Source organism: Paenibacillus sp. TAF43_2 (assembly GCF_052113545.1).
Classification (GTDB): domain Bacteria; phylum Bacillota; class Bacilli; order Paenibacillales; family Paenibacillaceae; genus Pristimantibacillus.
This window is the reverse complement of sequence record NZ_JBFRDK010000026.1, coordinates 1-57554: the sequence shown is the minus strand read 5'-3', so window position 1 is coordinate 57554 and position 57554 is coordinate 1. Positions and strand designations below refer to the sequence as shown.

37 protein-coding genes are annotated in these 57554 nt (G+C 46.1%); 6 read left to right on the top strand and 31 right to left on the bottom strand.

The genetic code is table 11. The features are described from left to right. From AB4Z17_RS08345 to AB4Z17_RS08320, 6 genes are all read right to left on the bottom strand, one after another. On the bottom strand, nucleotides 1-3586 hold a 3586-nt coding region (locus AB4Z17_RS08345; protein ID WP_441959205.1), incomplete at its 3' end, for a beta strand repeat-containing protein. A gap of 373 nt (nucleotides 3587-3959) precedes the next feature. Continuing rightward, on the bottom strand, nucleotides 3960-7079 hold the full coding sequence (locus tag AB4Z17_RS08340; protein ID WP_441959203.1) for an ATP-binding protein: 3120 nt from the start codon (nucleotides 7077-7079) through the stop codon (nucleotides 3960-3962). A 32-nt stretch (nucleotides 7080-7111) separates the two neighbouring features. After that, entirely contained in the window at nucleotides 7112-8251 is a 1140-nt protein-coding gene (locus tag AB4Z17_RS08335; RefSeq protein WP_441959201.1) for a response regulator, read from the bottom strand. 67 nt (nucleotides 8252-8318) lie between these two features. Beyond that, complete coding sequence (locus AB4Z17_RS08330; RefSeq protein WP_441959200.1) at nucleotides 8319-16862, bottom strand: cadherin-like beta sandwich domain-containing protein; 8544 nt, start codon at nucleotides 16860-16862, stop codon at nucleotides 8319-8321. Nucleotides 16863-17102: 240 nt separating this feature from the next. Beyond that, a complete protein-coding gene (locus tag AB4Z17_RS08325) occupies nucleotides 17103-17921 on the bottom strand; it encodes a PPK2 family polyphosphate kinase (RefSeq protein ID WP_441910822.1) in 819 nt (272 codons plus the stop codon). Nucleotides 17922-17943: 22 nt separating this feature from the next. Next, nucleotides 17944-18630 (bottom strand): M50 family metallopeptidase, encoded by a 687-nt coding sequence (locus tag AB4Z17_RS08320; protein WP_441959199.1) that lies wholly within the window; start codon nucleotides 18628-18630, stop codon nucleotides 17944-17946. Between the two features lie 118 nt (nucleotides 18631-18748). Between AB4Z17_RS08320 and AB4Z17_RS08315 the strand changes: the two genes are divergently transcribed. Both AB4Z17_RS08315 and AB4Z17_RS08310 read left to right on the top strand, forming a co-directional pair. Then, entirely contained in the window at nucleotides 18749-19564 is an 816-nt protein-coding gene (locus AB4Z17_RS08315) for an alpha/beta fold hydrolase (protein ID WP_441959197.1), read from the top strand. Nucleotides 19565-19964: 400 nt separating this feature from the next. Continuing rightward, nucleotides 19965-20198, top strand: a complete 234-nt coding sequence (locus AB4Z17_RS08310; RefSeq protein WP_441959195.1) for a transposase — start codon at nucleotides 19965-19967, stop codon at nucleotides 20196-20198. A gap of 97 nt (nucleotides 20199-20295) precedes the next feature. Here the strand turns inward: AB4Z17_RS08310 and AB4Z17_RS08305 are convergent, their stop codons facing one another. The 10 genes from AB4Z17_RS08305 to AB4Z17_RS08260 form a co-directional block, all read right to left on the bottom strand. Then, on the bottom strand, nucleotides 20296-20937 hold the full coding sequence (locus AB4Z17_RS08305; protein ID WP_441910816.1) for a hypothetical protein: 642 nt from the start codon (nucleotides 20935-20937) through the stop codon (nucleotides 20296-20298). Between the two features lie 193 nt (nucleotides 20938-21130). Then, nucleotides 21131-21661: a type 1 glutamine amidotransferase domain-containing protein gene (locus AB4Z17_RS08300; protein WP_441910814.1), complete on the bottom strand. Its 531-nt coding sequence runs from the start codon at nucleotides 21659-21661 to the stop codon at nucleotides 21131-21133. A gap of 69 nt (nucleotides 21662-21730) precedes the next feature. Continuing rightward, on the bottom strand, nucleotides 21731-22594 hold the full coding sequence (locus tag AB4Z17_RS08295; RefSeq protein WP_441959193.1) for an STM4011 family radical SAM protein: 864 nt from the start codon (nucleotides 22592-22594) through the stop codon (nucleotides 21731-21733). Then, nucleotides 22591-23889 (bottom strand): STM4012 family radical SAM protein, encoded by a 1299-nt coding sequence (locus AB4Z17_RS08290; RefSeq protein WP_441959208.1) that lies wholly within the window; start codon nucleotides 23887-23889, stop codon nucleotides 22591-22593. Before AB4Z17_RS08290 ends, AB4Z17_RS08295 begins: the two co-directional genes overlap by 4 nt. Before the next feature lie 74 nt (nucleotides 23890-23963). Then, the gene (locus tag AB4Z17_RS08285; RefSeq protein ID WP_441959191.1) at nucleotides 23964-24749 is read right to left on the bottom strand and encodes an STM4013/SEN3800 family hydrolase; all 786 of its coding nucleotides are present in this window, start codon (nucleotides 24747-24749) and stop codon (nucleotides 23964-23966) included. 6 nt (nucleotides 24750-24755) lie between these two features. After that, on the bottom strand, nucleotides 24756-26009 hold the full coding sequence (locus tag AB4Z17_RS08280) for an STM4014 family protein (RefSeq protein WP_441959189.1): 1254 nt from the start codon (nucleotides 26007-26009) through the stop codon (nucleotides 24756-24758). After that, nucleotides 25982-26821 (bottom strand): STM4015 family protein, encoded by an 840-nt coding sequence (locus AB4Z17_RS08275; protein ID WP_441959207.1) that lies wholly within the window; start codon nucleotides 26819-26821, stop codon nucleotides 25982-25984. Before AB4Z17_RS08275 ends, AB4Z17_RS08280 begins: the two co-directional genes overlap by 28 nt. 146 nt (nucleotides 26822-26967) lie before the next feature. Beyond that, nucleotides 26968-27819, bottom strand: coding sequence for an SDR family oxidoreductase (locus tag AB4Z17_RS08270; protein WP_441959187.1), 852 nt, complete (start codon nucleotides 27817-27819; stop codon nucleotides 26968-26970). A gap of 139 nt (nucleotides 27820-27958) precedes the next feature. Continuing rightward, entirely contained in the window at nucleotides 27959-29728 is a 1770-nt protein-coding gene (locus AB4Z17_RS08265; RefSeq protein ID WP_441959185.1) for an ABC transporter ATP-binding protein, read from the bottom strand. Further along, the gene (locus AB4Z17_RS08260; RefSeq protein ID WP_441959183.1) at nucleotides 29718-30527 is read right to left on the bottom strand and encodes a MerR family transcriptional regulator; all 810 of its coding nucleotides are present in this window, start codon (nucleotides 30525-30527) and stop codon (nucleotides 29718-29720) included. Before AB4Z17_RS08260 ends, AB4Z17_RS08265 begins: the two co-directional genes overlap by 11 nt. A gap of 349 nt (nucleotides 30528-30876) precedes the next feature. Between AB4Z17_RS08260 and AB4Z17_RS08255 the strand changes: the two genes are divergently transcribed. Further along, nucleotides 30877-31173 carry a hypothetical protein gene (locus AB4Z17_RS08255; RefSeq protein ID WP_076269769.1) on the top strand — a complete coding sequence of 99 codons (297 nt, stop codon included), beginning with the start codon at nucleotides 30877-30879 and terminating at the stop codon, nucleotides 31171-31173. Nucleotides 31174-31358: 185 nt separating this feature from the next. Here the strand turns inward: AB4Z17_RS08255 and AB4Z17_RS08250 are convergent, their stop codons facing one another. After that, nucleotides 31359-33551 carry an alpha-galactosidase gene (locus AB4Z17_RS08250; RefSeq protein WP_441959181.1) on the bottom strand — a complete coding sequence of 731 codons (2193 nt, stop codon included), beginning with the start codon at nucleotides 33549-33551 and terminating at the stop codon, nucleotides 31359-31361. 36 nt (nucleotides 33552-33587) lie between these two features. Beyond that, entirely contained in the window at nucleotides 33588-34625 is a 1038-nt protein-coding gene (locus tag AB4Z17_RS08245; protein ID WP_430057338.1) for a LacI family DNA-binding transcriptional regulator, read from the bottom strand. A 206-nt stretch (nucleotides 34626-34831) separates the two neighbouring features. Between AB4Z17_RS08245 and AB4Z17_RS08240 the strand changes: the two genes are divergently transcribed. Beyond that, nucleotides 34832-35356 carry a GNAT family N-acetyltransferase gene (locus tag AB4Z17_RS08240; RefSeq protein ID WP_441959179.1) on the top strand — a complete coding sequence of 175 codons (525 nt, stop codon included), beginning with the start codon at nucleotides 34832-34834 and terminating at the stop codon, nucleotides 35354-35356. A gap of 52 nt (nucleotides 35357-35408) precedes the next feature. On the opposite strand, the gene AB4Z17_RS08235 is transcribed toward AB4Z17_RS08240, so the two are convergent. The 13 genes from AB4Z17_RS08235 to AB4Z17_RS08175 all read right to left on the bottom strand — a co-directional run bounded on the left by AB4Z17_RS08235 (nucleotide 35409) and on the right by AB4Z17_RS08175 (nucleotide 55690). Continuing rightward, nucleotides 35409-36278, bottom strand: a complete 870-nt coding sequence (locus AB4Z17_RS08235) for an ABC transporter permease (protein ID WP_441959177.1) — start codon at nucleotides 36276-36278, stop codon at nucleotides 35409-35411. Then, nucleotides 36275-37228: an ABC transporter ATP-binding protein gene (locus tag AB4Z17_RS08230; protein WP_441959175.1), complete on the bottom strand. Its 954-nt coding sequence runs from the start codon at nucleotides 37226-37228 to the stop codon at nucleotides 36275-36277. Before AB4Z17_RS08230 ends, AB4Z17_RS08235 begins: the two co-directional genes overlap by 4 nt. After that, nucleotides 37225-38400: a hypothetical protein gene (locus tag AB4Z17_RS08225; RefSeq protein WP_441959173.1), complete on the bottom strand. Its 1176-nt coding sequence runs from the start codon at nucleotides 38398-38400 to the stop codon at nucleotides 37225-37227. Before AB4Z17_RS08225 ends, AB4Z17_RS08230 begins: the two co-directional genes overlap by 4 nt. A gap of 65 nt (nucleotides 38401-38465) precedes the next feature. Then, the gene (locus tag AB4Z17_RS08220) at nucleotides 38466-38993 is read right to left on the bottom strand and encodes a sigma-70 family RNA polymerase sigma factor (RefSeq protein WP_076269762.1); all 528 of its coding nucleotides are present in this window, start codon (nucleotides 38991-38993) and stop codon (nucleotides 38466-38468) included. A gap of 199 nt (nucleotides 38994-39192) precedes the next feature. Beyond that, entirely contained in the window at nucleotides 39193-41682 is a 2490-nt protein-coding gene (locus AB4Z17_RS08215) for an EAL domain-containing protein (RefSeq protein ID WP_441959171.1), read from the bottom strand. Between the two features lie 307 nt (nucleotides 41683-41989). Continuing rightward, complete coding sequence (locus AB4Z17_RS08210) at nucleotides 41990-42520, bottom strand: hypothetical protein (RefSeq protein WP_441910786.1); 531 nt, start codon at nucleotides 42518-42520, stop codon at nucleotides 41990-41992. Between the two features lie 133 nt (nucleotides 42521-42653). Beyond that, nucleotides 42654-43769, bottom strand: coding sequence for a CobW family GTP-binding protein (locus AB4Z17_RS08205; RefSeq protein ID WP_441959169.1), 1116 nt, complete (start codon nucleotides 43767-43769; stop codon nucleotides 42654-42656). 899 nt (nucleotides 43770-44668) lie between these two features. Beyond that, nucleotides 44669-48613, bottom strand: a complete 3945-nt coding sequence (locus tag AB4Z17_RS08200; RefSeq protein ID WP_441959167.1) for an S-layer homology domain-containing protein — start codon at nucleotides 48611-48613, stop codon at nucleotides 44669-44671. A 325-nt stretch (nucleotides 48614-48938) separates the two neighbouring features. Next, nucleotides 48939-49820: a carbohydrate ABC transporter permease gene (locus AB4Z17_RS08195; protein ID WP_083682329.1), complete on the bottom strand. Its 882-nt coding sequence runs from the start codon at nucleotides 49818-49820 to the stop codon at nucleotides 48939-48941. Nucleotides 49821-49838: 18 nt separating this feature from the next. Beyond that, nucleotides 49839-50768: a carbohydrate ABC transporter permease gene (locus tag AB4Z17_RS08190; RefSeq protein WP_441959165.1), complete on the bottom strand. Its 930-nt coding sequence runs from the start codon at nucleotides 50766-50768 to the stop codon at nucleotides 49839-49841. A gap of 185 nt (nucleotides 50769-50953) precedes the next feature. Then, a complete protein-coding gene (locus AB4Z17_RS08185; protein WP_441959163.1) occupies nucleotides 50954-52282 on the bottom strand; it encodes an extracellular solute-binding protein in 1329 nt (442 codons plus the stop codon). Between the two features lie 97 nt (nucleotides 52283-52379). After that, a complete protein-coding gene (locus AB4Z17_RS08180; RefSeq protein WP_441959162.1) occupies nucleotides 52380-53918 on the bottom strand; it encodes a helix-turn-helix domain-containing protein in 1539 nt (512 codons plus the stop codon). Beyond that, nucleotides 53918-55690, bottom strand: a complete 1773-nt coding sequence (locus AB4Z17_RS08175) for a cache domain-containing sensor histidine kinase (protein ID WP_441910779.1) — start codon at nucleotides 55688-55690, stop codon at nucleotides 53918-53920. The genes AB4Z17_RS08180 and AB4Z17_RS08175 overlap by 1 nt, the downstream gene beginning before the upstream one ends. Before the next feature lie 156 nt (nucleotides 55691-55846). Here AB4Z17_RS08175 and AB4Z17_RS08170 point away from each other — a divergent pair, with 156 nt between their 5' ends. After that, complete coding sequence (locus AB4Z17_RS08170; RefSeq protein ID WP_076269800.1) at nucleotides 55847-56506, top strand: helix-turn-helix transcriptional regulator; 660 nt, start codon at nucleotides 55847-55849, stop codon at nucleotides 56504-56506. Continuing rightward, a partial coding sequence (locus AB4Z17_RS08165; protein ID WP_441959161.1) for an alanine racemase occupies nucleotides 56503-57554 on the top strand: 1052 nt, incomplete at its 3' end. The genes AB4Z17_RS08170 and AB4Z17_RS08165, both read left to right, overlap by 4 nt.

Below are 57554 nucleotides of genomic sequence, written 5' to 3'. Positions count from 1 at the left end.
CTGTTGTCCACGTATTTGCACCTGTTGGTGATTGCTCCACTTTAATGTTTGTTGCACCTGTTGCTGCGCTCCAAGTGAACGTTGCGCTTGTTCCCGTTTTGCTTGCGCTCGCAAAGTCTGTTAGTGCAACCGAGTTTGTCGTCACCGTTACTACATTCGAATTACCTGCATTCGCTCCGCCAGTTACTACAAGTCGGAAGTCATAACCTGTCGCTGCCGACAAGCCTGTTACCGTTGCTGTTGTTGCATTCGTGGAAAGAGCACCTGTTGTCGCTGTTGTCCACGTGTTTGCACCTGTTGGTGATTGCTCAATCTTCAAGCCGGTTGCGCCCGCTGCTACGCTCCATGTAAATGTCGCCGATGTTCCGGTCTTGCTCGTACTAGCAAAGTCTATCAACGCAACTGAATTAGTAGTCACATTCACCACATTCGAGTTGCCAGCATTCGCTCCGCCAGTTACAACTAGGCGGAAGTCATATCCCGTTGCAGCGGACAAGCCTGTTACTGTCGCTGTTGTTGCATTGGTCGCAAGCGCTCCTGTTGCCGCTGTTGTCCATGTATTTGCTCCTGCGGGGGATTGCTCAATTTTCAAGCCGGTTGCACCTGTCGCTGCGCTCCATGTAAATGTCGCCGATGTTCCAGTCTTGCTCGTATTTGCAAAGTCTGCCAAAGGTACATTCATAGGAATTACTGTCAACGCTGCACTATTCGAGATTGCCGCAGGCGTAGTACTACCCGAAGCGACTACGCGATACTGGTATCCGCTCATTCCTGCTGTTGCGCCTTTTATAACCAAAGTTGCTGTTGTTGCTCCAGCGTAAACTGAATTGTTACTAATATTTGTGAATCCTGCACCATCATTCACCTGCCATTGATACGAGCTCGCATTAGATGCAGCAACCGTGAAGGTAGCGTTGTCCCCCTCATTGATCGTTGCATTGCTTGGATTGCTTGTAATCGAAGGAGCTGGCGTTGATACAGGATCACCAATTTGAACGTTATTAATTGAAATCCACATTTCTGAATCTTGAGGAATTATTCGAATTTCATCAATATTGTCAAATGAAATGGTTAATCCATTTGATTGATCGAACGTAAACATCCATGGATCAACACTAATCGTTAAATCAACCCATTCTCCAACCTGAACACCATCATTAAAAGCACCAATTTTGACATCTTTATTGCCCGAATCGATTAAAGTAATCGATTCTAAAGAGAAGTTTTGAGACGAATTGTGACTCTTAATCGTCCATATACTTTGGGATTCACTATCTGCATAACCAGCAGATAGTCCACTTGCACCAATTGTATCCGGATAAGGAATTTCATAAGTTAGAACTAAATCTTTATTTAGGGTTACAGCAGCCTTGGCCGAAAAATCTAGCGAAAAGCCCGGTATATCATCTGATCCGCCCTGCCCATCTGACACAACGGTTGCGTTGCCAGCAATACCAGCATTCGATTTAAACATAATAGTCGAAGCAATCGATGGTGCTTTTACCGTTAACGTCGCACTATTCGAGATTGCCGAAGGCGCTGTGCTGCCCGTAGCGATGACTCGATACTGGTATCCATTCATTCCTACTGTCGCACCCGTTATAGTTAACGTTGACGCAGTCGCTCCACTATACGTTGAACTATTAACAATATTTGAAAATCCCGCACCCGTATTTACCTGCCATTGATAAGAGTTTGTATTAGACGCAGCAACCGTGAAGGTAGCGTTCCCGCCTTCATTAATCGTTGCATTGCTAGGATTCCCAACAATTAAAGGTGGTGAAGAAACTACGGCAGCAGCCTCTATAGTCGTGAAATTATATCCAAGTGAAAGAAACCGGCTGCCGTCATAAACCACATTTGTAAGAAAAGCTGCTACATTAGTTGCTTCTGAAGTCCAGCTTGCTCCATCCGGAGAAGATACAATTTTCCCTCCAATACCTGAAACCATAAACTGTCCCGCTCCGTAAGCGATCCCTGTTAAGAGACCAGTAGCTGTACTATCTTGACTAGTCCAGTTCGAGCTGGTGCCATCTGACGAGGTAAATATTTTACCACTGGCTCCCACAGCAACAAATAAATTATTTGCATAAACAACGTTTCTGAAAATGAAGGATGAACCTGTTAAAGAGGAAGCAGTCCAATTCAATCCATCTGATGAATATGCCATTCTTGATCCTTGACCTACAGCAACATATGTTCCATTCCCATAAGCAACAGAGTAGAGAACAGTCGTGATAGCCGGACCTCCAGTAATTGCAGCTGGTGTCCATGCCGTTCCGTCGCTAGATGTTAAAATCGTTCCGCTGTTTCCTAAAGCAATAAACCGATTATTTACAAATTGGACACCTTGTAAGTTGCTTGTCGTATTAGAAGCTGCCAAATTCCAATTGGTTGCATTACTTGATACATAGATCGTACCGCCCGAACCAACTGCTACATAAGTGCCGTTGCCGTATGCAATACTTGAAAATCCATTTGCAGTTGGCGTTATCCGGCTTGTCCAATTCACTCGATCAGTGGAAGTAAAAATGGTGCCGCCAATCGTAGCCGAATTGTTATAGCCTACAGCAACATAAAGACCATTGTTATAGACCGTATCTGTGATGTTTGGTGTTACTGTTGTCCATTCGATACCATCAAGCGAATACATGATAGAGCCGCCATTGCCTGCAGCGACAAATTTTCCATTGCCAAATGTAATAGCCTGCATCGTGTTTCCATAGTTTGTTGTCCGTTCAGTCCAGCTCACCCCATCCGTAGAAGTAAAGGCTGTATTCGCATTGCTATACAAAACATACACGCCATTGCCATATGCACCTGCAAAAGCCTGCCAAGCTAAAGGAGTACTTGTCCAGGTAATGGCATCTGAAGATCTGTAGCTTGCAAGTATTGGACTGGAATCAAAAGCGTAGAAATGATTATTTAAAAATCCTATAAAGTTTATTGAACTATAATATGTACTGTTAAGCTGCTGTCCACCGCTCCATGTTGATGGATTTCCAGTGGCCGAATAATAAATTTTACCGTTTGCATCGCCTAAGACATACTTACTGTTTCCATAGGAGATGTTGTACAAATCGTTGGAAATCCCAGAAGCAATGGATGTCCACGACTGCCCATCACTTGATTTCAAAATAATGCCGGATGCTCCAACTGCCCAAAATGAACCATTTAAAAATTTCACTGAAAATAACTGATTCGACGTATTCGATGCTGCTGCATTCCATGTAACCGCATCAGTAGAATATAAAATCGTACCTCCTGCACCAGCTGCAACATAGACGTTGTTTCCATAATCCACTTCATTTAAGTTTTGAGTACTATTCGTACTTCTTGTTGTCCACTTTGCAGCATCCGAAGATGCAGCAATCAGACCGTTACTTCCTACTGCAACATAAACGCCATTGCCATAGCCCATTCCTAAAAACTGGTTGCTCGTATTATTGATAGGATTATTTAATGTATTCCAGCTCGATCCAGCTCCATATGTTGTTGATGAGAACCATACGATTTGAGAAAAAACGACGAGAAAACTAAGAATAACGAGCAAAGGAGCGCGAAAAAAACGAATACGCTTATACATAAATTCAACTCCAAATTAGAATTTTACAAGATGTGTCTTTTGATACAGCTGCTACTCGACTAAAAAAATGTCTAGCATTCTCCTTTCTAGTAAATGAACTGAACTTCCGACTCGTTTCTATGAAATGCTATCCAGTTGAAATTCCCTCCCAACCTTCCTTTCACCAAAAAATGTCAGCGTTATAACTAATTTGATATTCGACAATATAGAATAAAATCCTCTTTTTTTCGACATAAAATGACGTTTTATTTCATACAGAAACAATCAATAAACTGATATTTTCTCCAAGCAGTTTTTTCAAGAAAAAAAAAAGCACTTAGGTTCAAAATCTAACTCACCTAAGCACTTCTCCCTTCATCGATTCAATCAAACTTTACGAAGTCTTGCTCATATCTATTTGTATCTGCGGAACCTCAAAGGTCACCGTCGTTCCTTCTCCTGCTTCGCTTGAAATACCAAGACCATTTCCGTACAAAGAGAGCAGTCTGCGGTGAATATTGGTTAAGCCAACGCCTGACACCTGCCGTTGCCCAAGCAATAGCGTACTAAGATCACTTTGCTTAATGCCAACTCCATTATCCGAGACTGAAATAATCAGCTTCTCCTCTGCCTCTTGAATACGTAATACGATCTTGCCACCAGCAGCCTTTTGCATGACACCATGCCTAACTGCATTTTCTACAATCGGCTGAATGCTGAGCGGCGGAATAAATCCTCGCAGCTGTTTATCCACTTCGTACACAACATTCAATCGTTTGCCAAACCGCGCTTGCTCTAATTTGACATAAGACTGAACAAGCTCAAGCTCCTTCTCCAAGCTGACGATCTGCTGTCGATTCTGGAAATCGAAGCTGCTGCGTAAATATCGGCTTAAATTCAATAATAGTTCTGTAGCCTTATCTGGGTCATCAGGACATATCGAAATAATCGTATTGAGTGCATTGTACAAAAAATGAGGTTTAATTTGTGCCTGCAGAAAAGCCAGCTCCGATCGAATAGCCGCTTGAACAGACTGTCTAAGCTCAAGCAATGTTCGTACGCGAGCACGCAGCACAATACCGTCAACTGGTTTTGTTAAAAAATCATTGATTCCAGCACTAAAGCCCGTTTGAATATCGCCTGCCAATTTTCTTGCGGTGAGCATAAGTACAGGCAGTTCAGACAACGAGTATCGTTCCCTGATCCTACGGCAARGCTCTAGTCCAGACATCGCTGGCATCATCCAGTCTGTTATCACGAGATCAATCCGTCGCTCGCTGGACAGTACCTCCAGCGCTTCAGCGCCGCTGTCAACCGCAATGACTGTGTAATTTTCCATAGACAATACATTTATTAATACTTGTAAGTTTACGGGATCATCATCTACCACTAACACAGTGAATGGATGTGTATCTTCTATTATTTCATTCCCATTCATCGCTGCTTGAAATGTTTTATTGAGCGCTAATGCCGGTTGAATCGCTGCTCTGCCGCTTTTACCAGCAGCAACCTCAGAAATAGCAGACAGCGCAGCTGCAGGAAGGGTAAATGAAAAAGTTGAACCTATACCTAGCTGTGAATTTGCTTCGATATACCCGCCATTAAGTTCCACGAGTCTCTTCGTAATGTTCAACCCGATACCGGTGCCGCTATAGCCAGATTGTAGATCCACAGTGGAAACGCTATTAAACGCCTTGAAAATGTCATCTAAACGATCCGCCGCGATGCCAATTCCAGTATCTGTAACGCTGATTTTTACCCATGAATCCACGACTTCCGCATAAATCCGAATTTCACCCTGATGTGTAAACTTCACCGCATTGCCAAGCAAATTAAATAAAATTTGACGCAGTCGCTCCTCATCAGTATCAAGCAGCGGCATCAGCTGCGGCCATTCCTGCGTCAGGCTTACCCCTTTTTTATCGGCTAAATGCCCAATGACCTCGACTACGGATTGCGCTGCTGCTGATAAATCAACAGCTTGCCGATTCAGTGTAAGCTGTCCGTTTCGCAAGGTGGAAAAGTCTAAAATATCATGAATCAGATAATTCAATCTTCTACCTGTCGATACAATCATAGAAAGCTGTCTAGCCTGATCGGTGTTTGGCGTCCCCGCTACACCCTCAAGCAAGGACTCAGCGATATTTACAATACCATGCAGCGGCGTTCGAAGCTCATGCGACGTATTCGCCATAAATTCATCCTTTAATTCGTCCAAGTTCAACAGCTTGCGAGAGAGCTCTTCCACCTCATTAAAGGTATGAGAGAAACGTCGAGCTAGCATGATTACTTGAACAATGACCAAGATAAGCAGCTCAAACGAGATGAAAAAATGATTTTCCAATAGGCCAAATACTTGCATGACACTGACGATTATAAATACCAAAATGGTTATTGCACTTAAAAGCAAAAAATAAGCGTCCCGCGATCGGCGCATAACACCTTTGACAAGGGTGTAAAGCACAACTCCAAAAGTAAATACTGAAAGGCCTATTCCCTTCAAAAACCACTGTGAATAAAGCATCGTCGGCAGCATGAATGCTGCAATAATGACGATAATCGTTGCAATATTGCTTGCCCGCCACACAAGCTTGTTAACAGCTCTTGGTACCGACACGTTGACATATTGCAATAAAAAATAATAACCGAATGCTGAAGAAATGTTCTGCAGCTTCATGACCCAATCGTAGCTAAGCTGAGGCAAGGCCAGTGCAATCAGCTTCTCGCCATGAGTACATACATAGAGCAGCAGCGCTAAACAAAATAATGCCAAGTAAAGCAACGAGCGCTCTTTTCTCCGCATGTAGAACAAAAGAAGGAAAAACATAGAGAACAATGCAAACCCGCTGATGTTCATAAATTCACCAAACAACGCGATGTCGCGGCTCTTGCGAATATCAGCCTCATAGCCAAACCAAATCGGATAGATGATGCCGCCCGAAGCATAGTTGAAATTGGATACTTGTACGATAATTTCAACATAGGATCTATCTACGGATACAAATCCAACATAAGGGATATTCGATGCGATATCTTCTTTATCTGAGACTCCCGGTACTCCGCTTGCTCCCACTTCCTGTCCATTTATAAATATCCGGTTAGCCATGCGGATATTAGTCGTTCGAATTCCGAAATGCGTTTCTGCTGTGTTGTTTAACTCCACTCTCAGCCTATAAGTACCGAATCCTGCTCCCTGCGGGTTGCCGTCCTCCGCTATATAGCTGTTCCACTCCGTTGGCACAGGAAAGAGGCCTGTTAGTTCAGGCCTCTGATAAGGAGAAACAGCTGGATCTGCGAATTGCTCTGGCAGCAGCAGCTGTCCACGATAAAATTCCCATTGACCATTCAGCGCGACAAGTCCTTCTGATTCGAAATTCCATTCCCGTAAATCCAACGTGCCAGCGCTTGAATGAGGTGCACTCTTCTCAATGGATTGATTATAAAAAAACTCGTTTACCGGAAAAGCTACAACGATAAGGAAAAATACAACTATCGTCCACCATTGCTTTCTCATCCCATCGTTGCCTCCTTGCCTAAATTCACGTCTTACTGGGATAATTGATGATATAAATCCGTCGTTTGCCTCTCAGGAATGACTCCTAGCTCCTGCAATAATAATTGCGCATAGGTTTCGTAGCAGCGGTTAAGCGATTCTGTATCCCCTATCTGAGCATAACCTGCAAGAAGCAATCTGCAAATTTCATCTGAGTATGGGAAGCTGATCTGAGCAGTCGTCAGTCTCTGGATAGCCGACTGAGCACGGCCTTCCTCCAGCTCATATCTTGCCATGCTGCTAACCAGCCGAAAATAACGATGCTGCAAATTTATTCTTCTGGTCTCTGCCCACGCATAATTATGATCCTCCAAATAATCGCCTTTATAAAGAGAAATCGCATGCTCATACCGACTCCAATTATCCTGAAACTGATATGGGAGCTCAGCTACTGTCTCCTCAAACTCAGCTACATCAGTACGAATGGCAGCATACGGGAGTCGGTAGCTCTCGCCTTGATACTCAACTGTGAAAGAAACTCCCCACTCACGCAGTAGCCATCTAATACGTGAAACGGAATGATGAAGATAGGTAACCGCCTTGTCCAGCTCATACTCTCGCCAAAGCGTTTCAATAAGCCGCTCTCTCGTAACCCAAGCACCCTCCAAATGAAGGAAATAAGCAAAGAGCTCCTGCGCTTTTTTCGTTCGCCACTTCACCTTGCCGTTTAAAGCAGCCCCGCCTACAAGCTCAAGCCGTTTAAAGCATCGCACTGAAAGCTCATTTCGTTCTGCTAGAGCTTCGAAGCTTTGTGCTTGATTGTTCAAAAGCTTCGCATATTCCTCAATACGATCTATCGTTTTTCCAATTCTCGCAGAATCGACCGGCTTCAATAAATAATCCAGCGCATGCAGCTCAAATGCTTCAACAGCATACGCTGAATAGGCGGTTACATAAACGATACGTATTGCAGGGTACAACTCCTGTATACGTTCAGCTGCTTCAAGGCCGTTCATCTCGGGCATGCCGATATCAAGAAACGCGATATCGGCATAACTGCGAGCAAGGTGGTCAAGTCCCTCCATAGCAGAGGTATACTTGCCCACAACTTGAACCCGGCCATCTGCCCTCAGCAATCGTTCCAAATGTATCAATGCCGGCTCCTCATCATCCACTAATATTACCTTTAGCATTGATCCATGCCCTCCTCCTTCCATTGTTATTTTTCAGTGAGCCTTCTGATATCGATATGTCTTAGTCTTACTTCGTTTTTACGACTCGAACTTGTCCATCTGGCAGCTTCTGCACATATCTAGAAGCGGCTTCAATATCTAACATAGCCCAGTGTTTTGGCGCGACATCCGGCCAGCTAGAGCTGACAGTTTCCTGCGGCACTGGACGGTTGAAGATTGCGTTGAGTGCACGAACAGCTTCTCCGCGAAGCAGCAAACCATTCGGACGGAAAGTATGATCCGGATATCCCTTCATAAACCCTGCCTCTGCAACAGCAGCAACTTCATTTGTTGCCCAGTGTCCCGTTAAGTCTGTAAAATCCGCCTTGGCAGTACCGCTTAGGGACAGCTTGTTCCAACGAGCCGCGATAACCGCTATCTCTGAACGAGAGACTCCGTCGCCCGGTCTAAATTTGCCTTGCTCGTCACCATTCATAATACCATGATTTCTGAGCAGCGTAATCGCTTCTTTTGCCCAGTGATCGGAAACGACATCACTAAACGCAGGCAGCTCTGTTTCATTAGCATTAGGCGCCGTTTCTTCCAGCAGGCTGGCGTTTTTCTTAAGCTCTTTGGCAAGTATGACTGCAAGCTCCGCACGAGTAATCGTTTTACTTGGACGGAAGGTTCCATCCGGATACCCCGTTACATAAGGCTCATAAAGTTTGTCCTTCGTAAGTTTAACGACAGCAAAATTGCTGAATTTAGCAACATCAAATGCCATACCGTTCACGATTCCTTTGGTATCATATTGCAGTCTTCCTGACTGGAGCACCTTTGCTCCATCGCTGTGCTCAATGTAAACCGCTAATTGAGCCTCAAGCTCCTTCGCAGCTGCACTGTCCTTTGCAGTCTCAAGACCAGCTATCGGCAGTACGATGCGAGTAACACTATCCTTATAGTTCGTTTCAATTGCAGTAGGTTGGCCTAGCAGTTCAGCATCCCTGCCGCCTAGCTGTTTCTTGAGGTTCGCTTCGCCAAGCAGCCTGTCATGAATTTGCTGTTGCTTCGCTTGATCGCGAATCGGTACAAAGCGGAGATAAAGCTCAATACCCGCTTCCTTGATATGATGAATCGTCTCTGGCGATAACGTCAATTCTGCTGTTGGCGTTGAGATGACAAGACTAATTCCGCTCTCGGCTAATGCAGCAACTGCTTTTGACGGAACATTCAGCTTAATCTCATCGCTCGGATTATTAAGTAGATTCGTAATAACGATGCGAGCCGCATTCTGCTTCTGCAATTTCATCTGTGCAACAATTTCCTCCGCCTTAGCAAGCGGAATATTAACCGTATCTATTTTGCTGCCATCTCTAGCAACCGTTCTAGTAATGGTTACATTTGCTATTGCAGCATTTGAATCCCCTGATGCGACAGTCGCTAATCGATCCGGTGTTGCATACGTTGGTTTCCGAACGATTTCAATCGAATATTGCCTTGAGCTGCTGCGGTCAGCAGACTCGACTCCAATCACAATTAGATTTGTCCCCACCTTTAAACTTACAGTCTGATGCACGCCTTTCTGGGCAGGCCTACCATTTATGGTCAAAATAGCATCAGAATTTGAGATGTTGGCAAGCACAGACACATTCGCGTCCTCTATCTCTGACTTCAGCTTATAACTTAGCCTGCTCGCAGAGAATGCCGGCAGCAAGTCTAATCCAGCGATAGAAAGCTCAGTTAACGATGGCGCTGCTGCTGCAGAAGCTGACTGCTTGATAACAGCAAGCTTGTAAGTCGCAACAGTACCATCCTCTGCTGTTACATCCAGTTGAACAGGTTGAGTTCCACTGCGCAAAGGAACCACATGCGTTCCTCCGCTTCCGAGCTCAATTCCACCATCTGCTATACGAATGACTGCACTCGGACTAGCTGCTTCTACAGCGAAACTTAGAGCCGCAGAATCAGAAGGCGCTATGATCTGGTAATCCATCTCATTTCCTGCAAAATCTCTCGTTAGCACTCCACCGCTTACCGTTAGATCCTTCAATTGTGCATTGCTGTCCTTCGCACGAATAACCTTAACGTTATAGGTTTTATTCTCTTGTCCATTTGGCGCAATAACCTGAATGGCTACATGGGTCTCTCCCACCTGTACCGGCACAGAAATTCCAGCTTCGCCAAGCAGCTCGCCATTTACTCGGATCGTAGATCCTTGCTTGTAAGCCTCAGCCGCAACGCTTACCGCATTCGTATTATTTTCGACAAACACACTATAATCGGTATCAGCACCATTGAATGCTGGTTCTGTCAACAACTCCTCTGTCCCTGCCCGCATCGTGAGGCTCTTCAGAACAGCGACTTCCGACGGCTTGCTTCTCAATTCAATCACGTATGTCTTTTCACTTGTATCTGCTCCCGATACCTTCACCTGCGCTGTAGTTACGCCATTGCCAATCGGAGCCTCAAGCTCTGCGTAGCCCTGTGCGTTCAACGGCACATTGTTCACTGTTACAATAGAATCTATTGCAGCAGCAACAGCGTATAATCGGACCTTGCCTTCTTCTACAACCGTCTCATATCTACCCGTCAGATCAGGATGGAATGGTTGTGATAGAACACCTTTGTCCAGCTCTAGCGCTGCCAAATCAGAAGGCTTCACCTTGGACTGCTCCGCAGTCTCGGTTCCCTGCACCACATCAAATCGATATTCAACTCGATTGCCGACTTCATCTTCCACTTCGACGATTACAGTATGAAGGCCAGTTTCATCCCACACAATCGGAGCAAAATAATTAAATTTCCCTTCTGCGTTGACTGGAACAGCTCGTCCGTCAACGGTCAGCAAAGCGCCTATTTCCGTTTGACCAACCATAGGTATACGGCTGCCATATACAACCTGCCCATTGAGAGGCTCACGAACAAAATCCTCGTTCTGTTTGCCTGCTACATACAAGAATGGCTCCGTACGGTCTACGTACAATTTCCTATAATCAGAGCTGTAATCGCCGCGCTCGTTAACCGCTTCAATTTCAATCGTATAATCAAGCTGCTCTAGCGGCTCATTCGTTTCTTTGCCTAGAAGCAATTCATTCAGATTGAACGAAGCGACCGTATTAGCTTCGGTATCCTTGGATTGCAACAATTCCCCGTTTACGTAAAGATTAACCTTTGCTGCTTGATCACTAGTTAGCTCTACACTAACCTTTTCCGCAGCTGTGTTAACCATAATCTCCTCTTGCTCATCATAGCTTTTGTAGGTGCTTGTTTTCTGCTTAGCACCAAAAGTATTAAAAGCAACGTTAAGCTTTGCCCGCTTCGGATTAGGTAAGAACGCCTCCACATTTGCTGACACTGGACTAACAACAACTTTGCCATTTTGCTCGCCAACCGCCATCGCATTGATGGTGTAGCTGTGCTCCGGCTTGTACCCGGATATAATGACGTCCTGCCAATCTCCGGCCATAGGATCTGCACCGAATGTATCCGTTACAGTTTTTCCTTCATCATCCTTATAGCTGACCGTCAACTGGTAATATTCTAGTCCCTCGGCCTTAATGGAAGGAAAACGCAGCGTAAGCTCGCCGTTTCCAGTGGAAGTAATCGCAAGCTGCTTCGGCTGAGGCAGCATGACTTCAGCAGTCAACTGTACAGGCTCAGACGTTACCGCAAACAGCGGTGCAATTTCTTCACCTTCCGCCACCATAGACAACCAGTATTGACCCGGCATAAATTCATCCGGAATGTCAATCGTTTGAATGCCTGATGCAGGAAGATCCTTCAAAATAACCGGCCCGATTGCCTTATTGGACTGATCGGTTACCATTAAGCTTACTTTGGTTCCCTGCTTGGCATGGTCCACGTTCCATTTTACTTTGAAGCGATTCGTGCCTTCTGTCTCTGGAACTGCACTAAATTCGCTAATTTCAGTTACAGGATCGAGCTCATACATGCTTGCTTGAATAGGCAGGGAGGAGCGAATTTCCCATTTTCCTGTTTGTTCAATATCAGCAGCGACATAAAGCATATCCGCATCTGCAACAAAAGGCAGATTCGAGGTAAAAGTCATATCGCCGTATTTATCCGCTTCCTCATCTTCCTTGGCAACTGCTGCTTGCAGAACCGCATTGTAATTTTTGGCATTCTCGTCCTCAAAAACAACCGGAATGGCTTTGTTATCAGGTGCAATAATTTGGGTATTGCGAGAACCACCCGTTAACATAAACATATATCGGCCTGGCTTATCGATTTGCAAACTCGTCGTATACTCTGCTGTTCCATTTGAGAAAAACGGAATTAAGCTGTCGTATTGCTCATCACTGCGGAAGGCACGTATGGTCACGAATTGTTTGCCGCGAACGGTCCAAAGCCCCGCTTCCTCTTCCGCTGCTTGCACCAAAATCGTCCATTTTTGTTTATCAGCCTCATAATAAGCATTCCAGTTTGATTCGCTGCGATCCGCTTGCAGCGGATATGGCGAGCCATCTGGACGATATAGCACGGCTGTCTCATCCGCCTGATCGATTTCAAGCAAGGTCTGACCGCTTTTTAGGTTGACTTCAGTACGAAGCTCACCGCTTGTTATCCAGTCTTTCAGCTCCCGAGTCGTCGTATGCTCTCCAAGAGCAAATACCTTAGCCGGCGTTTTCTGTCCTGCTTCAAGCAGCCATTCGCCCGGCTGAGCTACATCGATCAACAGGTAAAGCTTGCCGCTTAGTGGATCGACATAATGATTCCAGCCTGATTTAAGTGAATCTGATTCCAGACCATATTCACGGCCATCTGGCTTGTACAATTTCACAGCGCCTTTAGGCTGGTCAAGCTCTACCAGCTTCAAGCCGCGCTCCATCATATCTATTGCTGTCAGCTTCAATTCAGGCGCTGCCGCCCATCGTGCTGCCAGCTCAGTAAGACTGAGCGATTCATTCAGGAATGTAAGCTCGTACAATTCCACTTGCAACGACTGCGATGCAGCCAGCTTCCAATCTTCATTCGCTGTTAGTTGCAAACGGATATACGTTTTATCCTCATCTTCACGATATACGGCAGAAATAGCACCATTACCAGCCTTTTCCGTCTCAGGGAACTTGAGCGATGCCACGCTTTCATCCGGACGAATGATCGAAAGATCTTCCTGCTTGCCATCCAGCACAAGCAGCGCTTTGAAGCTATGATCTGCCTGCAATGTGTATTGAATCTGATCCTGCTTCGTAAAGCTGGCTTGCGGTGAATTCTCACGCAATGCAGCCGTAAACTGTCCCAATAAAATACGTCCGCTTGCAGCCGTATCTACACCTATCTCACCCTGCTGCAGCACATCCTTCTGAAGCTTCAGCATGTAACCTTTATCCTCTGTGAGCAAAGGATTCGTAAGAGGTGTAAAAGAAGTATCCGCGAATGCGCTTGTGAAGAGCAAAGCACTGCTGCTTAGCAATGGCATCGAGCGAGCGCTCGGCGGCTTAACCATATTTCTTTTCATTCTCTCAATTTCTCTCTTCATATCCTTGCTCGCGCCAAGGCTGAAGTCGAAGCTGTTCGGAGCAAACATATATTTGGCAGAACCACCGAACCAGCCTGAACCAACCGATCCAAAAATTTCACGATTGTTTACGCCGACATCAATGCCGCCAAAGCTTTTGCCGCCGATAACCGACACCCAGTTCGGTATTTTTATGCGTGCACTTACAAAACCTGCGTAGCCGCTGTTTGCAAAATATTGCGCGAACAGCTGACCGACCACAACATCTACTAAATTCAGGTTCGCATCCAATCGGAAGCCAGCGCTGCTGTACTCTTTAAAGCCCGCTGCGTTCCAAATCGTCAGAAAATCCAAATTTGCAACCGGAACCCAGTAAACAGCCAGCTCTCCGGATGCTTCAAAATGATAACGCGATAATCCTACGCTCAAATTGTTGCCGTTCACCATATTGTAGCCCTTGATTTCAGGCGCAATGACATCTGACGCGCCGCCAAACGCTTTCAACGTAAACGGTACTTCGCTCTGGCTCGCTAGATTTGAAAACCCGCCGCCAAGACGAGTGAGCTGTGCCCCCGTCGAGCCAAGCTTGATTTTGCGGCGAACGCCAAAGCTAAGCGCATCAAGCTTCCCGCGTTTGAATTGAATATCTGCTTCAAATCCAACCTTCTGCTTGCGCAAATCGAAGGAGCCTCCCGCACCATAGAGCGGAATGCGTGTATCAAGCCGGAAGTTCAGCTCAGCACCCTCTAGCGGACCTGCCTCAAACTCGCCTGCAATACTGAATTTACCCGCAAAATCGAACCGTTCGCGCTTGAACTCTAACGCTTCAATCTCCGATTCACCTTTAATTTTGGTCGTTCCTGCGCTGAAATCTACTTTAATATCCCCGCCGAGCCTTACCCCGCCAGCTATAAAAGTAATTTTCTTCAATGTAATCGGCAAATTCAAGCTCAAATAATCAGATTGCATATCACCAGCAAGCTCGATAACGAACTCGGCTGAATTAAACTCAAAGGAGCCAAGGAACAACGTATACATAATGCCAGCTTTTTCAACATAAAGCCGTCCGACACCCGTTACATACGTATCTACACCCGTCTTATCAATCGTCAGGCTCGTTCCTTTAAATTTAATATATTCATTCAGCATGACCACTTGATTCATGTTGTTTAGCTTAAATATACCAAGCTCCGAGGGATTTTCCGTGAACGGCCCTCTAATAGCCATTTGACTAATATCTTCATTGTCCGAATCTGTACTAGGAATGATAATTTCATTATAATCGCGCGGCTCATATACGCCGGTTGAAGTAATAAGCAAAGCGCCTGAGAGAACAAAATCATCGTAAAAATCGTGATTAAGCTCCAAATCATATTTGCCATCCGGCAATTCATCCGTCCAATTCAGCTCTAGCTCCTGATCATTGCGAACGTTTGGCGTCAACGGATACAACTGTCCGCCTTGGCTTTTGAGTGAATAATGAATATTTGAAGCTGGCTTTCTCCACAAATTGGTGATGCCCTCTCCGACGACAACCAGCCTCTTCTTATCCTTCGTATGCAGCACCGATGGTGAAGCACGGTCATAACGCAGGTCTGGAACCACCATAGCCGGGTCCTCAAAAAACTTGAACGTTGAAACTGCGCTGTATGCCGTCCCCACAACATTTGTCGCATACACGCGTGCTTCGTAGTCGACCTGCCACTTCAAGCCGTTAAGATCAATGGTGACCGCACCAGCCTCAGCCGACAAATGCGCCTTCTTCTGCCATGTGGTTTGACCCGCTTCACGGTATTCTATCCCAATTTCGCTGAGCGCCTTGCCTTTCACATTAGCAGAGAACCTTGCAAGATCATTCGCTTTGTTGTTCTTGTCCATCAATATTGTTGGTAAACCCGTTATGCTTACGATCGGCAAGGTAGGCAAAGGATTGCCGAATGTAAACGTCTCATTCGTTAGTCCTCCCCATTCATGGTTTCCGCCGAATACGACAAAGTTATAGCCATCATACGCCATGCTCATAAAGCTGCCTGAGCCTGGACCGCCCTCTATGCCGCCGCCCGGCCCTTTGCTATTACCAGACCATATCGACCAAGCGCTTCCGTCCCAGCCAAAAGCAGCTTTTTTCCCTTGAGCATCCTGCGAGTTTGCGATAGGACGTTTTTTGTTTGGCGTAACCGCACTATTGCTCGGGTTAATCCAATCGAACTCTCCACCGTAGAAGACGACTCTCCGTCCATCGTAGGCCATCGCTTGCCCCCAGCGGCCCCAGTCCTGCGCTTCAACCTTTGGAGCGCTGTCATTCCAAGTCGTTCCGTCCCATGCCCATAGCGTATTGGAATTGATTTGATAGGCTGTTCCGCGAATTTCATCACCAATATTACCGCCATATAGCACGGCATACTGCCCGTCATAAGCCATCGAGCCCGAATATGTGGCCGGAGGGCTTTGGGCAGGCGTCCGCTGTTCCCAGCTCGTTCCGTTAAAAATCCAAGTATCCGCTAATCTGTTTTTAGTAGAACCAGACAGCGTATAACCGCCGAATAGCACCAGGTTTTGTCCATCATAGGCAAACTGAGCGCCAGCACGTGCCGACGGAGCTGGAATGAGCAATGGTTTCCACTGCAATACCTCACCATGCCACACCCAAATATCGTTCAAAACGCCTGAAGCACCCTCGCCTCCGAACATCACGAGGCGCTCTAGGTTAGGATCATAGGTTATCGCCGCTCCTTTACGGGCAACAAGGCCACTTGGCACACTCGAGTCAGCGAGCTTTTGCCATTGCTTGGTTTCGCCGTCCCACAGGAAGTTATCCTTCAGCAGCCCGGAAGTGCCTTCTCCCCCGAACATAATGACCTTTCCGTTCTTTTCATCAAATGCCATAGCAGCCCCCATACGCGGGCTAGGCTTAATGTTCGATTCTATTTTCTCCCATCCATAATCGGAAAATTTATCAGCAGCTGCGGCAGCAGCCAAAGGCTCCAAATCGTAGGAGGAGCTTGTTACCGTTGGCTCTTCCATCTCTGTGCCAGCTGATTCCTGAGCGAATATTTGCTGCCCCGACCTGCTTGGATATACAGGATAAATCGATGTAAGCAGCACCACTGCGAGCAGCATGCTGACTACTCTGACAAATGGTCTATGTCTCATAAAAAAAATCCCTCCTGAGTCTTCTATCATCGTTGATATAGCAATAAATACCATTATAGTAGTTGGCTCTGGACATGTTCTAAACATATTTCGACATGTTTCTCACTCTCCTTGACGAGATAAATAGGATTGCTTCCATGAGGATTAAAGGACAATCTACATCCTATAAACACAAAAAAAAGGCAGCCCCGCACATGAAGCCATGTGTTGGACTGCCATTTTTTATCAATCATCTGCAAGCTATGCTTCCTCTTTCTTAAGCTCCTCCAAAAAGGGCTGGAGCTCAGGCCTTGCTGCCGGATCCTTCAAATCAAGGCTCCGCAGCGCATCCACCGCGATTCGAAGCACCGCATAATTGCGATACCAGCGATTATCGGAGGGGACGACATACCATGGCGCCGCTTTGCTGCATTTTTCAAACAGCTCCTCGTAAAGCTCGCTGTACTGCTTCCAAGACTTGCGTTCCTTTAAGTCGGACGGGTCGAACTTCCAATTTTTTTTCGGATCTTCAATACGGCTTATCAGCTTCTCCAGTTGGAACTGCTTCGATATGTGCAAAAAGATTTTGACCACTTTCACCCTGCTGCCTAATAAAAGAGCTTCAAAATGATTGATATGCTTAAACCGCTCCTTCGCTTCCTCGCTCTTAACCGTACCATGGATTCTCGTGATCAAAACTTCCTCATAGTACGAACGGTTAAATACAGCTATCTGGCCAAGGGCAGGCACGGCTACATGTGCTCTCCATAAAAAATCATGCCGCGCTTCCTCCTCTGTTGGCGTCTTAAAGCTATGGGCAGAAATGCCCTGCGGATGAAGTCCGGCAAATACTTTTTTGATTACGCCATCCTTGCCGCTGCAATCCATGCCTTGAAACACAAACAGCACGGCATGCTCTTTGCTCGCGGCAAGTTTTTCTTGCAGCTGCTGCAGCTCAAGCTCAAGCTCCTTCACTGCCTGAACGACCTCTTCTTTATTCGAAAAGCGCCCCGTATCCTTCGGATCGATGTCCTTCAGATCCACCTTTTTCTTCTCGGGCAGTTTGTAGCTTTTGGACATTTGCTCACAGCCTCTCCAGTGTTTATTTACTTATTAGTATCCCACCAGCGCCTCTCCTAAACAAGCAGCTGGTCGCTATTTTGGCACACCAGAGCGAGAAGAAGCAGAACAAAGCGGACCACACAAAGGCAGGTACACCGGTTACGTCGCTTAAACCAGCCGCATCCCCAGCTGATGCAGGCTCCGTAATCGCAAGATAGAGCAACACAAATGGACTAATAATGGATTCCACTAAACAAATAAAAGCGATCAGCAAATAATAAAAGTCTCTGAGCCAGCGAGGAGCAGCAAAATAAATAAGTACCGTCAATGCTAGGAAACCCGCGCTCCAAGCCATGCCGTAATCATTTCGAACAAAAAGCGCGAGCGCCACGCCAGCTGCTACCGCAACGATCGCGAGTCCAAAACGAGCTTTTCCTTTTGCATATAGAAAGAAAAGCAGCAGCGAGAACAAAGCTGAGCCCGTATAGCCGGCAAGCGCAATCGGGATTAGCATCCAGCTGTCCGTGTACGAGGTATAAGTCACTCCGCTTTGGTCAGCGTACAAATAAATATGCAAGACGCTTCCCTTAAGCAGCAAAGCTGCAAGCGCATGGGCAAGCTCGTGGACTAATGTATTCACATTTTGAAAAAAAGCCGAGAACGGAATGAACCTAGTTAAAAAAGCAGTAACGATAATAATAGCCGTCATTCGCAACCAAGAAAACATGCTTTAGCCTCCAAGTCATATACCGCTATTCTAACTCTTCTTACGTATGAAAAAGATTTATTTTTCAAAAGATGCTAATACGGGTAAGTAAAAGTATAGACGCGAGAGGAGAGATAGGATGGGACATTATATTGAGGTTGAGAAAAAAGTCAAACTTTATGTTGAGGATATAGGCTCCGGCAGCCCCGTTATCTTCTTGCATGGCTGGCCGCTGAACCACAAAATGTTTGAAGCTCAGTTCACTCTGCTATCCGAGCAAGGTTATCGCTGTATTGGGATCGATCAACGCGGCTTCGGCAAATCCAGTTCTCCCGCAGCTGGCTATAGCTACGATCGGCTTKCAGATGACGTAAAGGCTGTTATTGATTATTTGAAACTGGATCAAGCCTATCTCGTTGGTTTCTCGGTAGGAGGAGCCATTGCCGTCCGCTATATGGCGCGCCATGGCGGTTACGGCATTCGCAAGCTCGCGCTTCTAGGCGCAGCAGCTCCCTCATTCACGCAGCGTGAAAATTACCCGCATGGCATGACACAAGAGGAAGCGAATGATCAAATCGCTGCAATCAAAAAAGACCGTCCGCAGCTGCTCCGTGATTTCTGCGAGAAATTTCTAGCCGATCAAGAGCCAAACGCCATCAGCCAGCCATTCAAAGATTGGCTGCAGCTGCTCGGCTTAGAGGCATCCGCGTGGGGGTCAATCCATACGTTCGAGTCGCTGCGCGATGAGGACTTGCGGAAGGATGTGCTGCAAATCAAAGCTGCGACGACGATTTTTCAAGGCAATCTGGATCAAATATGTCCGCCAGAATTCGCCAAGCAGCTGCTTAGCGGCATTGACGGCTCTACGCTCGTTACGTTCGAGCAAAGCGGCCATGGCATGCTGTTCGACGAACCAACTAGATTCAATGAGGAGCTGCTCGAATTTTTGAAGTAAAAAGCTGAAAAGGAGCCTGCTCAAAAGTCATTTCCCGATTTTTTGAGCACTACGTAGAACTTTTTTTCTTCGATAAAAGGACCTCTGGCTCCACTATACAGTGGATTTTGAGGTCCTTTCATTTGAAAACGGTGATGTTCCCCTGTCATACGATGACTCTTRCGGCAGCGCCTGCAGCAGCTTCATCTAAGCGCAGGTATGCACTTATTTAACCAAATCTTCTTCGAATCTGCTCAATTAGAGGTATTTGTACACCTATTTGCATCATTTCAATTTTGTTTGTTAAAAACAGGTGCACTTTTGCACTTATTTACACTCCACTATCGTTTCACGCGCATTACAATCATACAACGATCATCGCAGATGCTGGATATGGCGGAGAAGAGTCAGTCAGGGTTATATGCGCTACACAAGGGATAAACTTTGCAGCAAGGAAGGATACTCGCTGTCGGTAAGACGAATGMTTGAACCCGAAAGTGTATTCGGGCAGATMAARAATAACCGGGRATTCCGGCGTTTTYTGCTTCGCRGCTTRCCTAAGGTRAGTCTGGAGKTCGGGTGGCTTTCGCTTGCCCAYAATCTSATGAAGCAAGCAACCATAGATCAAAATAGAAAAATAGCAGTACAAGAATAGCTCTCCTGCACTGCTGTTTTTCATATATTTACCAACATTCCCGTTCAAAGCGAGCTATTCCTCAGCGAGTTTGATGCTTATGGGACAGCTCCTTTTTCTACATGTTATGGAGCTCAGCTAGCTCTATCTTGTATTTATTCAATAAATGGTGAAAGCGCTGAAAATCGCTGGAAAGAACTTTTATTTTCCGTTTGATCCTCAGCTTCCGCTTATGATCCTTGTCTTCGAGCATAAACTGATCAATATTTTTATCCAGCTTCTCCCGAAGCGTAAGGATAATGCCGATCGCAATATGCGAGCGTTCCATCTCCTGTAAATCTGCAGCAAGCGCTTCGCCAAGATGGTCCATTGTTTGCTGTTGAATGGTTAATGATTTATCAATGACAACCTGCTCAGGTGTAGCATCCTCACGAAATGCCTGACCAGGAACATCATCCCAGAACAGGTTCCATTCTTCTAACTGTTCAACCTCAAACAATAAATATTTATGAAAACCGCATAACCATGCTGTACAGCTGGTATTTCGCAATTGGCAGCCTACACCATCAAGCAAATGGCGGCAATCGCGGCAGCATGATCCGCTGTTAGCTATGCAAACCTTGCAAATATGATCTGCTCCCCATTGCTGCAAAACGGTCATTCCGTTATCAATAAGGCTTGTCCTGCTTACTGTAGAAGGCCGTTGAATAAGGGGGCGGTCTGCTTGATCTGTATGTACACCCTGCTTCATGTCTGGCATTCAAGCATGCTCTCCTTCCTTACTAAACGTATATATACTCAAAAGTATACCCTACTTGCAATGCGATGACCAAGTTCGCTCGAGCAACATGTGCAACGAGATGCAAGAAAGGACTGTCCCAGATCCGCTTGGATCTAGAGAGACAGTCCTATCAGCTTGCGATTTCATTATAAAAAGCGAAATCAATTTCAAACTACCAAGCGTTTACACCAAGCTTTACTAGCGTCTCCCGAATGAATGCAGGCTCGTCCTCTGGCGTTCGTGACGTAACAAAGTTGCGATCAACAACAACTTCTTTATCGACAAAAGTGCCGCCGGCTGCTTCAATTTCTGCGGATAAAGCAGGATAGGCCGTTAAAGTGCGTCCCTTCAGCAGGCCTGCTGCCTCCAAAATTTGCGGACCGTGGCATATTGCCGCAATGGTTGTGCCCGCTTGATCTGCCTTTTGAACGAACGCCTGCACATCCGCATTGCCCATAAGATGAGACGGCGATTTTCCGCCTGGGATAATGATCGCATCGTAGTCATCTGCATTAGCTTCTTCAATGGCCAAATGCGAGGTGTACGCAATGGTCCCCTGTTTTCCTTTTAACTCGTCATTGCTCTTCAAGCTAATAATAACGGCATCATGTCCGTTCTTCGCCATTTCATCATAGGGATTTTTCATTTCGGAATCTTCGAAGTCGTCCGCTAGCAGAAATGCTACCTTTTTTAGTGGTGTCATATGGTGCACACTCCTCTCATGATTCAAGCCATGATTTACTTTACCCTATTTCGATAATTTTGAAGCAAGCTATCGCGTATAACCTGACGGTATGCGTTCTAGCAGACGATCGCCGTACACCTCGCCCAGCTTCAGTTCGGGCATATGAATATAGCCAATGTAGCACCCGCATTTTTTCATCGTGCAAGGACGCTCAGCTGATAGACCCTCAAGTCCGTCACGATAGAGATGGCCGATAACTTTGCGATCGCTATAGCAGCGTTTGACAATGCCAGCCCCCTGCACATAAAACACATGCGAGCCCGCGCCGCATGGTTTGCCTAAACTATCGTAATCGGGAACGTTCAGCTGGAAATGCGGATCAATTTCGGTTAAATAAACAATATCATTCTCTGAATAATAATTTTTCTGATCCTTGAAGGCGTTGACCCACAGGTATACGTCCTCTGGAAGCAGCTGCCTCAGCTGCTTAATCGCGCCGAAAGCCGAGCGTATCCCAACCGACCCGACACTAAAAGGAATTCCCTGCTCATACAGCTTCATGCACTGGCTTAGGAAAGCAGCATGGCTCGTTTGTCCAGGATGATAGGTAGCCCAAAAGGCTGCCTTGCTCCGGTCGATGTCGTTCGTCCAATCAAGCTTGACGGATAAATTGGTCTGGACAGCTACCTTCTCGATATGCGGCATATGGGACAGCTCGATCATCGCCTCACGATACCACCGATGTACAAGCGCTTCGCCATAAGGATTGAAAAAAATCGAGAGCTGATGTCCGGAGCCTCCTTGCTCCCGAACCCAGTCCATAAAGGCATGAAGCTGCTGCTTATCCTTCGCAAGCGTCGCTTTGCTGTCCTTTGTTTTGCTGAATGGGCAATAAGGACAGTCATAATTGCATGAAGACAACGCGCCGCGGTAATAGAGCACCGCCTTCATCGGATGACGTACCCGTTCATAAGCTCTCTTACATCGCCCGAAATAAACTCGTCGCCAATCGCATCCGAATAAGCCATGCCTTGAGTCGTCAGACGAAGAGTATCCTCCTGAAGCTCAGCCAGCTCCAAACGGATCAGCGTCTGCAAATCAGGATGATCGGATAGCGCATTACTCTTGAATCGCTCCTCGTACGTGTGTAAGATTAGCCCTTCGCGGTGCAGTAAAGCTTTCAATATAAACCTGCGCTTCTGCTCCGCTTCATTCAGAATAAAGCCGTAATCGGCCGTATCATAACGCTCGGCAGCAACATATTGTTCAATAATGCTGCGCGTTGCCGCTGCGCTCACGCCATAACGCGATGCATAATGGACATCGCGGGTGTAAGAGCGCGCTCCGCAGCCAAGCCCTGCCATTCCTTCCTCCTGACAGCTGAAGGGCAGCACCGTTTTATGATCAAACGATGTATCTCTAGCGAAACGCCTCATCGAAAACTGCTTATAGCCTGCCGCTTCCAGACGCTGCCGCGCAATATGGTACAGCTCCAGTCGAATATCCTCTCCTGCGCTGCGCATCTGCTCCGGCTTTATAATGGTGTTCTCACGCGTATAAAGTGGATATATAAATATTTCGCCAGGCGCATAGCTGATCGCCTTCTCCAGTGAATAAATCCATGTTTCCACGGTTTGCTTAGGCAAACCGTAAATAAGATCGACATTCACGAGTGGAAACGAATAGGATATCAACGTCTCCAGCGCCTCTTCCGCAAGCCGCGGCTTCTGCGGACGATAGATCGCTGCTGCTTCCTCTTCAACGAAGCTTTGAACCCCCATGCTGATCCGATCAACATGCCGATCTTTAAGAACGCGCATGCGGTCAGCCGTTACCGTTTCCGGCGACGTCTCGACCGATATCGATGCTTTCATCGGATCAAGGCCCATTGTATTCTCAGCTATATCGAATAGACGGTTCAACTGGGTAGCCGCAAGCAAGGTTGGCGTCCCGCCGCCAATCGCAAATCGCGAAAATGTTTTGCCTTTAAACCAAGGCGCCCACTGCTCCGCCTGCCGCTGCATGGCATCAATATACTGCTCATGTACGTCTAAACGACGATCCGGCAGCGTGAACAAATTGCAGAAGCCGCAGCGGGCACCGCAAAAAGGAATATGCATATACAAAAAATAATAATCGGTTTGATCCCGCTCCCACATCTCCTTCAGCGACCGCACGGGATGCAAATCTCGGTAAGCTGTCTTATGGGGATAGGAATACAAATAGGAACGGTAAGGAGCCCCCATCCAGCGCTGCTCCTGCTCCTTAAGCTCCGGAAAAGATGGTAGCGAAGATGATTTTTGCAAGCTGCTTCTCCTCCTTATTCCAAAATAAATTCGCGATACGGCACATTCCAGACAACCTCATGGGCAAGCCGATGCCCTTCATAGCCATCCTCGCCGTAAGCTGTCCCATGATCGGAAAAAGCGAGACATAATGTTTTTCCTCTGCGCCGCATAGCTTCAAACAATGGGGAAAGCTGACTATCAACATAACGAAGCGCGGCACGCTGTGTTTCCACGGAATCCCGTTTGGCGCCATCTACAAAATAATGATTAGGTCCATGCATAGCAGATATATTCATGAACAGAAACAGCTTCTCAGCAGGGTCCGCTTTCTCCAGCAGCTTAAGCGCGTGATTCACTTGATGCTCCGTCGAACGCGGATTCGTTACACCGAATGTCATCCGCCAATAGCTTTCTTGAAAATAACTAGGCAGAACCTTGGCTAGCTTATTCTTTTTCGTAAAAAAAATGACGCCTCCGATGCAGATTGTTCGGTAGCCCGCCTCCTGCAAGCCGGATACAAGATCCGGAGCGTCAAATAACCATGTATGAGGGTGCGTCTTAAGCCCCGTATTTTTTGTATGAAACAATCTAATATGAGAAGCTTTGTCCGTATTTGCAGGAGTAGGCAAAAAACCGCCAAAAAAAGCATGATGGGCAGCATAAGTAAAGCTGCCCGGCGAATGCCTCTTCTCCCAGCCTCCGCTTCCGCAAAGGTTCGGGCAATTCTTTTCCTCAAGCTTCGCAGCGTCATAACGCAGCGTATCAAGCGTAATCATGAGTATATCGTGAGAACCTACAATTTGATTCATATCTAGCATTCGTATCTATTCCCCTCTAAGCAGCTGCTGCATTTGCCATTCATAGGTGTTCATTCCCTCATACTCGGCGCCGTACAGCAAATCACCAAAAGGATTGATGTCTATCGGATAGGTCATGCCGCTTCCTCTTTGAACGAGCACATCAACGCCTGCCGCAGAGCAGCCGGGAAATGCTCGGAGCGCGGATTCAGCTGTCCGCTGCACCGCTGCCATTACTTCTGCAGATAGCAGCTGCTCGACATCCATCCTCCGTTCGTTGCGCAGATGAAGATTCGTAATTGGAGTGCTGCTTAAACGGAGTACCGTATGACAAGCCTTACCATCCACAACAAGCTGCCGTACATCAAACGACTTGCTCTCGAAGCTTTCCTTCTCAATCCATCGTTCAATATGTGCGCCTTCCCGGCATACCCAATCGACCATTCGCCGAATATCCGAGCGTTCCCGGTAACGCCGTAGCTTGCCTTCGTTGAAATAGCAAATGCCGCGGGCCCGTTCTTCCATGCCGATGGTCGTGATAGCAAGTTCATCGCCAGTACGAGGATTGATTTGATAGGCAATAACCCCAGAAGCGCCCGATCCGCAGGCAAGCTTAATAAACAGACGCCTCATGCCGCTTGCAGCAATCGCCGCTTGCAGCTCATCGTAATTTTTTATGCTTCCTGTAGGAGCAGGAAGAGCCGGCATGATGAGTCCATGGCGTGTGAGCAGCTGCCAGCAGCTTCTTTTGTCGAACATATTAGCTACGCTTCCCGGCGAGTTTACCCAGCTTGCGGAAACGCCTGATGCTTTAACCTCTGTATGCATAGCAGCAAGAAATCGGCAGTACCCGCGGTACCACTGTGCTGGATAATAGATTCGTCCATGCTCCAGCGGCAGCTGCTGTGCTTCCTCCGCGGATATCGAAATATTGTGCGGCAGGGAGCCCGCTGACCAGAATAAGTCATCGCCGCTTCGGTCAGCCGCACCCCATGCGATCAACTGTCGTTCAACGGCTTGATCCTCACCTGGCGCATCAAGCCGAATAATGACCTTATCCGCTCCTGCATATTCTCGCAAAATTTCTTGAATAAACACTGTTCGCTTGAGCAGCTGCTCATAGGAGAGCACAACAGCAGGAGCGAGCCCCTGCTTCCTTCTTGCTGCCTGCAAGCCGAATGTTCGTTTGTTTGACGGATTTCCGATGAGCAAATAAGGAGCTTCGGCAACGCCGTCGTTTATAAAATGATCCATTACTCGGTAAGGAACGGATAACGCCAATCATCTTCATCCGTTTCCTGCTGGTCCGTCACATCTACTGACAGGCCTGCTTGCTTCCAGCGAAGCAGCAGCTCATCCGACATATAGTGGTAGCTCAGGTTAAGATGCTTCAGCTTCTTCACACGCTCGCTTGCAAGCAGTGCCTTGCCGCCTTCATCGGATAATGTGCCGTAAGAGAGATCAAGTATTTCCAACTGGTCCAAAATCGGCGCATCCGCGATCGCAATTGCGATTTCGTCCTGAATTTCACTATCCTTCAAGCCTAAGTATGTAAGCTTTGGAAACAGATCACCTTGCAGCAGCGGCATGACATCCTCTATTCCGCCGTCAAAACCGTAATCATCTACGCCCAGATAAAGCTCAAGCTTCTTTAGCTCTGGCAGCTTTGCACTCGTTATTTCCTCTAGTACAGACTTCGGAAGCCCTCCGCAAATAATAACGAGCTCTTGCAGCTTCTCATGTACAAGAGGCTGCAAGCTTAATTCTTGGCTGCCCTTGATCGACAATGACTGCAAATTCGGGAATGCCGCAAGCAGCGGTGAAAGGTTCGTCTGATTAATCCAGGAAACCTCACATTCCTCAAAACCCATATCTCCAATAAATAATTTCGTTAAATTAGGAAAAGAATCTTTATGGCTGATCAATGTTTCCAAGAAGCTGTCCGGAGAATTCTCATACGCCTGACCCCAATCGCCAATCGTTAGTATAGACAGCTTCTCGCCATCTGCGCTAGATGCCAATTTCTCAATCAGTTCAGACATCCTTACGCCTTCTTCATACTCGTCATAACCTACCGATAAGCGAATTTCAATCAAGATGATCCCTCCAATAGTTTCCATGTGAAGTTAGAGTAACATGGACTTTTTCGATGCGTCAATGGTCTCAGGGTCTTATCTGTCTTGGCTTCATAAAAATAAAGCCGAGCAGCGCAGAAAACAGCGCTCTCAGCTATTTGAATTTAGTGCAGTGCTTTGCGAAGTACAAATTCGATGAGTCGCCAAGGGAACAGCTTTTTCATAACAAAAATCATCTTCGCATCATTTCCGCACACATAACGAAGCTTTGGACGGCGGGATTTGCAAATTTTCACGATCGTGTTCGCAACCTGAATCGGATTAGGCGCATTTTTCTCCGACTTTTTATTGAATTGATTAAAGCGCTCAATCATTTTGCTGTAAGGGGAGTTTTCTTCCGCACGAAACACATGCTTTGCTGCAATGCCAGTATCGTAAGTACCGGGTTCTACGAGTACGACCGGGATAGAAAATGGCAGCAGCTCTAGCCGCAGCGCTTCACTAAAGCCTTCTATTGCAAATTTTGAGGCCGAATACGCGCCAGTGTTGGAAAAGCCAATAATGCCTGCGCCGCTGCTGACATTAATAATTTTGCCTTGGCTGCGAACTCGCATATGTGGCAGAACAGCTTTGGTAACCGCAACGGTACCAAAGAAATTCGTATCGAATTGAGCACGCCAATCCACCATCGGTATTTCCTCAACGACGCCCATTACTGCATAACCCGCATTATTTACGAGCACGTCGATTCTGCCCCAGCGCTCCATTACCTGCTCTATGACTTCCACGATGTTGCCAGAATCGGTAATATCAAGCCTCATTATTGCTATATGATCTAGCACGCCGTTCTCTTTCGCTTTTGCAAGCACGCTTTCCTTCTTCCCGATGTCCCTCATTGTTGCGATTACAAAGTAGCCCTCTTGCGCTAAGCGAATCGAAGTCAAAAGCCCAAACCCACTGGATGCTCCCGTAATCAATGCAATAGGTCGATTGGTTACTTCTGCTACATTAGCCATCCTTAAGCCACCTCAATCCCTATGAATGGTATACAATAACATGTTGTATTGAGTATAGCTTATTTGGACAAAAATGGCTTGGATACCCGTTGGAATCGCATTAACGTTACAGCATGCTTTATTGTCGCAACTAACCTAACTACTCAACACTAAACTGCTGCTGTACGAGCTTAGCATATAATTCATGGTTCTCCAGCAGCTCTGCATGGGTGCCCTGACCCGAAATTTCACCTTTCTCAAGCACAATGATTTGGTCGGCTCCACGAATAGTTGAAAGTCGATGGGCAATGACCAATGTCGTTCTTGCCGTCATAAGACCCTGAAGGGCTTCTTGTACTTGCATTTCCGAATCGCTATCGAGGTGAGCCGTCGCTTCATCCAGCAGCAATATATCAGGATTGCGCAATATAGCCCGTGCAATTGCCAGCCGTTGACGCTGGCCTCCCGAAAGCTTAACGCCTCTTTCTCCAACCTCCGTGTCATAACCTTCAGGAAGCGAATCGATAAAAGTTGTCAAATTCGCTTGATCGACAGCTTCCCTGATTTTCGCCTCGCTCACATCCTCCAGCCCATAAGTAAGATTGTGACGAATCGAGCCTTGCATCATCGGGCTATCCTGTGAAACATAAGCAATCCGCTTTCGCCAATCTTCCAGCGCCATGGATGCGATTGGTTCCCCGCCATAGGTTATGACGCCCTCGGTTGGATTATAGAACCTCTCCAGCAGCGAGAACAGCGTTGTCTTGCCTGTGCCGCTCGGGCCTACAAACGCCGTTACTTGTCCCTGCTTCACTTGAAACGAGAGCGAATGAAGCAGCGGCCGATCCTCCGAATATCCGAAGCTTACCTGTTCAAATTTAATAAAGGAATGATGATCTTTCTCGTGAAGGACAGCTGCCGCAATCTCATGGCTGGACTGCTCCTCCTTCTCATTTAGCAGCTCCAAAATACGTTCTGAAGCACCCATCGCCTTCTGGAATTGCGTGAAGAAGGAAGCCATCTGCGTAAACGGCATAACAATTTGGAACATATACAAAATGACAGCAACCAGCTCTCCGCCCGTTAAAGTGCCCTGTGCGACCCTTACACCGCCATAACCGATTAATATAACAAGAATGAGCAGCATCACCGTCATCATTAAAGGGGTTACGATTGACATGATTCGGGCTTCCTGCAAGCCAAATGTAAACAGATGCGAGATTCGCTTGTCGCCTTGACGATTTTCTACTGGCTCAGCAAGCGACGCCTTCACAAGCCGAATGTCGGAGAGCACTCGGCCAAGATCGCCTTGAAATAATGCAGTTTCATCCTGCATGGATTTGGATACTGTGAACATTTTGGTGCCTAGCGGCCATAGAACAAGAAGTGCTACCGGAACGGCAATAAGCATAAGCAGCGTGAGCTTCCAATCAATCAACAGCAGAAGAATTACGCCACCTATAATAGATACAATTCCTCCAAAAAACGATATTACATGCCCGATGATAAAATCTTTGATTACATTTGTATCATTCGTAACACGGCTCATCGTCTCGCCGGAATTGTTGCGATCAAAAAACGGTACTGGGAGCTTTATCACTCGGTTCCATACTTCACGTCGCAAGCCTGCAATAACATACTGACCTACATAGGACATCGTATAGACCGAGAAACCAGACATAATGGTCTGAACGAGAAACACTGCTCCAAGCACAACAAACGTCATCGTTTGGATGGTAGATTGCGATAACTCCTCGACTAAATTTTTCGTCAACAAAGGAATGAGCAGCGAGAGCAGCGTCTCTCCGAGTCCCAATACAACGGCAACGATAATTAAAAACTTAGCGGGTCTATGCTTTGCGATCAGCTTGAAAAATTGTGAAACGCCAATGGTTGCCTTCGGCATGTCTGCTTCAACACTATTTTTCATCGGTTATCCCTGCTTTCAACATTTTCAATGCCTCAAGATGCTCGAAAGTAACGGCTAAGAAGGCTTCTTCATCCTTCGTAAACAAATTTGGGAATAAAACAGGATCAAAGGAATGAGCTGGATCGTTCAGCACCTCTAATTGCGCAAGCTCCTCTTCACTAAACCTCTCTAAGACAGGTGACAGCAGCTCCTCTAAGAGCGCAACAAGACTCAGTCCGCAGGCAAGCACCTCTTCGTCCAGAGGCTGTTTTCCTTGCTTGTAAAGTTCCTTCAGCTCCATGGCGAACACCGTTATTTTACTTTCAAATGCCGATCTGATTTCCGAGTCTATCCCCTCCATAAATATCGCATCTACTAAAGAAGGCGGCATTTGCGTTGACAGCCATTCCTTCTGCTGCTGCTCATGCTGAATATTTTGGATAAACACTAGCAATGAATTGCTGTCGACCTTGCCCGCTCCCTCCAAAATTTTCTGCATCCGTCCAATGGTGTCTATTACACGCTCCAAATGCGCCTGCTTTTTCTTAAGCATCTCATATTGCGAAGCTAATGAGTGCTGCAAGTCCTCCTCCGGACGCTGCAAATAAGCAGAAATGTCCTCTAATGAGAAATCCAAATATTTTAACGTCAAAATCTTTTGCAGTTGAATTAAATCCTGATCCGTATAAAAGCGATGCCCATGCGCGTTTCGGCTGGACGGCTTAAGCAGCCCCTGTCGATCGTAATAACGGAGCGTTCGTTCAGTAACTTTTGTCAGCTTCGCGAATGCGCCAATCGCATAAGAAGAACTATTATTCATCTGTTCATTCCCCCTCTTGCACAGAGTATAACCCTTGACGCAACGTCAAGGGCAAGAGGCTTACAGGATGAAATTTATAATTTTATGGAAATATTGTCTAGAATATGTCCTCTTAAAAGGAGTTTATCCTATCCTTTCCGCCCGTAAAAACACAAATTGATAATCGAAAATATCATTTATTTTCTATCAATTAATCTATTATTTTGTCGCTATAATTGAATACAAGCCTTAAATTTTATAAATAAAAAACAATTTTCTTCAATTCAAGGGTTGTAAATTATGGGAATTTATATATAATCAATTTGTGACCAAATTGTTACAGCACTATGAACTTAAGAGGAGAGAAAGAATGGATAACTATCAGCAGCCCCCCGTAAATCCCGGTGTACCAGGATACGGGCATCAACAAAATCAGGAAATGTCGCCTGTCATTACAATTAAAGAGTGGATGCTCACTACACTCATTTTAATCATTCCGATCGTTAATGTTATTATGATGTTTGTATGGGCGTTTGGTGAAGGCAACCCAACGAAGAAAAACTATTTTAAAGCATCATTAATTTGGGCAGCAATCATTCTCGTTATTTACATCATCATTTTCGTTATTTTTATTGCTGCTGCAGCTTCAACTTCTATGAGCGGCTAGTACAATAATACATAATAGAAGTGAAAATTCGAGCAGCAGTCTGCTCGTTTTGAACAAGGAATAAATAGCGGTACAGGGACGACCCCTGCATCGCTATTTTTTTATTCACACCTAAGCTAAAAAACAGGGGTTACCTCAAAAGTAATTAAATCCACTTTTGAGATAACCCCTTTAGTTTAGATCGTTTACTCCACGGCGAGGAATCGGTATACCTTGCTTGCATAATCGCCATAAAATTGCGGAGTTGCAAGTCCAGCATATAGCAGCTGATCGCCGCCATATACCGTTTCTTCACCAAGCAGCTTGTAATCGCGGTTCGGATCAAGGCCTTTGAGGCAGAAGCGATTAAGCTTCAGATTTGGCTCTTGCAGAACAGTAACGAACACTACAAATGCTTCTTTTTTGTCCTTGGAGACGAACATCCATGCCGTTTCATTGCCCTCGAACGGGCTAAGCAGACGATAGAAATCTCCGAATTGCACAAGATGCCTTACATCCTTATAAAGAGCAACCTGCTCCTTAACGGTCGTCTTCTCTTCCTCCGTAAATTGAGTCAGATCAAGCTCGTAACCAAAGTTTCCAGATAGCGCAACATTTCCTCTTGTTTCTAGGGAAGTTATCCGGTTCACTTGATGGTTAGGCACGGCTGATACGTGAGCGCCCATCGCGCTAACCGGATAAACGATGCTTGTTCCGTATTGAATTTTCAAGCGAGATACCGCATCCGAATTGTCGCTTGTCCATGTTTGAGGCATGTAATACAGCATGCCCGCATCGAAGCGGCCGCCGCCGCCAGAGCAGCTCTCGAACAATACATCAGGGAAAGCAGACGTAATTTGCTCAAGCACGGAATAGAGACCCAGCATATAGCGATGAGCAGTCTCGCGTTGACGCTCTGCAGGCAGAAGTGCTGAACCGATCTCTGTCATATTGCGATTCATATCCCATTTCACGTACGTAATCGGCGCACTTGAAAGAATATCCGATATCGACTTAACGATATATTGTTGAACGTCCGCGCGTGACAAATCTAAAATGAGTTGATTTCTCGCTTGTGTCCGTCTGCGGCCATCGATATGCAAGCACCAATCTGGATGCGCTTTGTACAGCTCGCTCTCAGGCGAAATCATTTCCGGCTCGAACCATAGGCCGAATTGCATATCTAGACGCTTCACGCGGCTAACCAAATCCTCTAAGCCGTTTGGCAGCTTTTTCGGGTCAACAAACCAATCCCCGAGCGAAGTCGTATCGTTGTCGCGTTTGCCGAACCAACCATCATCCAGTACGAACAGCTCGATGCCAAGCTCCTTGCCGGCACGCGCAATATCTTCGATTTTATCCGCATTAAAGTTAAAATACGTCGCTTCCCAGTTGTTGACGAGTATCGGACGCGTTTGATCACGGAACGTGCCGCGAATTAAGCGAGCACGGTACAAATCATGGAAGCTGCGTGACATGCCGCCGAGGCCATGCTCAGAGTGAACCATTACCGCCTCTGGCGTTTGGAACTCCTCGCCCGGCTCCAATCGCCAATTAAAGTCGAATGGGTTAATGCCAATGAACAGCCTTGCTGCATGGAATTGATCCACCTCGACGCCAGCCGTAAAATTACCGCTGTACACAAGGTTTACACCGTATACATCACCGTGATCCTCGGTAGAACCCTCAGAGAGCAAAGCGACAAACGGATTTTGCATATGGCTGCTTGAACCTCTGCGGCTCTCGATCGATTGCAAACCCGGCTCAAGCTTGCGCTTATGAATATGGCGCTCACGAATCCAAGCACCAGAGAGCTGAAGCATCTCAAAGTTGTCATGCGCAAAGTCCAAGCTCATGCTGAACGCGCGCTGTAAATCCAAAGTAGCAGTACCGTTGTTGACGATTCTAGCTGAACGGGCAATCGCATCGTAGTTTTCAAATACGGTATAAGACAAAATGACGGACAAGCCTGTCAGATCATCTTTCAGCGTAATCTCAAGCGTTTGCGCTTCGGAGTCGTTCTCAATATACGTTGCAGGCAATCCAGCAAGCGACGGCTTTCCATCCACAATGCGGTGCGAATCAAAGCGCAGATCCGTTACTGTTGTTCCATTTGGAAGCTTGACCTGGAATGCAGGCATGCGGAAATCAGAGTTGCCGTATGCAGGATACTCATGCGGAAGCGTATCCAGCGACAGTTCCAATTGGTCCAGCTCTGTGCTAGGCGTGAATGAAGCCCGCTCCTTAAGCTCAAATAGACGCTCCAGCTGCACGCCGCGAATTTTTTTGCCCCAATAGACATGTGCAGGATATCCTGATTTCGTAATATGGATAACATAGCTTGTATCCTTCGCTTGCAGGTGGAATACCGAGAGCTGTTGATCATATTGAATAGACAAAATAATAACCTCCTAAAAGTTTATATAAATGAATAATTACGATTTCACAGAGCTGCCGCAGCTTTCTCTCACGATGAGTGTCGTATTAACGGTCATATGAACAGCTGCCTCGCGGCCTTCGATCCGCTCAAGCAGCAGTTGTACCGCCGTTCTGCCCATATGCTCAGTATGCGCGCGAACCGTCGTTAGCGGCGGATTCAAAAATGCAGAGATTTCAATGTCATCAAAACCTACAATCGCCATATCCTCAGGCACTCGAAGGCCATGCTCATGCAGCGCGCGCAAAGCACCTACAGCCATCGGGTCACTTCCAATAAAACAAGCGGTTGGCCGCGAGCTTTGCTGAAGCATCTGATTCATCGCCTCATATCCGCTGTTTGAAGACCAATATGCCTTAATGACGAAGTTTTCATCATAAAGACCTCGCTCACGCATCTCCTTCTCGAAAAAAACACGGCGAAGCTCATCCGTCTCTGTACTCTCAAATTGACGATTCAGACGATGGATATAATCATTCCCGCCGATGTAGCCTATTTTTTGGTGTCCTAGTTCTCTAAGATGTTTGATTACTGCTCGGGTTGCTTGCTCAAAATGCAGCTTTACGGTGTCATACTCATACAGCTCGCCTGAATGGTTTACAAATACAAGCCGATTTCCGTTGCTATACAACTGATTAACATCCTCATCATGAATGGAGCCTACAACAATCACACCATCCAGCTCGTTGAACGACTGCATCTCCACTCGACTGTTGCCGCGAAGCACTTTCACAATGTTGATTCCAAGCTCCTCGCAGCGCGTTTCAATGCCTTTGCGAATGGAGGAGAAATAAGGATCATCATGCTCATCTTCCAGTGTTGACCACATGAGCAAACCGATTTGCTGACGCGAGAGCTGCTCTTCCTTCTTCATTCTTCTCAGCCTGGACGGCTTATATTGCAGCTGCTCGGCAATGCTGAATATTCGTGTACGCGTTTCCTCACTTACTGCCAAGGTGACATCATTGTTCAAAACCCTGGATACGGTAGCAGCTGAAACGCCTGCCTCCTGCGCAATATCTTTTATCGTTGCCATGCCACACTCCGAATTTAGTTAATAAATTTACTGAATAACAACTTTAGTTTAGCAGACGCTCGCAAAGTCCACAAGCACCCTATTGCATTTTTATTTAAATCACTTTTCATACCTAACGAAGAAGAAGCATTTTCGATGAATTTATGAATAACTACTGTTATAATTTAGTGGAATTGTATGATTCTCATCGCAGGAGGGGTAAATATATGGTTGTTATTGAAACGGATCGATTATATTTGAGATGCTACAAAGAGAATGATTTTGAAGGTTTACATGCTATTTTTTCTGACCCTGAAACGATGGCTAATTATCCAGCCCCGTTTACTGTCCAAGAAACTCAAAATTGGATAAAAAGAAATGAAGCACGATACAAAAACGATGGATTTGGTTTATGGGGAGTCTGCTTAAAGGCAACGGATGAACTAATCGGTGATTGTGGCCTTGTTAAACAAACGATCGATGGAACAATTGAGGTAGAAATCGGCTACCATATAAATAAAAAATATTGGTCCAACGGATTCGCCTCTGAAGCAGCCATGGCTTGCAAGCAATATGGTTTTCATCACTTAGGCTTGCAAAAATTGATCAGTATAATAGATCCCAATAATTTAGCGTCCATTCGTGTTGCCGAGAAAATTGGCTTTGCCAAAGAAAGAGAAGCTTTTATTTTCAACAAAAATCATACTATTTATGCAGGCTTCCCCACTTTAATGGCATCCAATCTTACATAAAGACATAAAAAAAAAGCAGTCGACTGCCTCCTCCAAAGAGGGGCAGCCCCGCTTAAAAATCTTTTCGCTTCATAATTAGTATACCTATGCCGAGCAGCGCAGCCGTGTAAATACCGCAATAAATTAAAAAGGAATTTGATGCCGCTCCGTTAATAGAGAAAATACTTAGCTCTGCGTTAATGTTATATAAACCTCTAAGCTCAGAGATTGAAAATAATTCGTTAAGCATGCGCTGCTGCAAAGCATCCGCCGGCATAGCCAGCTTAATTAAGCCTGTTATGGTCTCAAGTGTTTGCATCCCTTTCATTTGAATCCTCCCTGTGCTCATAAACCGGCCAATCGTACTGCCAAGCCAGCCCATACCGAAGAGCATCGTCATCCAAATGCCGTTTCCTAAAGGACTTAAATAACAGGAGCCTAGCATCGTTAAGGATACTAATAGCGGAATAACAGACATAAAAAACAAAAGTGATTTGAAGTACACCATCATGCTGAATAAGACGCCAGTTTCTGCCCAGCTGATAAGAATAATTGAGCTGAATAACAGGAATGCATATAACGCAACATAACTGACAAAGCCGAGCCATCTGCCCAAAAACCACTTCCAGCGCGCAATGGGCCTTGCGAGTACGGATTGAAGAACGCCCTGCTCTGCTTCCCCTGTCACAGCCGCAACGGAACTGAATATAGAAAGGAAGGCAACGGCAAAAGCGCCAAAGAAGAAACCTAATGTCATAATCATTGCACTGCGGGCAAAATTTTCGAATAAGTTCATAGAATTCGCAACATTCACCTCGCCGCCGGCGATAGCATCAGCAATAAACCAGTAAGCAATCCAGAAAAGAACCGTCATGATGATCGTCATAAGCGTCACTCTTTTACGAACGAGCTCCTTCCAAGTTAGGCCCCAAACCGCGATCATCTGCGCTCCCCCCTATGCTCAAGGCCCGTTACGGCCTGCATAAACCACTCATCAAGCCGTGATTGCAATTTCCCAACCTCATACAGCGTCAATCCCAGCTCAATAAGAATATAATTGACCAATCCTATTTGCTCGTCATTTTCCAGTTCAATCTCCAGCCATACAGATGCACCATCATGCTCAGCGTTCGACACGATCACATTCGCACCTAGCAGCTGCTGGATACGTTCAGCTGCTAAAGGGGTATAACCGCTGACACGCAAACGCCAGCTCGACTGCGAGCTCAGCACATCGGATACCTTTCCTTCCGCCAGCACTTTTCCGTTATTAAGTAGAGCGACCTTATCGCATAACTGTTCCACATCCTCAAGCAAATGCGAATTAAGAAAGATCGTTTTCCCTTGGCTTCTCAGCCTAGCAAGCAAATCTCRCACCTCATGCCTGCCAACGGGATCAAGCGCAGAAGCCGGCTCATCAAGAAAAACGATATCCGGATTCGCGAGTAAAGCGCATGCGAGTCCAAGCCGCTGCTGCATCCCCTTCGAATACCCTTTGAGCCTGTCGCTTCCCCGGCTGCCAATGCCCACATCGTCCAGAAGCTGATGAATGCGTCGTTTGGCCATAGAGCGGTCCAGCTCACACAACTTTGCATGAAAAGTTAAAACCTCTTCGCCCGTCAACCAATCCGGATAACGAAACAACTCAGGCAAATAGCCAAATCTCCGTCTAGCCTCGATTGATCCTGAAGGCTGTCCGAAGATTTGAGCTTTACCTGAGGTTGGTGTAATAAGGCCTGTGAGCATTTTCACTATCGTGCTTTTTCCCGCTCCATTAGGACCGAGGAAGCCAAAGGCTTCCCCTTCTCTAATCGTCAGTGTAACATCGTGGCAGCCGCGTCCTTCACCGTAATCCTTGCATAATCCGATGGTTTCAATAGCAACAGCACTCATGGATGAATCAGCTCCGCAATAAGCGACTGTACTTTTTGTTTGTCCTCAAAATCATTAAAGTGTGCGCTTGCTACAACGCCATCTTTAAGCCACATCGCATTTGCATAACTATGATCAGCGGATTGATTCAAATATACATCAACCCCTTCAATAACGATTTTCTCAGGTTTTTCATTTGTAATGAGCGGAAATGGAATTTCTCCATTTTCCATGTTTGATGCTTGCACAAGCGATTTGCGCAAATGATCAGGAAGCGCTGGGAAGCGAATGACAGCCTCATAGGCATCCTTTGCATCCACTGAAGGATCCATTTTGATGCTAGGCTGCTTAATATATTCAACCCATAGGCTTTGCTTAGAAGTGCTTCCTTCCTTAGGTTCATACGTGACCGTTACACCTTGGCCTGTGTTGAATTCAATTGCTTTGCCGTCTACTGATTTCGGCAGCAGCTTATCCGCGCCCAGCTTACGCATTGCACTATTGATTTCATCCACATTTAGCCGGAAGGCAATCGTCTGAGCTGACATCGATGATATGCCACCTAACTGAATCCCTGGAACCGTCAATGTTGGAACAGCAAAGCCCAGCTCCTTAGAAGCTTGATCTACGGTCATCTTTGACCAGCTTCCGACAGTCGTCTGCTCGAAGGTGCCGAAACGGTTAACGGTTTCACGCGTTTCGCCATCCTTCATGAAGCTGTTCATGAGCGACTCCAAATCATTTTGCTGCACAATCATTACGTTATCCATTCGGAACGTATTAAGCCATGCCGCCAATGCTTCATTTGTTGAGGGCGTCGCAATAACTACCGTGATGATAGCTGCTGCGCATGCCGCTATTGTTTTGCCCACATTTCTTTTGAACCAGCGGCCTGCCGCCCCACTTTTATTCGGTTTATTTGCAGCTGGACTGGATGAAGTACGAGCTCGTCCTAGCGGAACCACATTTGCTTGTATTTGTTCAGAGTACGTTTGAACGGCAGCAGCTTTTGTTTGCGCAGCGCCAGCTGCAGCTGTTGACTCCTTATTGAGCTCAGCAGCGTGCTTGCCTTGTTCTTCCCATTGCTCCCAAAGCGGCGATTGCTCAGAGGCTTGAAGCTGTTTCTCAAGACGCACCCAAGCAGCCGACATCTGCTCTTCTTCTTTTTTGTTTATTTCATCATTTTTTGTCATCTTGAACTCCTCCTAAAAGGTTTTGGCCTTTAAAGCTAGGTATAGCAGGCGCTGACGATCGCACTTCATTCATGAGACAAAGCTCCTTCTGCCTTATGCGCATGGCGCTTCAGCCTAGCCCCGGCTCTGCGCAGCATCGTACCTACCTGCGGCTGCCGCAGCTGGAGCTGCTCTGCGATTTCCGCATAGCTGTATCCTTCATATCGGAGCAGAAGCATTTTTTTGTCCCGTTCGGGCAGCGTATCCAGCCAGCCTCTAACCCGTTCCTGCTCGTCCTTATCAATCAACTGCTGTTCATTCGACTGAACCGCTTGCGGCTGTGCGAGTATGCTTTGTTCTTGCTTTTGCGTTAGAGCACGCTCTCGTGCTTTTTTATCCATATAATCATAAGCCAGCCTCGTTAATACGCGATGAAGCCAGCCTCCTATTGCTTCAGGCTGATCCGGTGGATTCCGGTAAAGCCTTAGAAATGTTTCCTGGGCAAGATCCTCCGCAGCTGCTTCATCGCGTATAAGTGCGACAAGCTTTCGTCTAACCGAAGGATAATGTGTATTAAACTGTTGACGAAACAAATCCGGCGCCGAATGTTCCATTCCGTTTACCTCCTTACGTTTTTTGCTCAAGCTATAAAGAAGACGATGCCTTCGATCATTTTGTAACACCTATCGCTCAACAATATTTTACCAAACAAATGTCATATTTATCGATAAGCCCAAGACGTAACGGTTATACGAAAATAAAACTGGACTAATTAAAAAACGCCTCCACGTTTGACGGGAGACGGAATATCCATCAGGCTTCCTTATTATGTTCCATATACAGCTGTACAAATCTCGGTGCCGCAACAGGAGGGCTATAAATATATCCTTGAGCAGCATCGCAGTGGTGGTCGTTAATAATCCGCAGCTCTTCCTCTGTCTCTACTCCTTCAGTCACAACCTTTAAATTTAAATTGTGAGCGATGACGACGACCGATTTAAAAATCATTTGTTTCTTATAATCGTTTACGATGCCGCTTATAAAGGATTTGTCGATCTTCAACGTGTGCAGCGGAATATTTTGCAAGTAGCTGAGCGACGAATACCCCGTTCCAAAATCATCAAGCGACAGCTTGACGCCAAGCTGCTGAAGCTCATGCAGTATGTTAAGCGTGTGAGCCGCATTATCCATAAAAATCGACTCTGTAATTTCCAGCTCAATTTGATGAGGCCGAATCCCTGCATCCGAAATGATTCTTTCAATCGTATGGACGATTTGTTTCTGCTGGAATTGGATCATCGACATATTTACACTGATTGAGATCTGCTGCAGCCCCATGCGCTCCCATTCTTTAATTTGCTGGCAGGCAGTAAACAGCACCCACTCACCGAGCGAAATAATAAAGCCGGTTTTCTCTGCAATCGGGATGAAATCAAGCGGTGACACCATGCCAAGCTCCGGGTGATTCCATCTAATTAATGCTTCCGCCCCATATATAGAGCCAGTAGCTAAATCAACCTTGGGCTGGTAATAAAGCATAAATTGGCCCAGCTCCAGCGCTTTGGACATGCTGCTCTCAAGAATAAGCTCCTTCTTCGTTACATCATTAATTGTAGGAGAATAGAGTTTGCAAGTATTTCGCTCTTTCTTCGCCACATACATCGCAATATCCGCTTCCTTCACCAGCTGGTCTGCAGTCGCAGGCGTCCATTCATGATGAATGCTCATTCCAATGCTTGCTGTAATATAAAACATCCGATCCTCAAGCCCTATTGGCTGGGAAATAGCCGACAAAACTTCCTCTGCTTTATGCATCGCTGCATGGAGAAAAGTAACTTGCTCTAGCAGCACGATATACTCGTCCCCCCCGAAGCGGAATACTTTCCCCGAGCTGCCGACGGTAATCATAATTCGATGCGCCATTTTCTGGAGCAATTGGTCACTCATCTTATGATCAAGCATATCGTTTATCATTTTGAACCGATCAAGGTCAATGAAAAGCAAAGCAATATGGCCCTGCATACTGCTCTGCTCAGCTGATACCCCTTCCATATAGCGATGATAAGCATAACGATTAGGAAGTCCTGTCATTAAATCATGTGTCGATTGGTATTCAATTAGATTCTCCGCTTCCTTGCGCTGGACGAGCATATGATTAAAATGGCTAGCCATATATTCAAACTCATCATTCGTATGAATGGTTAACTGCTGTTCTTCTCCTCCAATTGCGACAGCCGATGTTGCTTGTATTACTTTATAAATATTAACTAAGATGATTTTCCTAACAAGCAGCACCATGGCAATCGCCATTAAAAACAACGCAATACCTGTGATCAGCATCGATTCCCAAAGGCTTTTGTAGTAATTAGTCAGCATGTTCTTTTTTGGAATGATCGTTTCAATATGCCATAGCACATTGTGAACAAGAATCGGATGAAGCAATCGCAGTACGGTCTCCTTGTCTTTTGAGTCTCTTGTGTAGGCAATCCTTGAGTCCGTCCCTTTCATCGCCTCAAGCTCAGCTTTATTAGACCATAACCGATACGGTGTGTTCACAAGCTCAGGGTACTTGCCGTTAGCCAAATATTGGTTATCCGTCGTAATAATCGTGGAGTATCCTCCTAGCGGCCGGAAAGCTTCAATCTGTTTCTGCATCGATTCAAGTGAAATATCTGCTCCTACTATACCTAAAAACTCATTTTGCTCATTCAATAGAGGCAGCACAAGCGATATCATCATTATTGATTTGCCATCAACATCATAGGAATATGGCTCTATGAGTGAAAAGGATTTCGTAAGTTTAGGCGTTTGATAGAAGCTCCCTTTCTCTTTATCCTCATAATTTTCAATCGCCAGCAGTTGTATGGACTGGTCCTTGCGAACGACATAGGGAATAAAGCGCCCCGTAGCATCGTCATAGCTGTTTTTATTTTTGTAAAAAACATCTTTCCCGTCATAGGCATTAGGCTCCCATAACGTATAAACGCCTAATAGATCAGGATGCTTGATAAGCATTTGCCTCAATAGCTCGACTATGTATTCACGATTTTGCATCTGGTTTTTGCCCATTTGAGTCATGGTTACTTCAAGCGTTTCCAGCATCATCATCGTTTGATCCATCGTTTTAGTGAAAGGATTTATGTAGGCCATGGATTCCGTCTGTGCAAGAAGCTCGCTTTCGCGCAGGTTGGAATGATAAAGCTTGATGAGGTGAGCGGTTACCAATAGACCAAATGAAAGAATAACTAGCAGGCCTATGGAAAATATTAATTTTTGAGCGATGCTTAGTCTAATCTTTCTCATCCGATCTATCAGCCCCTTGTTGTCGGAGAAAGCAAAAAACGACGTAAAATGTCAAATTATGATACGGTTCTAGTATACTTGACATTTTGACCCAAACACAATGATAAAAATAGGATAATAACACTATATAATTCGACAAAAAACCACTTTTTTTCTTTATTTTCCGAAACAACAAGGGTCTATCGCATCTATTCATGTTTGTATGATATCTAGTAAAAAAGTCCAACACTTTTAATTTAAATCCATGATTTCCTGACGAAAAAAAGCCCCCTCTGTCTATGGCAGAGGAGGCAATGGGATAGCTGGCTTACACTTGATTTTGTTTGTTCTTCTCTTTAACATCGTTATCCTCATTGCTGCGGTCATGATCCTCTAAGCGATGGGGACGCTTGCCTTTACCGCCATGCAGCTTATAAAGCTCTTCGCGCAGCTGCTCCGACGTCTTGCCTTCTGTCTTAATGCCGTGTTCCTTCGCAATCTCACGCAAATGCTCCAGCCGCTTCGCTTGATGCTCAGCTTTAAAAGCTTCCCATTTATCTTTATTGGCAAGCTTCGCAGCCTCGACTTCCTTCTTCAGCTGGTCCACTGACTTGCCATCGGCTTTAATACCAAAATAGGTCGCTATTTCCTTCAGCTTCTCCAGACGGTAAGCCTCAAAATCTTTGCGGGTCATTTTGCCTTTGTAATGCTTATGCTCTTTGTCCATATCAGACTCTTTAGGGTGCAGAACCACTAGCGAAGCATCCGGCAAAGCCGTAACCGACTTCGCTGCCCATACGGGAGCGACTGAAAACAGTACAAGCAGCGCCACCATAGGAATAAACCATTTTCTAATCATTTGTTGCCACACCTTTCTATTACATTCGTGTTGCGGAGACAATGGTCATGCCTCGTCAGCATTATTTTGCCCAAGCAATCACAGGAATAGACATGATAATGGCAATTTTCGACATATCCCTACAGCAAGTTGATTATCCCTGCGTCTCTATGTTCAAGTGCTGCTCAAGCAGTTCCAGCTCATTTTGCAGCCATTCTTTGGAAAAATGCTCTCCGATAAATACCGCAACATCGTTTACATGTCCTTGCGGCTCGATTCTCATAAAATCAGATTCCTTATACGCATATTGGAACAGGAACCGACTAGGCGCATCCGTGAACGTCACAATCCCTTTTGCGCGGTAAATGTTAGCTGGAAGCTTTTGCAGCAGAGATTCAAAGGCTTCACTGCTCACAGGGCCGCGCCAATAATGCGTCACAACCATAACATGGTCATGCGAATGATGATGGCTGCTATGGTTGTGGCTGCTAAGGCTATCATCATGGGAGTGAACGCCATCGCCGTGGTCATGGGTACAGCCGGCAACTGAGCATTCTTGGCTGTCATGGCTATGACCATGCGCGGCTGATGCGCGCTCTTGTATGTCTAACGCTTCATCACTAGCATGCACAGGTGCTTGGAAATCCGTATTTCCAACTGTTTCAAGCCAGCTCCAATCGTCAATTGCGCAGCGCACCGTTGCTATAATTTGAGCATGGGCATTTAATTCCCGCAGCTGCTGCTGCGCTTCAACTAGCTGATCCGGCTCCAGCTTGTCCGCCTTATTTAGCAGCAAAATCGTAGCACATTTTATTTGCTCCAGCATCAGCTTGAACGTGCGACCCTTCCCGTCGCGGCTCCGCGCGAGCAGCTCAGGGCCATCAACAATCGTGATAACACTGCGTAGATCGATTTCCTTATACATTGCTGCCTCGGTTATCCCATCCAACGTCTCCATCGGATTGGCAGCACCAGTCGATTCAATGAAGATGACATCAGGCTTATGCTCGTCAATGAGCATGCTGATCTCCATCCCCAAATCGCCCCGCATCGTGCAGCAGATACAGCCGCTTAGCATCTCAGCCATCGGCACTTCATCCCCTACAAGCTGACCATCAAGGTTAATATCGCCCAGCTCGTTCATAATGACCGCCGGCTTCAATCCCTGCGCGGTGTAATAATCCAACAATCTTCTCAGCAGCGTCGTCTTCCCGCTTCCAAGAAAACCAGACAATAAATGAACCGGTATGTGTTTCTCTCTATTAGTCATTGTAAGTTCTCCTGTATGGACAAATTTTTAAACGCATATGAATATTTCTATTATATCGTAATTGTTACGTTCATTCATCTTTTCATAAGCAGGGCTCCAATTTAGCAAAAAAGAGGTATCCTAAAATCAATAAGCGCATATATGCGCTTACAGACAACTAACCCTGCCGTTTCGCACGCTGTAAGAACATATGCGTGCTTATTGCATCATTTCCCGCCTCGATCCTACGCCTCAGCAGCTCAATAAGCGCACATATGCGCTTACAGACCACAAACCTTGCCGTTTCGCACGCTGTAAGAACATATGCGTGCTTATTGCATCATTTCCCGCCTCGATCCTACGCCTCAACAGCTCAATAAGCGCATATATGTGCTTACAGACAACAAACCTTGCCGTTTCGCACGCTGTAAGAACATATGCGTGCTTATTGCATCATTTCCCATCTCGACCCTACGCCTCAACAGCTCAATAAGCGCATATATGCACCTACAGACAACTAACCTTGCTATTTCGTACGCTTTAAGAACATATGGGTGCTTATTGCATCATTTCCCGCCTCGACCCTACTCCTCAGCAGCTCAATAAGCGCATATCTGTGCTTGCAGACTACAAACCTAGCCTTTACTCTCGCTGTAAGAACTTATGCGTGCTTATTGCTTCACTTCCCGCCTCAACCCAACGCCAAAATTCGCCAGCCCGTCTTTTGCTAAAGAGTGCATCAACAGACAAAAAATAAAAAAATGGCGTCACAGAAATTAATCTCTGTGACCCCATCTCGCTGTGACCCCATCTTTTCAATATTGTTATCGAACTATCTCTACTGCGAATTTATCTATTTTGAGACAAACTCTACATTGAACTACTTTTTGAAGTTCTACTATTAAATTCACTTATGCCGCTTAATTAGTAGGTACCATCTTCAGAAGACGAACGATCAACACAACGGCTTCTTCTCTAGTAGCATTGGCTTTAGGCTCGAATTTTTGTCCACTCTTACCGTTAATAATCCCAGCGTTAGCTAGTGCGTTAATTTGATCTTCTGCCCAATTCGCAGTGATATCCTGGAATTTCGCTTCTGTACTCAAAAGGGAAATATCCAGCAGCCTTGCTAATAGTGCTGCAATTTCAGCTCTTGTAATTTCACGATTGGGATCGAAGCTGCCATCTGCATATCCTGTCATAATGCCGTTTTCCATTAAGGCCCTAATTGCTTTCTCCGCAAAGTGACCCTTAGCATCCGTCAGCTCTTGCGTTCCTTTAGCTGTGAATCCAAGTGCATTTACGAGCATTTGAGCAAACTCACCGCGTGTTACTTTCGCTTCACCACGGAATTTATCGCCTGCATACCCTTTTACTATCCCAGCCCGTGCAGCGAAATCAATGTCAGCAAAACTCCAAGAAGTTGATTTTACATCCTTAAAGGCTGTTGGAGCTGCTGCTTCAGCCTTTGCTTTCATTTCAGCTACAAATGCTTTATCCACTTTGTCGTTGTAAACAGGTTTGTTGACAACAGGCGTTGGCGTTGGTGCTATCGGTGTTGGTGTTGGCACTGTCGGTACACTCGGTCCTGTTGGCGCTGTTGGCGTCGGTGTTGGTACAACTGGCGCTGCATTCACTGTTACAGTATAAGCGGTCTTCGTCGTTGTATCCTGCGCTGTAACAATGACCTTGTTGCCCGTTACCAATGTGTCAGCTTCTTTTATTCCATCCGCCTCATAGACAACAAACGTGGCATGCTCTGCTGGAGTGATCGCATCAATAAACTCGGCTAATGTTGTTCCATATGGAATATTCGTTATCGTTTCATCAGTTGTACCGCCAGTGCTTACGCTTCCTATTGTCGAGGACAACGTTGACACCGTGCTTTTTGGCTTAATGTCCGCTATACCTACCGTCAACACTTGTATAGCAGATGCAGGATTTTCTGATGTTGCTGCTGTACGAACGGAGATCGTGTCTCCTGCTTGTACGCTAATATTATCAACAAAAGCAGCTGCAGCTGTTACTGCAACATAATTCCCATTATTGTGTTTGTACTCCATAACATCCGTAACGGCATTTAAACGCGTGGTGTCAGCGTTTGTTCCTGGCGATAAATTCCCCGTTGGCGGTGCAGCTTGCATCGTTACAGTATATACGGTATACCTTGAATTATCCTGCGCTGTAACGACGACCTTGATGCCTGTCTCTAAAGTTTCTGCCTCATTCTCGCCGTCCGCCTCATAAACTTCAAATGTAGCATAAGCTGCTGGCGTGATCGCTGCCTTAAATGCGGCTAACGTTGTTCCATATGGAATGTTCGTTATTGTTTCATCTTCAGTTCCACCTGTGCTTACTGTTCCTATTGTCGAAGTCAATGTGGATACCATGCTTTTTTGCTTAATATCCGCTAATCCAACCGTCAACACTTGTATAGCAGATGCAGGATTTTCTGGTGTTGCTGCTGTACGAACGGAGATTGTGTCTCCTGCTTGTACATTAATGTTATCTACAGAGGTCTGACCCGTTGCAATGGCTGCAAAATTAGTTGCCGTCACAAAATCAATATCATTTCCGCTATTGTATTTATACTCCATCTTATCTGTCACCCCATTCAAACGCGTTGTTCCAACGTTTGTTCCTGGTGACAAATTCCCTGCTGGCGGCGCTGCTTGCATCGTTACGATGTATGTGGTCTTCGTCGTTGTATCCTGCGCTGTAACAATGACCTTGTTGCCCGTTACCAATGTGTCAGCTTCTTTTATTCCGTCCGCCTCATAGACAACAAACGTGGCATGCTCTGCTGGAGTGATCGCATCAATAAACTCAACTAACGTTGTTCCGTAAGGAATATTCGTTATCGTTTCATCTGCTGTTCCGTCAGTGCTTACATCTCCCAGTGTCGAGGTCAACGTTGAGACTGTGCTTTTAGGCTTAATGTCCGCTGAACTAACCGTCAACACTTGTACAACAGATGCAAGGTTTTCTGATGTTGCTGCTGTACGAACGGAGATCGTGTCTCCTGCTTGTACGCTTATGTTATCAACAGAAGTTGTACCCGTTGCAACCGCAACGTAATTCTCGCTATTGCGTTTGTACTCCATCTTATCTGTTACGCCATTCAAACGCGTCGTTTCTGCGTTTGTTCCTTGAGACAAATTCCCTGTTGGTGCTCCTGCTTGCACCGTTACGGTGTAGATGGTCTTCGTTGTTCTATCTTGCGCTGTTACGATGACTTTATTGCCTGTCTCTAATGAATTCGCTTGGTTTATTCCATTCGCCTCATAGACTTCAAAAGTCGCATCGGCTGCTGGTGTAATTGCTTCCTTAAACTCAGCTAACGTTGTTCCATATGGAATGTTCGTTATCTTTTCATTTGCTGTTGTGCCAGTACTTACTGTTCCTATTGTCGAGGTCAGCGTGGATACCGTGCTTCTTGGCTTAATGTCCGCTAGACCTACCGTCAATACTTGTGCAGAAGATGCCGGTTTATCCGATGTTGCTTTTGTACGGAGAGACAGCACATCTCCCACTTGTACGCCTAGGTTGTCAATAAAAGCAGAACCCGCTGCAATCGCCATATAAAGCCCATTATTTAGTTTGAGCTCCATTTCATCGGTAACACCGTCCAAACGTGTGGTGTCAACGTTTGTTCCTGGTGATAATTTCCCCGTAGTTGGTGCTTCTGCTGCTCCTATTATTGTGTAGCTCTGAATCATAACTTCTTTATATGCCGTCCCTTTAACTGCAATTGCTTTAATCGTCATATCTTCCGTCACTACAATAGGTGAGCTGTATCGTGTACTGCTCAGCGTCGGCACATCGCCGTTCGTCGTATAATAAATGGATGCGCCTATTGTCCCACTGCTAAGCTCCACCTCTGTCTTCCAATCAACTGCCCCTTCTTCTACATCCGCTGTAGGAGTTTCTGCCAAGAAAACTTGCAGTTGAGGATAGTTCCCCTCTTTTATAAACCACTCTGAGTTAAAGTCCCAATTCGTGAATGTGGATTCTGTTTTCATCTCAGCAGTTGACCGAGGTGCTCCTTTTCCTGAATTATCATATTGTTTTGAAATCTCTCTATCATAGAAGCTATCAACGTCTACGCTAGCGTCTGCACCTCCATAAGTACCGCCCACTAACCCCCCGCTAGGATAGGCAGTTGCGACATAACCTGCAGCAAAACTGTTTGTAATCGAACCTCTATATTCAAGCCCTACTAAACCGCCTAACTGAGAAGTGCCTGAAACATTGGTTATGGAATAGCTATTGAGAATTTTTGCTTCTTCTTTGTACCCTACTAGACCGCCTACATAATGTGTCCCTTTAACGTCGCCTGTAACATAACTGTTCGACACTGCTGATGAAGAGCCCCTTAAACCGCCCACTAAACCACCAGTAAACATTCCACCTATAATATCCACATTTTCTAACCCTATATTTTTTATAAAAGAACCTGCAGCCACTTGTCCGAAGAAACCGACAAAATTTTCGTTGCTATTCGTTCTCAGTCCCGTAATCACATAACCATCACCATCGAAGGTGCCGTAAAAGTTACCGAAGGGCTTCCAAAACTGTCCATCATTGTACCCTCCTTCACCTTCAGAAAGATAATCCGTTAAATCGATATTACTGCCGAGCTTGAAATTTTTGGAATAATAATTCCGCACGCTATCTAACTGCTCAGGTGTCGTAACGATATAAGGATCATCAACAGATCCAGTTCCGCCACTAAAGCCTGGCGCCGCAAATACCTGTGAAGCATTCGTCAAAGGCCCAAATAATGAAATAATTAATGCGAAACACATGACTCGTATTAGAATACTTTTTACCTTTTTCCCAACTAGCATTGATCCTTGTGCCATACGAATAGTTCACTCCCAAATCATGAATAAGATATAGTTGCATACGGGCTTTAGCATAAATGCTAGGCTTTTAAAAAAACACCAACTAAAGTTAGTTTTGCGCAAATAAAGTCGAAAAAGCCAGTATCCACGCGCATTTTGGCGTCGACTAGTAGTCAATTTATCCCATATAAGCAATAACCCCAAACGAATGGCGCCGTACTTTTTTTGAAGCTCCATTAGATATTCACGATCATCTGCATCTGCTAAATATAATGATAGAATCAGAAAAAAACGGTATCCTCCCCAGCGGGATGATACCGATTTTTTTTTTACTATCCTCTAACTAACCTTTAACTGCTCCAGCTGTCATCCCTTTCATGACCTGCTCCTGAAATGCCAGATAAGCAATGATCGTTGGAATAACAGCAAGTGCCATCGCTGCCATCGTAAGCTTATAGTCTGTGGAGTAACCTGTTGCAAATATGGATAAACTGAGCGGCAGCGTCTTTAAGCCAGGGTCACTAATAAAGACGAGCGCAAAGGAGAAATCATTCCAATATCTCAAGAAGGCTAGGATACCAACTGTCGCTAGAGCCGGAAGGGACAAAGGAAGCATCATACGAAGGAAAATTCCCCAGTAGCCAGACCCGTCAATCATCGCAGCCTCTTCAATTTCTTTCGGAAAGGTATTCATATAAGCCACACAGACAAAGATGGCAATCGGCATCTCGAACGCTGTATAAGGCAAAATCAATGCCGCATAAGTGTTCAAAATATCGATCTTGTTCATTAATATGAACAGTGGAACGAGTGTGCTGTGAATAGGGATGAGCATGCCGAGCATAAAAATGCCCATTACGAGCAGCTTGCCTCTAAACTGAAAGCGTGATATCACATACGCGCTTAATGCACCCATTACAAGTGTAATGACAAGCGCAGTTAAAGTAACAATGGCCGAGTTCATGAACGCAGTGCCCATATCTGCAACTTCCCAAGCACGAGTGAAGTTGCTCCAATTCCAAATGTCCGGCAGGCCGAACGGGCGCGAGTAAAATTCCTCATTTGTTTTAAAAGCGCTAATAAACAGCCAAATGAGCGGATATAGCGTGACTAAGGCGTATACGGTAAGACCAATGGATTGCAAGCTTCCTCTCAGCTTGCGCAGCCCTGTTCCTAAACTTGCGGAGGAGGCTGAGTGTGAAGCGCTAATTGATGGCGTAGTCATACTGTGGGTCCCCCTCCATTATTTTTTTGATTTCATTAAATATTGGCTTCCCGCTACGAGAACCAAGCTGATGATGATGATCATGGTGGATACTGCACTGCCATAACCGAAGCGATAGATCGAAAATGTATTATTGTACATGTACGATGCCAGCAGCTCCGTCGAATTCGCCGGTCCGCCGCCTGTCATAACATAAATAAGATCGAATGCTTTAAGGCTGCCGGATATACAGAGCACAACGGCTACTTTAATCGTATCCCAAATCATCGGAAGCTTGATCGAGAACAGCTTGCGAGAGCCTTTTGCGCCGTCAATCTGAGCGGCATCATCAATCTCACTCGGAATATTTTGCAAAGCGGCAATAAACATGATGAGATATGGACCAACATTCAGCCAAATGATTGGAACCATGATGGCATACATCGATATCGATGGGTCAGACAACCACTGCTGTTTCCAACTGCTTAATCCCAAGGTGTCGAGCAAAAAGTTCAGTACACCAATTTGCGGATGATAAATGTATCCCCAGATGATACCGACTACAACGGAAGAAAGCACCATTGGCATAAAGATGGAAGCTCGGATAAACTTTTGGAACCAGCCGTTTTTGAGCAGTACTAAGGACAAGACCAATGCAATCGGCACCTGACCGAAAACAGACGCAGCAACAATGAGCAGATTGTTTTTGAACGAATGCCAGAACAACCGGTCTTGAATAACCTCTTTATAGTTGTCCAGTCCAATAAACCGCATCTCACCAATGCCTTTCCAATCAAAAAAGCCATAATAAGATGACCATAGTATCGGTACGATAACAAAAAAGATGAAAAGCGCAAGCGCCGGAAGAAGCAGCAAACCTRCTTCGTAAGCATAAGCCAAGGTTTGCGCAGCAAACCTACTTCGTAAGCATAAGCCAAGGTTTGCGCAGCAAACCTRCTTCGTAAGCATAAGCCAAGGTTTGCGCAGCAAACCTGCTTCGTAATGCTAGTAAGAGCACGGGGATTTCCTGACAGCTTCGGCATGCGATCCTATTCGCAGCTTCCAGTTGTGCTTGCTGTAAAGGACTTCAGCTTGCCGATCTTCATGCAATCAGGAATCCCTGTACTCAATAACCTAACTACCGAGCAGCTATGTTACTTTCCTAGCGCTTTCRCTTGCGCCTCTTGGATTTTTTTCGCGATGTCTTCCGGTTTGCCACCCATCAACAGCTCCTGTAGTCCATTGTTCACGGCTTCAGCTCCTGCAGAAGTCAGCTTGCCATCATACACCGGCGTCATCTTCACACTGTTCACAAGCTCATATACTTCGCTAAAGATTGGAGAAACTTTGCTCTTATCCAGCTCTACTTTGTAGCTGACAAGCTGATTGCTCTCAAGCGTACGTTTTTGCGCTTCTGGTCCTGACATCGCATAGATGAGTTCAAATGCTGCATCCTTTTTCGGACCAATCGCATCCTTGCCTAGACCCATGCCGACACCAACGACGCCAGATAGAGAATTAGGATCGCCTTTTCCACCTGGAATGGATGGAAGAACCGTTGCGCCCATCGCTTTAAGTGCATCTTCTGAAGCGTTGGAAGCTAGATTCGACAATGCCCAGCCGCCGTCAATCATCATCGCAGCTTTGCCTTGCGCAAACATTTGCTCCATTTGCGTGTTGTCGATTGCATTAAATCCGTCTTGGAATGCACCTGCAGTTCCTAGCTGCTGCATGTAAGTTAATGCCTGTACAAATTCAGGGTCCGTAAATGCCGCTCCATCTTGGCTTGCTGCTTTCAAGAACCACTCCGTACCAGTTACACGGTCAGCCAACGAGCTGAAAATACTGGATTGTGCGAGCCATGCCGCTTTATTGCCTAGAGCGATTGGCGTAATATTTTTGCCTTTCAGCACGCTAATTGCATTCAACAGCTCATCCCATGTTTTTGGGACAGTAAGGCCATTTTCTTCAAGAATCGTTTTGTTGTAGTATAGAATCGATGTTGGAGACAAGCCCATCGGAGCGCTATAGATGTTGCCATCTACTGTGAAAGCGTCGAAGGAATTAGGCATGAAACCTTCTTTCCATTCTTGGTGGCTGTCAATCAGCTCATTAACGGGCTGAATAAGTTTCCCTGCTGAAAATTCCTGTGTCATAGAGCCATTGGATAAAATGAATACATCCGGCATTTCATCTGCCGCAGCGACCGTTTTTAGACGCGTCTTGTAACCGTCTGGCGGGATCGCTTGAATATCGAGCGTAATGTTCGGATGATCGGTCTGGAACTGCTGAATAATCGAACGCATCGTTTGCGCTCTAAGATCGTCACCGGTAAAGTTATGCCATAGGCTTAGCTTCACTTTCTCAGCTGCCGGCTCACTGCCGTCCTCATTTTTTTTGCCGTTATTGTTTGTTCCGCCGCACGCTGCCAAGATAGAAATCATTAGAGTGACCATAATTGCAATTGTTAGTGTCTTCTTCATGTCATGTTTCCTCCTTGATATTTGTCTTACCTCCGAGTATAGGGAATCATAGGCGACATGGGCAGGGGACAGAACTCAGGAGTAGGGTAGATAAACTTCAGCTTCTCGTCCGGTATTCCGAAGGTGTAAAACCCGTAAACCGTTTAAACAATTGGCTAAAATATTTCATATCCGTATAGCCCACGCGGCTTGCAACCTCACTCACCTTTATCGGTGATTCATCCAAAAGCCGCTTGGCGCGCTCCACTCTCATGCGAGTTACAAATTCAATGTAGGTATGGCCCGTCTCACGCTTGAATACCTCGCTGAAGTGGTTTGGATTCAAATGAACATGCTTGGCAACCTGCTGCAATGTGAGCTCTTTATCCAAATGATCATGAATATAGGCAATCGAACGCTTAATGTAAGGTATGCCTTCCTGTCCAATCGTCTCACGGTACAGCATCATCAATTGGTGAAGCTGCTCATACAGCAATCCAACTCCGTTATCGGTAATTGGCGAGGGGGAAATGCTGTTAACAAACTTCTCTTTGGAGAGGGCAGCAGATTCTCCAAAAGAGGCAATGACTCGCTCTACCCAGCGGTGGGCAGAAATTTGGACGGATTGAAGAAACTTCTGCAAGGAATCCGGCGTCGTATCTCCATCTTTAAGCTGGCGTTCGATGAGCTCTTGAACCCATTGGTAAAGCTGCGTGTTCGATCCGTTCTGGAATAACGCAGTGAGCTTTCCTTCTTCCTCCTGCGAGCAGACAGTACGTCCGCCTCGGCGTCCCTTTATATCCTCGTATGCGAGCAGTCCTTCTTGGCCAATAATTCCTTTGAACAAAAAAGCATAAGAAGCCTCCGTGTACGAATCCTGAAGCTTATGCCAGTCTGAAACAACCGTGCCTGTTGCCCCGAACAATTTGCATTTCAGCTTCCTTGTTACCCTCTCCATCAATCTAGCGAGCTGTGATTGATCTGCTCGCATGCTTTCATGCCTAAGAAGAATGACGAGACTATCTTTACGCAAAAGCGCCTCTCCATCTATCAGCTCGCTTATCATATTGTGCACGGCAAACAGCAATAAATAGCCGTGTCCCGATTCATTTCCCCAGCCTTCAGCCGAGACAATTACCGTTTGATAAAAAAAGGTTTCGTTCAATCGCAGCTTCGGCAGAAGCTTCGCCGCTTTCTCTGCGGAGTGATTGTCAATTTCCGTATCCGCAATCAGCCTCTCAAGCAATCTGTCGCGTAGCTGGTCTTTTTTTAGTGCCTCCCACTTTTGCAGAATTCGCATCTTCGCTCCATTTACCGCTCGGATGATTTCATCCGGACGGCTCGTTTTGAGCAAATAATCTCCTGCTCCTTCTCGAATCGCCTGCTGGGCATAGGAAAATTGATCGTAGCCTGTCAAAATAATGACCTCACTATCAGGCAGCAGTCTCCTGACATCTCCCGCAAGCTCTAGTCCGCTGCGTCCCGTCATTTGAATATCCGTCAATACAATTTCCGGCTGCTCCAATTCCAGACGAGCAAGCGCCTCCTCGGCTGATGCTGCCGGCTGCAGCAGCTCATAGCCAAGTTCTGCCCATTTTATAACGGTGCTCAAACCAGTTCGAATAATGACCTCATCATCTACGATTAACAGCTTCATTAGGCTTTGCCTCCTTCGTGTAACATCGGGATCGAGAAGGACACGCGTGTCCCTATTCCGTCCAAGCTTTCAATGCGCAAGCCTGCTTCTGCCCCGTAATGCAGCTGCAGCCGCTTATGAACGTTGCGAAGTCCATAGCTGCCGCGATCTAGGCGATCACGTTCTTTTTTGCGATCATCCGGTCCGTGGAGCTCTTTATATATAGCAGCCAGCTTAACCGAGTCGATGCCAACGCCTGTATCTTCTACAGCAAAGGACATAAACAATCCTTGCATATGTGCGGTTACTTTGATCAAACCAGCTTCAGCTTTTTTCTGAATACCATGAATAAGTGCATTCTCAATTAAAGGCTGCAGCAGAAGCTTCAGCATCGTTAAGTCCATTAGTTCCTGATCGGCCTGAACGATAAACTCAAACTTGTCCGGGAAGCGGATCGACTGAATATTGGCATAATGGCCGGCATGCGCCACCTCCTGCTCAACCGAGCAAAACTCCTCGCCATTGTTTAAGCTGAATCGCATAAAATCACTTAAGCTGCCTACCATATCGGCCGTCTTCTCATCTTGATTCATGAGCGCCATCCAGTGGATAGAGGATAGAGTATTGTACAAGAAATGAGGATTGATTTGCGCTTGCAGCGCATGCATATCCGCTTCTTTTTTTGATGATTCCTCCAGCTTTACCTGCTCCGTCAAACCTTCAATTCGCTCGCTTAGCTTATTGTAGCTTCGCACGAGCTGTCCTACCTCATCCATCGTTTCCACCGGATACGTTTGCATCGGCTCTTCCGGGTTCGAGTGCTTTAGAAACTGTGTCAGCATAATAAGCGGATTGGTCACTCGTTGAACGAAGTATAGAACGAGCACGGCCACGAGCAGCATCGAAAAAATAATGACGATCGCCATCAGCTGCAGGACATAATTATTTTGAGCTTTGTATTCTGTGAAGGGCATGACGCCCGTCAGCCGCCAGCCTACATCAGCAACCGTGTCATAGAGTATGGTCTGTTTACTTTCACCATGGCCGTAGTTGAGAGTTCCTGCATTCCCTCTTATCGTCAAGCCTGGCAGCAGAGCTTCCATTGTCATCATTGACCTGCTTTGATCACTGCCGGACAAGATTTGTCCCTTCTCATTGGACAAAACGACATAGCCCCCCGCTGAAATGCCCGCCTGATTCATCAGCTTGGAAACAGCTTCTTCGTTAAGGCTAATGACTAACGTTCCAATTTGTTTGAAGCTGTTCAGACTGCGAATCGGCCTGACGAGTGAGATCACCTGCTTCACCCCAGCTGCTGTATCCGTCTCGTAGCGGCTCGTCCACCATTTTGCACTAGATTGATAATGCTCAATATCTTCTCCAGTCAGCTCGGATAATTCCGTCTCAAAAATCGTTGTATTTGAAACGGGATGGGACTGGCTTTGCGGATAAATCGTGATGTCCGAAATATACGATTTGGAGAACACCAGATTAGATAGAAACTCAATCATTTGCGTTTGTTTAACTGCATTTTCTCCTGAACTGCTCAAATATTGCTGTACATCCTTTTGCCCAATCAAAAATAAGGACATATTCTCGATATCTTGAACGATAAATTCGAGATTCGTACCCGTCTGACGCAATAGGCTCTTGCCCGATTGCTTTGCCTTCTCTTCCGTAGCTGTCGCTGCCATGTTGTAGGCAAATAAGCCCAGCGCGAGCAGCGGAATGAGAACCGATAGCAGCAGCAAAAAGGATAACTTACGCTTTAATGAGCTACTAATCCAGCGCATCTCTCATCCCCACTCTCCTTTTCTCGTATCAATAAAAAGTTTAAAAACATCCTATCACACTTTTTTTTAGGTTAACAGATTTTTTGTTTGATTTTTCGAGTAAGTCGTAGTACCATGTGGGCAATGAGGCTTTAAGAAAGTGGAGAGTGAATGCAAGTGGAATCGATATCTCAAGAATTACTATTTTTGACGGAGATGGCCAAAGGAATAACCGCTCAGTTTGGAGACAATTGCGAGGTCGTTGTGCATGACTGGTCAAAGCCTGTAGACAGCACCATTGTTGTCATCGAGAACGGCCACGTCACCGGAAGAAATGTAGGAGATCCCGGCACGAATCTTGGACTGGAAATTATGAGAGGCACCTCCGAGGGTGATAACCGCCATAATTATGTTACCCAGACGAAGGATGGACGTATTCTCCGTTCGACCTCCATGTATGTAAAAAATAACGCCGGCACCATCATTGGAGCGCTCTGCATCAACTTCGACATTACCGATCTGATGGTTGCCGAGAAAACGCTTCAATCGCTGACAGCGAGCGGACTACAGCCGGTTCGAGAATCGTTTGTCAGCAACGTGAACGACCTGCTCGATACGCTCATACAGGAAGCGCAGGTCACGATTGGCAAGCCGCCAGCTGCCATGACCAAAGAAGATAAAATTAAAATCATTCAATTGCTTGATCAAAAGGGTGCTTTTCTCATTAAAAAGTCAGGCGAGAAGGTTTGCAGCTATTTGAGCATTTCAAAATTTACGTTATACAGCTATTTGGAGGAATCCAAAGGCGTAGATAGCGATGAAGGAGCAAGCGAATGAGCGAAATATTGAACGTACGCAAAGATGAGGAAGCCTTGCTTAAGCTAGAAACACCATGCGTTGTCATCGACAGTGATGCTGTCGATAACAACATTGCTGCAATGGCAGAGGCTATCGCGAAACGCGGCGTAAAGCTTCGTCCCCATGCCAAAACACATAAGCTGCCGGAAATGGCCTCAAGGCAGCTCGCGGCTGGTGCCATCGGCATCACCGTAGCCAAAATTTCCGAAGCAGAGATCATGGCAAGCGGCGGCATTTGTGATATTTTTGTCGCTTATCCGTTAGTGGCCAAATCCAAGCTTGAACGTGCAGCTCGGCTCAGTCTATCCGGCGTCCGTATAATTATCGGAGTCGATAGCTTGGAGGGTGCGAAGCGCATTTCTGAGACAGCCGTGCGTGAAGGCGCAGTGCTGGAAGTACGCCTTGAACTGGAAACGGGACTTCGCCGTACAGGAGCTGCGATCGATAAAGCCGTGGAGCTTGCGAAGCAAATCAATGATCTTGACGGCATAAAGCTTAGCGGTATTTTCACCTATCGAGGGGCTATGGTCGGCGGAGCATCGACGCTCGATTTGGAAGCAGCCGGCCATGAAGAGGGTCGCTTGATGGTTGAGGCTGCTGCAGCTCTACGGAGCGCAGGCATCGCCATTGAGGATGTAAGTGTAGGCTCTTCGCCTACTGCGCTGTTCGCTGCTGAAGTTGACGGCATCACTGAAGTTCGTCCCGGTACTTACATTTATCAAGACCGAATGCAGGCAGCTTTCGGAACATGTGCGCTTGAGGATTGTGCCGGCGTTGTGCTGGCTACCATTGTCAGCAGGCCCTATGAAGATTTAATCATCATTGACGGCGGCAGCAAAACATTCGCAACGGACGTGCAACCGGGCAATTCACCTTTATTCCTTAAGGGCTTCGGCCATATCATCGGAGATTCTGAAGCGATTTTGGAGCGAATGAATGAGGAGCACGGCATGATTCGTGTACAGCCGGATTCCGCCTATCAGGTAGGCGACTTGGTGCAAATCATCCCCAATCATATATGCAGCAC

Coding starts and splice junctions, on each gene's coding strand:
- AB4Z17_RS08220 (WP_076269762.1), bottom strand. CDS start 38,993: ATGGAACATTCGGCGCCGGATTTGTTTCGTCAACAGTTTAATACACAT.
- AB4Z17_RS08215 (WP_441959171.1), bottom strand. CDS start 41,682: ATGAGAAAGATTAGACTAAGCATCGCTCAAAAATTAATATTTTCCATA.
- AB4Z17_RS08305 (WP_441910816.1), bottom strand. CDS start 20,937: ATGCCAGACATGAAGCAGGGTGTACATACAGATCAAGCAGACCGCCCC.
- AB4Z17_RS08175 (WP_441910779.1), bottom strand. CDS start 55,690: ATGCGCTGGATTAGTAGCTCATTAAAGCGTAAGTTATCCTTTTTGCTG.
- AB4Z17_RS08260 (WP_441959183.1), bottom strand. CDS start 30,527: ATGAATAATAGTTCTTCTTATGCGATTGGCGCATTCGCGAAGCTGACA.
- AB4Z17_RS08300 (WP_441910814.1), bottom strand. CDS start 21,661: ATGACACCACTAAAAAAGGTAGCATTTCTGCTAGCGGACGACTTCGAA.
- AB4Z17_RS08235 (WP_441959177.1), bottom strand. CDS start 36,278: ATGATCGCGGTTTGGGGCCTAACTTGGAAGGAGCTCGTTCGTAAAAGA.
- AB4Z17_RS08290 (WP_441959208.1), bottom strand. CDS start 23,889: ATGGGGGCTCCTTACCGTTCCTATTTGTATTCCTATCCCCATAAGACA.
- AB4Z17_RS08245 (WP_430057338.1), bottom strand. CDS start 34,625: ATGGCAACGATAAAAGATATTGCGCAGGAGGCAGGCGTTTCAGCTGCT.
- AB4Z17_RS08270 (WP_441959187.1), bottom strand. CDS start 27,819: ATGGCTAATGTAGCAGAAGTAACCAATCGACCTATTGCATTGATTACG.
- AB4Z17_RS08325 (WP_441910822.1), bottom strand. CDS start 17,921: ATGTCCAAAAGCTACAAACTGCCCGAGAAGAAAAAGGTGGATCTGAAG.
- AB4Z17_RS08265 (WP_441959185.1), bottom strand. CDS start 29,728: ATGAAAAATAGTGTTGAAGCAGACATGCCGAAGGCAACCATTGGCGTT.
- AB4Z17_RS08285 (WP_441959191.1), bottom strand. CDS start 24,749: ATGCTAGATATGAATCAAATTGTAGGTTCTCACGATATACTCATGATT.
- AB4Z17_RS08225 (WP_441959173.1), bottom strand. CDS start 38,400: ATGACAAAAAATGATGAAATAAACAAAAAAGAAGAAGAGCAGATGTCG.
- AB4Z17_RS08200 (WP_441959167.1), bottom strand. CDS start 48,613: ATGGCACAAGGATCAATGCTAGTTGGGAAAAAGGTAAAAAGTATTCTA.
- AB4Z17_RS08295 (WP_441959193.1), bottom strand. CDS start 22,594: ATGAAGGCGGTGCTCTATTACCGCGGCGCGTTGTCTTCATGCAATTAT.
- AB4Z17_RS08335 (WP_441959201.1), bottom strand. CDS start 8,251: ATGCTAAAGGTAATATTAGTGGATGATGAGGAGCCGGCATTGATACAT.
- AB4Z17_RS08240 (WP_441959179.1), top strand. CDS start 34,832: ATGGTTGTTATTGAAACGGATCGATTATATTTGAGATGCTACAAAGAG.
- AB4Z17_RS08210 (WP_441910786.1), bottom strand. CDS start 42,520: ATGATTAGAAAATGGTTTATTCCTATGGTGGCGCTGCTTGTACTGTTT.
- AB4Z17_RS08255 (WP_076269769.1), top strand. CDS start 30,877: ATGGATAACTATCAGCAGCCCCCCGTAAATCCCGGTGTACCAGGATAC.
- AB4Z17_RS08320 (WP_441959199.1), bottom strand. CDS start 18,630: ATGTTTTCTTGGTTGCGAATGACGGCTATTATTATCGTTACTGCTTTT.
- AB4Z17_RS08205 (WP_441959169.1), bottom strand. CDS start 43,769: ATGACTAATAGAGAGAAACACATACCGGTTCATTTATTGTCTGGTTTT.
- AB4Z17_RS08330 (WP_441959200.1), bottom strand. CDS start 16,862: ATGAGACATAGACCATTTGTCAGAGTAGTCAGCATGCTGCTCGCAGTG.
- AB4Z17_RS08180 (WP_441959162.1), bottom strand. CDS start 53,918: ATGAAGCTGTTAATCGTAGATGATGAGGTCATTATTCGAACTGGTTTG.
- AB4Z17_RS08195 (WP_083682329.1), bottom strand. CDS start 49,820: ATGACTACGCCATCAATTAGCGCTTCACACTCAGCCTCCTCCGCAAGT.